Origin of the sequence: Mesorhizobium sp. WSM3864, assembly GCF_002294955.1 — a bacterium.
Classification (GTDB): domain Bacteria; phylum Pseudomonadota; class Alphaproteobacteria; order Rhizobiales; family Rhizobiaceae; genus Mesorhizobium.
In genome coordinates this window covers 1-54,981 of sequence record NZ_NSGD01000010.1, presented here as the reverse complement: position 1 = coordinate 54,981, position 54,981 = coordinate 1, and the positions used below count along the sequence as shown (strand labels likewise).

General features: G+C 64.7%; 60 protein-coding genes. 37 read left to right on the top strand and 23 right to left on the bottom strand.

The annotated features are described in order from the left end of the window. Positions 1-121: 121 nt before the first annotated feature. From CK215_RS20390 to CK215_RS20375, 4 genes are read left to right on the top strand one after another with little or no spacing between them, the layout of a single operon-like run. Positions 122-1,099: an ABC transporter permease gene (locus tag CK215_RS20390; RefSeq protein WP_066993166.1), complete on the top strand. Its 978-nt coding sequence runs from the start codon at positions 122-124 to the stop codon at positions 1,097-1,099. A gap of 3 nt (positions 1,100-1,102) precedes the next feature. After that, positions 1,103-1,834: an ATP-binding cassette domain-containing protein gene (locus tag CK215_RS20385; RefSeq protein ID WP_066993169.1), complete on the top strand. Its 732-nt coding sequence runs from the start codon at positions 1,103-1,105 to the stop codon at positions 1,832-1,834. Positions 1,835-1,845: 11 nt separating this feature from the next. Beyond that, a complete protein-coding gene (locus CK215_RS20380) occupies positions 1,846-2,601 on the top strand; it encodes an SDR family oxidoreductase (RefSeq protein WP_095831965.1) in 756 nt (251 codons plus the stop codon). After that, on the top strand, positions 2,588-3,472 hold the full coding sequence (locus CK215_RS20375) for an aldose 1-epimerase (RefSeq protein WP_245418745.1): 885 nt from the start codon (positions 2,588-2,590) through the stop codon (positions 3,470-3,472). The genes CK215_RS20380 and CK215_RS20375 overlap by 14 nt, the downstream gene beginning before the upstream one ends. 235 nt (positions 3,473-3,707) lie before the next feature. Here the strand turns inward: CK215_RS20375 and dinB are convergent, their stop codons facing one another. The 3 genes from dinB to CK215_RS20355 all read right to left on the bottom strand — a co-directional run bounded on the left by dinB (position 3,708) and on the right by CK215_RS20355 (position 6,755). After that, entirely contained in the window at positions 3,708-4,970 is a 1,263-nt protein-coding gene (gene dinB, locus CK215_RS20370; RefSeq protein WP_095832036.1) for a DNA polymerase IV, read from the bottom strand. A gap of 361 nt (positions 4,971-5,331) precedes the next feature. Next, positions 5,332-5,712, bottom strand: coding sequence for a cupin domain-containing protein (locus CK215_RS20365; protein WP_095831964.1), 381 nt, complete (start codon positions 5,710-5,712; stop codon positions 5,332-5,334). A gap of 758 nt (positions 5,713-6,470) precedes the next feature. Continuing rightward, positions 6,471-6,755 carry a hypothetical protein gene (locus tag CK215_RS20355; RefSeq protein ID WP_210201678.1) on the bottom strand — a complete coding sequence of 95 codons (285 nt, stop codon included), beginning with the start codon at positions 6,753-6,755 and terminating at the stop codon, positions 6,471-6,473. A gap of 483 nt (positions 6,756-7,238) precedes the next feature. Between CK215_RS20355 and CK215_RS20350 the strand changes: the two genes are divergently transcribed. Next, positions 7,239-7,475: a hypothetical protein gene (locus CK215_RS20350; protein ID WP_067001071.1), complete on the top strand. Its 237-nt coding sequence runs from the start codon at positions 7,239-7,241 to the stop codon at positions 7,473-7,475. Between the two features lie 24 nt (positions 7,476-7,499). Here the strand turns inward: CK215_RS20350 and CK215_RS20345 are convergent, their stop codons facing one another. Next, the gene (locus CK215_RS20345; RefSeq protein WP_095831963.1) at positions 7,500-8,717 is read right to left on the bottom strand and encodes a TadE/TadG family type IV pilus assembly protein; all 1,218 of its coding nucleotides are present in this window, start codon (positions 8,715-8,717) and stop codon (positions 7,500-7,502) included. A 280-nt stretch (positions 8,718-8,997) separates the two neighbouring features. On the opposite strand from CK215_RS20345, the gene CK215_RS20340 reads away from it, so the two are divergent. The 5 genes from CK215_RS20340 (at position 8,998) to CK215_RS20315 (ending at position 13,612) form a co-directional block, all read left to right on the top strand. Further along, positions 8,998-10,248, top strand: a complete 1,251-nt coding sequence (locus tag CK215_RS20340) for a pilus assembly protein TadG-related protein (RefSeq protein WP_095831962.1) — start codon at positions 8,998-9,000, stop codon at positions 10,246-10,248. A gap of 4 nt (positions 10,249-10,252) precedes the next feature. Then, the gene (locus tag CK215_RS20335; protein WP_095778877.1) at positions 10,253-10,693 is read left to right on the top strand and encodes a TadE/TadG family type IV pilus assembly protein; all 441 of its coding nucleotides are present in this window, start codon (positions 10,253-10,255) and stop codon (positions 10,691-10,693) included. Beyond that, positions 10,683-11,093 (top strand): TadE/TadG family type IV pilus assembly protein, encoded by a 411-nt coding sequence (locus tag CK215_RS20330; RefSeq protein ID WP_245418744.1) that lies wholly within the window; start codon positions 10,683-10,685, stop codon positions 11,091-11,093. The genes CK215_RS20335 and CK215_RS20330 overlap by 11 nt, the downstream gene beginning before the upstream one ends. 536 nt (positions 11,094-11,629) lie before the next feature. Next, a complete protein-coding gene (locus CK215_RS31365) occupies positions 11,630-12,451 on the top strand; it encodes a hypothetical protein (RefSeq protein ID WP_170950341.1) in 822 nt (273 codons plus the stop codon). 753 nt (positions 12,452-13,204) lie between these two features. Further along, the gene (locus tag CK215_RS20315) at positions 13,205-13,612 is read left to right on the top strand and encodes a hypothetical protein (RefSeq protein ID WP_067001036.1); all 408 of its coding nucleotides are present in this window, start codon (positions 13,205-13,207) and stop codon (positions 13,610-13,612) included. Positions 13,613-13,896: 284 nt separating this feature from the next. On the opposite strand, the gene CK215_RS20310 is transcribed toward CK215_RS20315, so the two are convergent. The 3 genes from CK215_RS20310 to CK215_RS20300 form a co-directional block, all read right to left on the bottom strand. Then, entirely contained in the window at positions 13,897-14,244 is a 348-nt protein-coding gene (locus tag CK215_RS20310; RefSeq protein ID WP_245299725.1) for a hypothetical protein, read from the bottom strand. A 412-nt stretch (positions 14,245-14,656) separates the two neighbouring features. Further along, positions 14,657-14,890: a polymerase gene (locus CK215_RS20305; protein WP_095783409.1), complete on the bottom strand. Its 234-nt coding sequence runs from the start codon at positions 14,888-14,890 to the stop codon at positions 14,657-14,659. A 315-nt stretch (positions 14,891-15,205) separates the two neighbouring features. Then, on the bottom strand, positions 15,206-16,093 hold the full coding sequence (locus CK215_RS20300; protein ID WP_095831959.1) for a DUF1236 domain-containing protein: 888 nt from the start codon (positions 16,091-16,093) through the stop codon (positions 15,206-15,208). 221 nt (positions 16,094-16,314) lie between these two features. Here CK215_RS20300 and CK215_RS20295 point away from each other — a divergent pair, with 221 nt between their 5' ends. Together CK215_RS20295 and CK215_RS20290 are read left to right on the top strand one after the other, a co-directional pair. After that, positions 16,315-16,617, top strand: coding sequence for a DUF1236 domain-containing protein (locus CK215_RS20295; protein ID WP_095778873.1), 303 nt, complete (start codon positions 16,315-16,317; stop codon positions 16,615-16,617). Positions 16,618-16,877: 260 nt separating this feature from the next. Continuing rightward, on the top strand, positions 16,878-17,096 hold the full coding sequence (locus tag CK215_RS20290; protein ID WP_095778872.1) for a hypothetical protein: 219 nt from the start codon (positions 16,878-16,880) through the stop codon (positions 17,094-17,096). Between the two features lie 157 nt (positions 17,097-17,253). Here the strand turns inward: CK215_RS20290 and CK215_RS20285 are convergent, their stop codons facing one another. Further along, positions 17,254-17,607, bottom strand: coding sequence for a DUF982 domain-containing protein (locus CK215_RS20285; RefSeq protein ID WP_245322363.1), 354 nt, complete (start codon positions 17,605-17,607; stop codon positions 17,254-17,256). Between the two features lie 203 nt (positions 17,608-17,810). On the opposite strand from CK215_RS20285, the gene CK215_RS20280 reads away from it, so the two are divergent. From CK215_RS20280 to CK215_RS20270, 3 genes are all read left to right on the top strand, one after another. Next, positions 17,811-18,110, top strand: a complete 300-nt coding sequence (locus CK215_RS20280) for a DUF1236 domain-containing protein (protein WP_067001089.1) — start codon at positions 17,811-17,813, stop codon at positions 18,108-18,110. Positions 18,111-18,184: 74 nt separating this feature from the next. Beyond that, entirely contained in the window at positions 18,185-18,394 is a 210-nt protein-coding gene (locus CK215_RS20275) for a hypothetical protein (protein ID WP_067001047.1), read from the top strand. Between the two features lie 108 nt (positions 18,395-18,502). Then, positions 18,503-18,754, top strand: a complete 252-nt coding sequence (locus tag CK215_RS20270; RefSeq protein WP_095778871.1) for a DUF2934 domain-containing protein — start codon at positions 18,503-18,505, stop codon at positions 18,752-18,754. A gap of 93 nt (positions 18,755-18,847) precedes the next feature. Here the strand turns inward: CK215_RS20270 and CK215_RS20265 are convergent, their stop codons facing one another. The 3 genes from CK215_RS20265 to CK215_RS20255 all read right to left on the bottom strand — a co-directional run bounded on the left by CK215_RS20265 (position 18,848) and on the right by CK215_RS20255 (position 20,823). Next, complete coding sequence (locus CK215_RS20265) at positions 18,848-19,060, bottom strand: hypothetical protein (protein ID WP_067001092.1); 213 nt, start codon at positions 19,058-19,060, stop codon at positions 18,848-18,850. 245 nt (positions 19,061-19,305) lie between these two features. Beyond that, positions 19,306-19,653, bottom strand: coding sequence for a hypothetical protein (locus tag CK215_RS20260; protein WP_127215790.1), 348 nt, complete (start codon positions 19,651-19,653; stop codon positions 19,306-19,308). An 81-nt stretch (positions 19,654-19,734) separates the two neighbouring features. Continuing rightward, positions 19,735-20,823 (bottom strand): GSU2403 family nucleotidyltransferase fold protein, encoded by a 1,089-nt coding sequence (locus tag CK215_RS20255; RefSeq protein WP_095831958.1) that lies wholly within the window; start codon positions 20,821-20,823, stop codon positions 19,735-19,737. Positions 20,824-20,988: 165 nt separating this feature from the next. Here CK215_RS20255 and CK215_RS20250 point away from each other — a divergent pair, with 165 nt between their 5' ends. Together CK215_RS20250 and CK215_RS30835 are read left to right on the top strand one after the other, a co-directional pair. Further along, on the top strand, positions 20,989-21,432 hold the full coding sequence (locus CK215_RS20250) for a hypothetical protein (protein ID WP_095831957.1): 444 nt from the start codon (positions 20,989-20,991) through the stop codon (positions 21,430-21,432). A 124-nt stretch (positions 21,433-21,556) separates the two neighbouring features. Beyond that, positions 21,557-21,802 (top strand): hypothetical protein, encoded by a 246-nt coding sequence (locus CK215_RS30835; RefSeq protein ID WP_141245500.1) that lies wholly within the window; start codon positions 21,557-21,559, stop codon positions 21,800-21,802. Positions 21,803-21,890: 88 nt separating this feature from the next. Here CK215_RS30835 and CK215_RS20245 read toward each other — a convergent pair whose 3' ends face one another. Next, positions 21,891-25,793: a tetratricopeptide repeat protein gene (locus tag CK215_RS20245; RefSeq protein ID WP_141245499.1), complete on the bottom strand. Its 3,903-nt coding sequence runs from the start codon at positions 25,791-25,793 to the stop codon at positions 21,891-21,893. Positions 25,794-25,990: 197 nt separating this feature from the next. Next, positions 25,991-26,623, bottom strand: coding sequence for a S24 family peptidase (locus CK215_RS20240; protein ID WP_095831955.1), 633 nt, complete (start codon positions 26,621-26,623; stop codon positions 25,991-25,993). A gap of 79 nt (positions 26,624-26,702) precedes the next feature. On the opposite strand from CK215_RS20240, the gene CK215_RS20235 reads away from it, so the two are divergent. From CK215_RS20235 to CK215_RS20200, 7 genes are all read left to right on the top strand, one after another. Beyond that, the gene (locus CK215_RS20235; RefSeq protein ID WP_245418743.1) at positions 26,703-27,044 is read left to right on the top strand and encodes a hypothetical protein; all 342 of its coding nucleotides are present in this window, start codon (positions 26,703-26,705) and stop codon (positions 27,042-27,044) included. Next, positions 27,041-27,352 (top strand): hypothetical protein, encoded by a 312-nt coding sequence (locus CK215_RS30830; protein ID WP_141245498.1) that lies wholly within the window; start codon positions 27,041-27,043, stop codon positions 27,350-27,352. The genes CK215_RS20235 and CK215_RS30830 overlap by 4 nt, the downstream gene beginning before the upstream one ends. 103 nt (positions 27,353-27,455) lie before the next feature. Further along, a complete protein-coding gene (locus CK215_RS20225; RefSeq protein WP_095832035.1) occupies positions 27,456-28,253 on the top strand; it encodes a GcrA cell cycle regulator in 798 nt (265 codons plus the stop codon). Positions 28,254-28,431: 178 nt separating this feature from the next. Further along, entirely contained in the window at positions 28,432-29,139 is a 708-nt protein-coding gene (locus CK215_RS20215) for a hypothetical protein (RefSeq protein WP_095831953.1), read from the top strand. After that, positions 29,060-29,425, top strand: a complete 366-nt coding sequence (locus CK215_RS20210; protein ID WP_141245497.1) for a hypothetical protein — start codon at positions 29,060-29,062, stop codon at positions 29,423-29,425. The genes CK215_RS20215 and CK215_RS20210 overlap by 80 nt, the downstream gene beginning before the upstream one ends. Positions 29,426-29,665: 240 nt before the next feature. Continuing rightward, entirely contained in the window at positions 29,666-30,265 is a 600-nt protein-coding gene (locus CK215_RS20205; RefSeq protein ID WP_095831952.1) for a DUF6456 domain-containing protein, read from the top strand. 393 nt (positions 30,266-30,658) lie between these two features. Then, a complete protein-coding gene (locus CK215_RS20200) occupies positions 30,659-31,273 on the top strand; it encodes a sel1 repeat family protein (protein ID WP_095831951.1) in 615 nt (204 codons plus the stop codon). Positions 31,274-31,605: 332 nt separating this feature from the next. Here CK215_RS20200 and CK215_RS20190 read toward each other — a convergent pair whose 3' ends face one another. Beyond that, positions 31,606-32,874 (bottom strand): DUF763 domain-containing protein, encoded by a 1,269-nt coding sequence (locus CK215_RS20190; RefSeq protein WP_095831950.1) that lies wholly within the window; start codon positions 32,872-32,874, stop codon positions 31,606-31,608. 118 nt (positions 32,875-32,992) lie between these two features. Beyond that, entirely contained in the window at positions 32,993-33,310 is a 318-nt protein-coding gene (locus CK215_RS20185; protein ID WP_066999538.1) for a hypothetical protein, read from the bottom strand. Positions 33,311-33,594: 284 nt separating this feature from the next. Here CK215_RS20185 and CK215_RS20180 point away from each other — a divergent pair, with 284 nt between their 5' ends. Next, the gene (locus CK215_RS20180) at positions 33,595-33,948 is read left to right on the top strand and encodes a cupin domain-containing protein (protein ID WP_095778861.1); all 354 of its coding nucleotides are present in this window, start codon (positions 33,595-33,597) and stop codon (positions 33,946-33,948) included. Positions 33,949-34,205: 257 nt separating this feature from the next. Here the strand turns inward: CK215_RS20180 and CK215_RS20175 are convergent, their stop codons facing one another. Then, a complete protein-coding gene (locus tag CK215_RS20175) occupies positions 34,206-36,218 on the bottom strand; it encodes an acyltransferase family protein (RefSeq protein WP_095831949.1) in 2,013 nt (670 codons plus the stop codon). 362 nt (positions 36,219-36,580) lie between these two features. Here CK215_RS20175 and CK215_RS20170 point away from each other — a divergent pair, with 362 nt between their 5' ends. The 6 genes from CK215_RS20170 to CK215_RS31360 all read left to right on the top strand — a co-directional run bounded on the left by CK215_RS20170 (position 36,581) and on the right by CK215_RS31360 (position 41,550). Beyond that, positions 36,581-37,123: a hypothetical protein gene (locus CK215_RS20170; RefSeq protein WP_095832034.1), complete on the top strand. Its 543-nt coding sequence runs from the start codon at positions 36,581-36,583 to the stop codon at positions 37,121-37,123. A 178-nt stretch (positions 37,124-37,301) separates the two neighbouring features. Next, positions 37,302-39,377 carry an AI-2E family transporter gene (locus CK215_RS20165; protein ID WP_095831948.1) on the top strand — a complete coding sequence of 692 codons (2,076 nt, stop codon included), beginning with the start codon at positions 37,302-37,304 and terminating at the stop codon, positions 39,375-39,377. Positions 39,378-39,777: 400 nt separating this feature from the next. Further along, complete coding sequence (locus CK215_RS20155; protein WP_066999480.1) at positions 39,778-40,710, top strand: hypothetical protein; 933 nt, start codon at positions 39,778-39,780, stop codon at positions 40,708-40,710. Between the two features lie 157 nt (positions 40,711-40,867). Further along, positions 40,868-40,960, top strand: coding sequence for a hypothetical protein (locus CK215_RS20150; protein WP_082980611.1), 93 nt, complete (start codon positions 40,868-40,870; stop codon positions 40,958-40,960). 102 nt (positions 40,961-41,062) lie between these two features. Beyond that, on the top strand, positions 41,063-41,155 hold the full coding sequence (locus CK215_RS20145) for a hypothetical protein (RefSeq protein ID WP_095778857.1): 93 nt from the start codon (positions 41,063-41,065) through the stop codon (positions 41,153-41,155). A gap of 257 nt (positions 41,156-41,412) precedes the next feature. Beyond that, positions 41,413-41,550 (top strand): hypothetical protein, encoded by a 138-nt coding sequence (locus tag CK215_RS31360; RefSeq protein ID WP_170950339.1) that lies wholly within the window; start codon positions 41,413-41,415, stop codon positions 41,548-41,550. A gap of 831 nt (positions 41,551-42,381) precedes the next feature. On the opposite strand, the gene CK215_RS20140 is transcribed toward CK215_RS31360, so the two are convergent. Then, complete coding sequence (locus CK215_RS20140) at positions 42,382-43,275, bottom strand: LysR family transcriptional regulator (protein WP_095831946.1); 894 nt, start codon at positions 43,273-43,275, stop codon at positions 42,382-42,384. Between the two features lie 134 nt (positions 43,276-43,409). On the opposite strand from CK215_RS20140, the gene CK215_RS20135 reads away from it, so the two are divergent. Continuing rightward, on the top strand, positions 43,410-44,843 hold the full coding sequence (locus CK215_RS20135; protein ID WP_095831945.1) for an MFS transporter: 1,434 nt from the start codon (positions 43,410-43,412) through the stop codon (positions 44,841-44,843). Positions 44,844-45,163: 320 nt separating this feature from the next. Continuing rightward, positions 45,164-46,741, top strand: a complete 1,578-nt coding sequence (locus CK215_RS31840; protein WP_245418742.1) for an alpha/beta hydrolase — start codon at positions 45,164-45,166, stop codon at positions 46,739-46,741. 94 nt (positions 46,742-46,835) lie between these two features. Here the strand turns inward: CK215_RS31840 and CK215_RS20125 are convergent, their stop codons facing one another. Then, positions 46,836-47,237, bottom strand: a complete 402-nt coding sequence (locus tag CK215_RS20125; protein WP_095831944.1) for a low affinity iron permease family protein — start codon at positions 47,235-47,237, stop codon at positions 46,836-46,838. Positions 47,238-47,529: 292 nt separating this feature from the next. On the opposite strand from CK215_RS20125, the gene CK215_RS20120 reads away from it, so the two are divergent. After that, positions 47,530-47,721, top strand: a complete 192-nt coding sequence (locus CK215_RS20120) for a hypothetical protein (RefSeq protein WP_066999471.1) — start codon at positions 47,530-47,532, stop codon at positions 47,719-47,721. Positions 47,722-47,824: 103 nt separating this feature from the next. Beyond that, positions 47,825-48,136: a hypothetical protein gene (locus tag CK215_RS20115; RefSeq protein ID WP_095831943.1), complete on the top strand. Its 312-nt coding sequence runs from the start codon at positions 47,825-47,827 to the stop codon at positions 48,134-48,136. A gap of 53 nt (positions 48,137-48,189) precedes the next feature. On the opposite strand, the gene CK215_RS20110 is transcribed toward CK215_RS20115, so the two are convergent. The 5 genes from CK215_RS20110 to CK215_RS20090 form a co-directional block, all read right to left on the bottom strand. Next, entirely contained in the window at positions 48,190-48,657 is a 468-nt protein-coding gene (locus tag CK215_RS20110; protein WP_082953788.1) for a MaoC family dehydratase, read from the bottom strand. Next, positions 48,654-49,943 (bottom strand): NAD(P)/FAD-dependent oxidoreductase, encoded by a 1,290-nt coding sequence (locus CK215_RS20105; RefSeq protein ID WP_141245496.1) that lies wholly within the window; start codon positions 49,941-49,943, stop codon positions 48,654-48,656. The genes CK215_RS20110 and CK215_RS20105 overlap by 4 nt, the downstream gene beginning before the upstream one ends. A 24-nt stretch (positions 49,944-49,967) precedes the next feature. Continuing rightward, positions 49,968-51,194, bottom strand: a complete 1,227-nt coding sequence (locus CK215_RS20100; protein WP_095783431.1) for an NAD(P)/FAD-dependent oxidoreductase — start codon at positions 51,192-51,194, stop codon at positions 49,968-49,970. 168 nt (positions 51,195-51,362) lie between these two features. Next, the gene (locus CK215_RS20095) at positions 51,363-51,941 is read right to left on the bottom strand and encodes an OsmC family protein (RefSeq protein ID WP_095778850.1); all 579 of its coding nucleotides are present in this window, start codon (positions 51,939-51,941) and stop codon (positions 51,363-51,365) included. 261 nt (positions 51,942-52,202) lie between these two features. Continuing rightward, positions 52,203-52,439, bottom strand: coding sequence for a DUF1127 domain-containing protein (locus tag CK215_RS20090; RefSeq protein ID WP_141245859.1), 237 nt, complete (start codon positions 52,437-52,439; stop codon positions 52,203-52,205). 192 nt (positions 52,440-52,631) lie between these two features. On the opposite strand from CK215_RS20090, the gene CK215_RS20085 reads away from it, so the two are divergent. Together CK215_RS20085 and CK215_RS20080 are read left to right on the top strand one after the other, a co-directional pair. Beyond that, complete coding sequence (locus tag CK215_RS20085; protein WP_095783434.1) at positions 52,632-54,014, top strand: nodulation protein NfeD; 1,383 nt, start codon at positions 52,632-52,634, stop codon at positions 54,012-54,014. Further along, positions 54,011-54,775 carry a slipin family protein gene (locus CK215_RS20080; protein WP_095831941.1) on the top strand — a complete coding sequence of 255 codons (765 nt, stop codon included), beginning with the start codon at positions 54,011-54,013 and terminating at the stop codon, positions 54,773-54,775. The genes CK215_RS20085 and CK215_RS20080 overlap by 4 nt, the downstream gene beginning before the upstream one ends. Positions 54,776-54,981: the final 206 nt, after the last annotated feature.

Here is a 54,981-nt window from a genome sequence, read left to right as displayed (position 1 = left end):
CGAAATGCTGGCGGGACATCACCCCCCCTCTGTCCTGCCGGACCGTCCGGCAGGACAAAGGGGGGTGTGAAGGAACGCGGCGCCACAGTACCTTTCACAATCATCGCACCGGAGCCTTTCATTGAAGCGCCTGTTCAAGACCTATCTCGAGAAGCCGGAACTGGCCGGGCTGATCCTCCTGGTGCTGCTCATTGTCCTGTTCCAGGTCCGCTCCCACGGCGTGTTCCTGAACCAAGACAATCTGCGCGGCATCCTCGGCATCCTGCCGGAGGCCGGCCTCGTCGCCATCGGCGTTACCATCCTGATGATCAGCGGCGAGTTCGACCTGTCGGTCGGTTCGGTCTTCGCGCTGATGCCGATGACGATGGCGGTGCTGATGGTGCAGGGCTGGCCGTTCCCGCTGGCGCTGCTCGCCGGGCTGCTCGTCTCGGCGGCCATCGGCTTCATCAACGGTTACGTCACCATCCGCTTCGCCATCCCGAGCTTCATCACCACGCTCGGCATGCTGTTCATGGCGCGCTCGCTTACCGTCGTCGTGTCCGGCGGCTTCCCGCCGCTGCTGCCCGCCGACCTGCCGACTTGGCTGTTCACTTCCTTCGTCGGGCCGGGCAACATGTTCCGCATGTCGTTTCTGTGGTTCGTGGCGGTCGCGGTGCTGACCTCGCTGATGCTGTCGCGCACCAATTTCGGCAACTGGATCAAGGCTACCGGCGGCTTCCTGCCGGCCGCCGCGGCGATGGGCATCCCGACGGCCAGGGTCAAGATCGTCTGCTTCATGCTGTGCTCGGTGCTCTCGGGCTTCGCCGGCATGCTGCAGGTGCTGCGGCTGGGGTCGCCGCTGCCTTCGATCGGCGAGGGCATGGAGCTGCAGGCGGTGGCATCCGCCGTCATCGGCGGCGCCTCGCTCGCCGGCGGCATCGGCACCGTCATGGGCGGCATCATCGGCACGACGCTCATCCGCGTCATCGACAACGGCCTTGTGCTCAGCCATGTCGACGCCAATTGGTTCAAATTCGCCATCGGCTTCCTGACCATCTTCGCCGTCGTCGCCAATGCCTGGATGCGCAAGCGCGCCAAGGCCATCAAGATGGAGGGCTGAGCCGTGAGCGATGCCATCATCTCTGTGCGCGATCTGCACAAGTGGTATTCCGGCGTGCATGCCCTCAAAGGCGTCACGCTCGACTTCAAGCGCGGCGAGGCGCTCGGCCTGGTCGGCGACAACGGCGCCGGCAAGTCGACCTTGATCAACATCCTGTCCGGCGTCCATCGCGCCGACCAGGGCGAGATCAAGGTCGAGGGCAGGGAGGTCAGCATCGCGACGCCGCGCGACGCGATGGATCTCGGCATTGAGACCATCTACCAGTACAATTCCATGGTCCCCACCATGTCGATCGCCCGCAACCTGTTCATCGGCCGTGAGCCGACCCGGTTCTCGATCCTCGGCGTAGGCATCCTCGACCAGAAGAAGATGGCCGAGGAAAGCGTGCGCGCCATCGCCAATGTCGACCTGCATCTGCGCTCCCCCGATGCGCTCGTCGGCGAGCTCTCCGGAGGCCAGCGCCAGGGCGTCGCGATCGCGCGCGCCATGCACTTCAAGTCGAAGGTGATGATCCTCGACGAGCCGACCAATCACCTCTCGGTCAAGGAGACCAACAAGGTGATCGGCTTCGTGCGCGGCTTGAAGGAACAGGGGGTGACGGGCGTCTTCATCAGTCACAACATGCACCACGTCTTCGAGTGCTGCGACCGTATCGTCGCGATGGCGCGCGGCGAGATCGTGCTGGACAAGCGTATCGGCGACACTTCGATCGACGAAGTCCATTCTGTCCTGTGAGGGGTTAGGCAATGAAGGCGCTCGCTGGTCGTAAAGTGTTGCTGACGGGCGGCCTCGGCTCGCTTGGCCGGGCCCAGGCGGTGACGCTGGCGCGGGCCGGCGCGCGCGTGCTGGTGCTCGACCGCCCCAACATCGGCGATGCCGAGCAGACGGTGGCGGGACTTGCCGGACAGGCCAGGGGCGATATTGCCTTCGTCGGCTGCGATCTCAACCGGCTGGCCGAGGCGGAAGCGGCTGTTGCCGCGCTGGCGGCGAAGGAAGGTGGGATCGATATCCTGATCAACAACGCGGCGCTGATCATCAACCGGCCGTTCGAGCAGTTCTCGCTGGCCGAATATGAGGATCAGATCCGCGTCAATTCCTCGGCCGCCTTTGCGGTGGCGCGGGCCTGCGCGCCGGGCATGAAAGCGCAGGGCTACGGCAAGATCGTCAACTTCTGCTCGATCACGCTCAACGGCCGCTGGGACGGCTACGTGCCCTATGTCGCCTCGAAGGGCGCCATGCTCGGGCTCACCAAGTCGCTGGCGCGTGAGCTCGGGCCGCATGGCATCCGCGTCAACGCCGTGTCGCCGGGCGCGGTGGTCTCGGAGGCGGAGGCGCGCGTCTTCGGCGACCGGTTGAAGCAGTACAATGACTGGGTCCTCGAGAACCAAAGCCTCAAGACGCGCATCGAGCCTGAGAACGTCGCCGAGCTCGTGCTGTTCCTCGTCTCACCCGCCTCCGACATGATCAGCGGCCAGAACATCGCCATCGATGGCGGCTGGTGAGGATATGGCCGGCGCGGTCGAGCTGAACGACGGGCAGGCGAGGCTGGTGCTGGCGCCGGAGAAGGGCGCGGCGATCGCGCGCTATGACGCGCTGGTGATCGGCAGCGCGCCGGTTCCGCTGCTGAAGCCGGGCGATGGCACCGGCACGTCCGGCTGCCAACTCCTGGTGCCGTGGTCGAACCGCATCTCCGGCGGCGGCTTCACTTTCGACGGCCGCTTCCACGCCGTCGCGCCGAACATTCCGGGCGAAGCCTTTCCGATCCATGGCGACGGTTTCCAAAGACCGTGGCGGCTCGCCCGCCGCACCGTCACCGAGGCGGAGCTGGTGCTCGACGAGGGCGCGATCGGTCCTTACCGCTATGCGGCTACCGTGACCTATGCGCTGCAGGACGGCGCGTTGGAGGCGCAGCTGACGGTGGAGAACCGCGCCGGCATGCGCCTGCCTTACGGGCTCGGTTTCCATCCCTGGTTCCCGCGCGGCGACACAACCCTGCTCGGGGCCAAGGCCAGGCGCGTCTGGCTGGAGGACGAGCGCCATTTGCCGGTCGGCGTCGTGCCGCTGAGCGAGCGCCCGGCCTGGGATTTCTCGCGCTCCATCCCGCTGCCGTGGGACTGGGTCAACAACGCCTTCGACGGCTGGAATCGTCGCGCCTCGATCACGCAGCTCGAGGAGGGGATCAGGATCACGCTCACTGCCTCGCCGGAGCTTGGCGTCTATATCCTCTATTCGCCGTCATCCGACGCCGGCTTCTTCTGCTTCGAGCCGGTCTCGCACCCGGTCGATGCGCATCACGGCGAAGGGCTGACGGTGCTTGAAGATGGGCAAACGATGAGCGCGGCGATGCGGCTGGACTGGGCTGTGGCGGGTTGAGGGCAGCCGCCAGAGCGCGTGATCTCCCCCCTTGAGGGGGAGATGGCCGGCAGGCCAGAGAGGGGCGTCTCACATAGATCGCCAGCATTGTCTTCGTCGCCGAAGACGCCGGCGCTTCACGCGCGGCGACGCCCTCTGTCGCCTTCGGCGACATCTCCCCACAAGGGGGAGATCGGACGGCGCGTCGGCTTTCGCCAATCTCCAGCGCCGCAGAGCAGATGCCGAAGCACTTCCCTCACAGCTCCTTCTCCGCCAGCTCCCTGAATTCATCCGGCACCGAGCGCGCCGCTTCAAGCGCGACGGTGCCGTAGCCGACGGCCTGCTTGCCGAAGCGCTGGCGGATCTTGTCTATGGCGCGGTCGGCGCCGAAGCGGGCGAGGCCTTTGCGGCTGCCGGGCTTCAGCTTCTCGTCCGCCAGGCCGAGCGGCAGTTCGAGCTGCAGCTCGGCATGCTCTTCCAGATGCGAGACCGAGATCGCCAGCAGCGAGATTTCCCGTTCGCCAGGGTGAGCGGCGAGCACGCCTCTGACCAGCTCTTCCGCGACGTCAGCGAGCATGGTCGTCGCCTGGATCGGTTGCTCCAGCGTCACCGAGCTGGTGACCGCGCGCATGTCGGCAAAGCGCACGCGCACCGTCACCGTGCGGCCAGGCCGGTCCTTGGCGCGCAGGCGGCTGGCGACGCGGTCGGCGAGATGCAGGAGCGTCGGCACGAAGACGCGCGGCAGCGCCGGTTTGCGGCCCAGCGCCGACTGCGCGCCGGCGGAATGGCCGCGGCGATGCGTCTCCAGCCGGCGCGGGTCGCGGTTCCAGGCAAGGGCCGCGAGCTTCTGGCCGGCGGCATGGCCGATCAGCCGCTCCAGCGCGCCGCTATGCGTGCGCGCCAATTGCCCGATGGTCTCGACGCCGATCTCGGCGAGCCTGGCTTTGGTTGCCGGACCGACGCCCCACATCAGCGACACCGGCAAATCGTGCAGGAAGGAAAGCTCGGTGCCGGGCTCGACCACCACGAGGCCGTCGGGCTTGGCCACCTGCGAGGCGATCTTGGCGAGATGCTTCGTCCGTGCCACCCCGATCGAGATCGGCAGGCCGAGCTCGCTCTTCACGCGGCGGCGGATGGTTCGCGCAATTTCGTCCGGCGATCCGAACAGATGCGTGCAGCCGGCGACATCGGCGAAAGCCTCGTCGATCGAGATGCGCTCGACCAGCGGCGTGAAATCGTCGAGCACCTTGATCGCGGCGTCGCCGAGACGCTGGTATTCGCCGAAGCGGCCGCCGACGAAGATGAGCTGCGGACAGAGCTCGCGCGCCTTGCGGCCGGGCATGCCGCCGCGAACGCCAAAAATCTTCGCCTCATAGGAGGCGGCAAGCACCACGCCGCCGCCGACCGCGATCGGCTTGCCGCGCAGCGACGGGTCGAGCAGTTGCTCGACCGAGGCGTAGAAGGCGTCGAGATCGGCATGCAGGATGGTAGCGGCTGAAGCGGCGTTCGTGGCGGGCATCGCTCCCGGCTCCATCCGTCCCGCTTTGCGGCATCGCAGCATTAGCAGCGACTGTTGTAAGCGGTAATGCGTGTGAACATAAAGAGAACAAAAGGAGTTTCCTGTCAAGCCGGCCAGCTGGGGATGAGAACATCTGCAACCCGTCACAACCAAGGGCTTTGACCGGTTGCGCCGGTGTGCTCCCCTTTGACGGGTTGACCGCGAGACCAGGGAGGGGCGCGAAGGATCGCGGCCCGAAACTGCGTCATGCTAGGACGAAGTCAGGAGCCGAGCGACGCGCGAACACCAGGATGACGAAGTGCGGCCGAGCCGGAGCACCGCCCCTCCGATCTTCTGGCCGTCCCTTCGCCGACAGCCGCCGCTAGGCCGGTTTGGCGTATTGCTCGGCGCTCAGCACCTCGATGCATTGGAACGGCTCATTGCCTTCCACCCAGGCGTCATGCCCGGGCGGGATGGTATAGGACGTGCCGGCCTCGAAGGTCTTCTGCGTCCCGTCGTCCATGCGTATGGTAATTGTTCCGGACACGACATAGCCGACATGCGAGACCTGGCAGCTGTCGGTCTTGACCACCGGCTTCACGCATTCGGACCATTTCCAGCCCGGCTCCATGTTGAGCCGCCCGAGCGTGTAGCCCGGCAGCCGCACCACTTCGACGCGGGTCTTGGCGGGCGAGCGAACCTCGTCGGGATTGTTGTGCGACTTGGATTCGAGCTGGGTGACCTTCATTGCAGCTTCGGCCATGGCATCCTCCCATTTCCAAGGATTGCAAGCGGGACCTGACGCGCGATCGTCGGCGACCGCTGCCGGATTGATACGCCTTTCAATGAATGATTGCTAATGTAATTGCCGGGCGCGGCGCGAAATCGATTTTGCCGCGCAGGCCCTATTGCAAGCACGCTCTGCCGGTGTTTTGCTGTTCCTTGCGCCTGGCACGACGGTGGTTGAGGGGCCACCCCGTTTCTCGCCCCTTGGGGAGAATCCTGTGAACCCTCGGCAAGTGAATTTCGCCAATAGTGCCGCGGCAAAGCCAGGCCCCGTCCGCGATAGTCCATTTTCATTTCCGCTCGCGGGCGCGCGCTCACCGCGCCCATCGAAACCGCCATAGGCGAGGCCAAGCCGGGTGGAAGGCGATACTCGAAAAATCAGAAAAACTGGGAGGAATCGATGCTTCATCAGGTAGGAAAAACGGAAACCCGTCCGCCGGTCGGGGCAGTGCGCCGCACTCCGCCGGCGCTTCGCCAGTGCTGCGACAACTATATCTGTCCGACCTGCGACCAAGTCGTCGAACTGACGGACTTCCGCCAGGTCGTCTGGCATCAAAGGCCGGGCCATCGGCCGATGGAATTGGATGACTGAGCGGACCTGCCGGAGACAAAAAGGGCCCGAGAAAAGAGGGCCCGAGAAAAAAAGGGCCCGCGCCTTCCAGAGGAATGCGCGGGCCGAAGCTGGAGTAGCCATTCGATAAACGCGCAGCCGGCCTACCGGTTGCGCCAGGCGGATCAACCGCCGTTGGCCGGAGCCGGGGCCGGAGCCGGAGTGGCAGGCGCGGGTGCCGGCGTCGTCGACGGAGCCGCAGGCGTCTCCACCTTGGGCGCCTCGACCTTCGGCGCATCGAGCTTCACGTTGACATCCGTCGATCCGCCACCGCCGGTGCGGCCACCGACATTGATGATGCCGGTAAAGAACAGCAGGGCCACGATCGCGATGATGGCAAGAACGATCGCCACTGCTGTGCCGGCGCCGCCCCCGCCACTGGTGTTTACAACTGTAGGTCTGTCGGCCATGGTTTCCTCTCCTCTGCCGATTGGGATGTCGTGGCAACGGCGCCAAAGCTGGAATGTTCCTGCTTTCGGGCCACGGTCCCTTGTCAGGCGGGACCTGAGGCCGCACCTTTGAGCGCAGAGGTCCGAATGGGCGATTTCTGGAAACAAGTAGGCCCACAACTCATTGTGGCACAACCGTCGAGTAACGTCCCTTCATCGGCGGTTTGAAAGTGGAGTTGCCCGCCATTTCCTGCGATGTGGCGGGCAACTCCCACAATCCCGCAGTCTGCCGAGATTCGCGAACCTGTTCGCCGCGCTTTTGCCGGTCGATCCAAACGACCACAGGCGTGCGCGACGTACTTTTATGCCCTGCCTGCCGCTTCGCTCGATCTCAGCGCGGGCCGCCCAGGCTGTCGCCAAATCATGGTGCACCACTCCGAGCGGAACCCGGCCGCCCGTCACGCCGTTGACTTCCGCGAAGGGATCCTGTGGGCGGAGGCCGCCATGGACAGCTTCGAACTGATCGATCTTCTCTGCGTCGTCGACGCCTGCGCCAGCGATGGCGCGGCTGGGCGCCTTGTTTCGATGTCGAGAGCCGTCGAGGAACTGCGCGTCTTGACCGGTGACTTCGTCTCATCCGACGAAGCGGCGGCGAACGCGTTGAGCCAGGTGGCGCTGCAGCGCGGCTGCGCGGTGTTGTTCGACGAACAGCCCGGCGCCGATATCGTCGGCGAGTACTGATTTCCCCTCGACGGAAGAGCGGCGCTATTTCGCCAGGGTGATCATCCTGCCGGCATACATCTCGCGATTGCCGAGCTCGGCCGCGCAGTCCGATTTCACCGCCGAGTTTCCGGTCATGCCTACGGTATTGCCGACCAGCCGCAGGCAATTGCCCTGCGCGTTCATGTCCGAATTCCCGGCATAGGAGATCGCCGCGTCGGGGGCATAGATGAAACCGCTGACCACCGAGCCGGATCCGCCGTTGATCGTCAGCGCCGCGCTGTTGGCCTTGGCCTGGAAGATTGTGATGCCTGCATAGGGGCCGCTGGTCGGCGGCGAGAGGTTCACCTGCTCATTGGCATTGATGTAGAGCTGCGAGCCTTCCATCAGGAAGATCGTCACGCCCTGGCCGGTGAGGATGCCATTGCCGCCGGGCTTTATGGTGACGTTGCGCAGGATGTAGACGCCCGGATTAAGCGTGATCTTCCCAGACCAGGTCTTGTCGCAATAGGTGCCGGGCGAGAGCGTGACCGTCTTGCCGTTCGGCATCGATTGGCACATGCCGTAAGCGGGCGGGGTGACATTGGCCAACGGGTCGAACGATGCGTACTGGTTTTCGAGCGGTGCGTCACACGAGAGTGTTGCGTTGGGCGGCATTATCCCCGAGGTCGAGCCGACCGTCGAGACGCATGCGGCGCTAAGCAGGGCCGAGCCGCCGCGGTCGATGGCGTCGGCCGCGTCCGAGTTTGCGGCGATCACGCAGCCGTTCATCGCCACATTGGTCGAGCCCTGCAGGTTAACGGCGGAGCCGACATGCGGATCGAGCGCCAGAACGCACGCTTGCGCCCCGGGTTTGACCTCGACGGAGGCGGAGCGGGTCGCCTGCCAGGCCGGCGCGCCGCTGATGAAAGCCGCTCGGCTGATGCTCGACGACAGCGAGATGGTGTAGCCGCTCGGATCGCCGCTGGCCGCTGCCTGGAACGCCCCGACGCTGCCCGAATATTCGCCGGCGTCGGCGACGCTCAGATTTGCTGAGAAGAAAGTCAGGCCGAGCTGGCGCACATCGCCGGCCGACATGGTCGGTTGGTATTTCGTGCCCACCGCCAGTCCGGCTGCGTCCAGCGAGTTCTGCAGTTGCGCCGCGTCGTCGCTCGTGCCGGCCACATCGACGGCGCCGGCCACGACAAGCATCAGCGGCACCATGGCGATTGCGGTCGCCAGCGCGAAATTGCCGCGCGTCGAAGCCCAGAACCGTCTGATCATGGCAGCACCCCTCGCCGGAAACGGCAGAGAAACTACTCCAGCCGTCTCTACGACGGATTTCCGAAAAAGATAAAATGCAGCAAAAGCTAAAATCGCTGATTTATCCGCAGCTTCACCTTAGGTCTTATATGAAGTGGGACCTAAGTCTGAGTCGCGGCCGCGCAGGGCGGTAAATATGCATACAAGGGTCTGAAAATCGCAAGTCGAGGAAAAAAATTAGCCATTCGTTTATCGCCCGGTGTTGAACGTGGTGGCTGGGATAGCTTGGGCGCGCTCGGCCATGAACACATTCGGTCGGATTTTCAGACAGTTCGTCTCCCGCGGCCTGCGACGCGGCGAGAGCGGCAATGTTGCGACGATCTTCGCGCTCACCCTGCCGATCGTCGTCGGCGGGGCCGGGCTCGGAGTCGAGACCTCCTACTGGTACTATTCGAGCCTGAAGCTGCAGGCGACGGCGGACGCCGCCGCCTATGCCGGCGCGCTGGAAAAGATCCAGGGATCGGACACTGCGACGATCACGGCGGCCGCGACCCAGTCGGCGACCGACAACGGCCTCGGCAATGGCACCATCACCGTCCACACTCCGCCCACCTCGGGGCCGAACACGGCCAAGAAGGCAGTCGAGGTCATCCTCAACCAGAACCTCGACCGGATGTTCACCTCGATCTTCACGCAGACCAAGGTGCCGGAGCAGGCGAGGGCGGTGGCGCTCATCACCGATGCTTCCAAGGCCTGCGTGCTGGCGCTCAATCAGTCGGCCTCGCAGGCGGCGCTTTTCTCCGGCAGCACCAGCGTCAAGCTGACCGGCTGCTCGGTCATGTCGAATTCGAGCGCCGCCGATGCCATCAAGGTGCAGGGGTCGGCAGGGCTTCAGGCCGACTGCCTGATCTCGGTCGGCGGCGTTTCGCTGAACAACCCGGTGACCACGACCTGCAAGTCGCCGTTAACCCAGGCCTTGCCCGCGTCCGATCCATTCTCCAGCCTGCCGGCGCCCGCGGTTACCACCCCGTGCAGAAATGTAAACGGCGGCAAGTCAGCGCAGACACTCGTGTCCGGCACCTACTGCAGCGGCATGAACCTCAACGGCAATGTCGCGCTTTCTTCCGGCACTTACGTCGTTCAGGGCAATCTGAAGATCAACGCAGGCGCGGTCATCACCTGCGCTGCGCCCTGCACCGGCGTAACCATCTATATGACGGGCAGCAACACTATCAGCATGAACGGCAACGCGACCGTAACGCTGAGCGCGCCGACCTCGGGCACCTATTCCGGCGTGCTGTTCTACGGCGACAGGACCGGCACCGCGGCGCAGAGCACCTTCAACGGCACGGCGACTTCTTCGCTGACCGGCGCGATCTATTTTCCCAAGCAGCAGGTCAACTATCTCGGCAATTTCTCGGGCGCGAACGGCTGCACCCAGGTTGTGGCCGACACCATCCAGTGGTCGGGCAATTCCACGATCAACCAGAACTGCTCGAGCCTTGGGCTGCAAGACATCCCCGCTGCCCCGTCCGTTGCGATTGTCGAGTAGCCGCGTGGCGACGGCAGCGATCCGCTTCCGCAAGAATCGCTCCGGCTCGGCCGCGGTGGAATTCGCGCTGGTGTTGCCGGTGCTGTGCGTCGCGCTGTTCGGAATCGCCGATGGCTGGTCCTATGTCACCAACTCGATGGCGATGCGGGCGGGTGTAAAGACGGCGGCGAATCTGCTGCTGGCCGGCGGGGGCGACGACACCGCCGTTCAGGCCGCCGCGCTTGCGAGTTGGGAGAAGAAACCCTCCGATGCGGCGATCACGGTGACACGCACCTACAAATGCGGAACGACCGTGGTCACGCAGTCGACCACCTGTGCGGGATCGAAAGTACCCTCCATCTATGTCCAGATCCAGGCGTCGGGCACCTGGGTCCCGCCGTTCACCTTCGGCGTCTTCCCGGGCAATAGCGCGCTCGGCCATCAGCAGGTGGTCCGTGTCCGCTAAGCAAAAAACCAGGCTGTTTGCCAGCGACGCATCTGGCGGCGCCGCGATCGAGTTCGCGCTGATCGCGCCTTTCCTGATCATGCTTCTGTTCGGCATCTTCGCCTTCGGCTGGTCGATGAACAACGAGTCCAGCGTGCGCTATGCGCTCGAGGCCTCGGCGCGCTCGCTGCAGCTCGACAGGACGATGACCCAGGCTCAGATCCAGACGATCGCGACGCAGAAACTACAGGCGCTCGGCTTGCAGAACGTGACAGTGACGATCACCACCGACCCGCCGAGCGGCGGCTTCAAGATGGCGCATGTCAGCGCCAGCTATGCCTTCGTCATCAACTTTCCCTATTTCAGCGATTTTCCGATCAATTACTCGACCACTGTCACCGTGCCGCTGATCAACAGCTGAAGCACGTCTCCCCAAAGTGAGACTTCGTTTCGGGTCAAAGCCAGGGCTCAGATTGACAAGCCGAGCGGCCGAAAGGTTGCGACACCCTTCAGGGCATCCCGGGAAGAATATATAAGTATATATGGGATCAGCCGCGAAGCGGGATAAGAACACCTCGTCAGCGCGCCCCAAGCGCTGGTGGCATCACGGCTTCCCGCGCGATTGCCCGAAACGATGCCGCGCACGTCCGAAAATCGCCTTCATAAACAGGCGTCTTGTGCTCCTCAACGGACGCTGGCCGCATAGCGTTAGGCCCATGGTCCGACGGGGGGTGGGCCTTCATTGTTCCAGAGGGCGGACCTGGCCTTAGCCCATTTATTTGTGCAATGATTTCAGTAAGTTAAAAGGTGTTCCGCAGGATTTGCGGAGCTGCTTCTCGGGATACTCTCTTGCCGCCACCGAATTTGTTTAAAAGTTACTCCAAGCCGTTAGGGAATTCTCATATGACGCGATCTAGCGGTTGGGCATTGGTGGCGATTCACCTGCGGAGAAACATGATGACAATCCGGAAAACACTTTTGGCTTCGCTCGCCATTCTGGCGCTCGCGGCGGCTCCCGCACTTGCCGGAGCCGGCGGCAATGGCGGTGGTCACGGCAATGGCGGCAGCCATGGCGGCGGCAACGGCAATGGCAATGGCGGCGGCAACGGCAACGGCAAGGGCGGCGGCAAGGGCCAAAGCGGCAACAGCGGCGCCTCGCATGGCAAGTCGGCGTCGGCAAAGGCCGCCAAGTCGCAGGTCGACGATGCAACCGATGACGACACTGACGACACGACGGACGATACCACTAAGGCTGCGACGCCGAAGGAAAAGAACATCCATGCCAAGCTCGGCCGGCTGAACTCGCTCCAGCGCAACATAAATGCCTACATGAATTCCAAGAGCAAGAAGTTCGCGGGCATTCAGGCTTATGTGACCCAGGCCGCCGTAGCCCAGAATGCGCAGGCCAAGCTTGATGCGGCAAACGCGAAGCTGGCCGCCGACCAGGCCCAGCTCGGCACGCTCACCCAACAGCTCGCCGACCTCAATGCAACCGACACGACCAACATGACGACCGAGGAAAAGGCGGCTTTCGATGCGCAGGTTGCCGACGTTCAGGCGCAGATCGACGCCCAGAACGCCGCGATCGCCACTGACACCCAGGCGGTGGCGGATGCCCAGGCCGCGGTGACCGCTAACCCCGCGCCCGATGACGCCACGCTCGACGCCGCCCTGCAGGACATGGCCAACAAGCCGGTCGATCAGGAGGTGACGGACTGGGCCAAGGACGTGCTGGCCGACAAGATCGACCAGGCGGCTACGGCGACGTCCACGCCATAAGGCACAAGCGGCGAACCTGCCGGAGTGGAATTGCATGCCGCCGGGGCGACCCGGCGGCATTTTTGTTTGGCTTGACGGCAATGCATTCGCACGCGGCAACAGACCAGGTGAGGCCAGGGGGAGTTCTGGTTGCGGCGAGCAGAAACCCCACGCCGAGGCACAGGCGGAGTTCAAAAAAAGGCTCGCCTTTGAGGCGAGCCCAAATAGCAAAAGCCGAGGTGGTCAGACGGCTTCTACCCGCGCCCGAAGGTTAACATGCCAGGTCTACCGAGCGAATAACATTGGTTAAGGAATAGCTAAAAATTCACGGCGTCTGCACCGCTGGAAACCTTTCGTCGGCTTCGGTCGGCGCCGTGTCACGTATTTGGAACGGTGGCAGAACCGACGCGGTGGCGCAGACCGGGAGATCGAAAGTCTAGCGCGCCGAAACGAGTTTGACCGGGAGCTGTGTGGTCAGCTCCCGGCCCCCCGGTTGCCACCCCCGAGATCTCGCTATGAATGTCGTATTACGATATAATGGCCGGCGTTGGAATGGGGAACGGGCAATTTCTTTTGCGAGCCGCCCTGCATTGGGGAAAACAACTGCAGGCCCGGGGAGCGCTGCCCCGCCGGCGCCGACCCTTGCGGGCCTTTTTGCCTCGCCTGACGCTGTGCGCAATGCACACCAAAACTTCGCTGCCTTGTGGCTAATATGCGTTGCGGTGTGTAGCTTAGCGGGTGAGGGATTTCACAGGGCATTGGGAGGACAACAAAATGCCACGGGTTTCGGAGCTTTTCTTCAAGACGGCCGTCATCTTTCTCATCCTGGGCATAGCCGCCGGGCTGCAGATGGCGATTTCGGGCGACCACGGCGCCTTCCCGGCGCACGCCCACATCAACCTTCTCGGCTGGGTGACCAGCGCGATCTTCGGCGGTTACTACGCGCTCAATCCGGCCAAGGCAGAGCGCCGCATCGCCATGATCCATTACGGTCTTTATACGGTTGGCCTCGTGATCATGCTGCCGGCGCTCTACTGGATGCTGGCCGCAGGCCATCCGGAGATCGAGCCGGTCGTGGCGATCGGCTCGCTGATCGTCGCCGCCGCGGTGCTGACCTTTGCCTTCATCGTCTTCTCGTCCGCGGAGACGGTGCGCTCGGCCACGGTCGCTCCGGCGCAGTAACGGTGCACCCAACAGCGCGTCGCCTGAACCGGCCCAGTGCGACGCGCTCAATTGCTCGATCGCACGCGGCCAAAGATTGGCACGTCATCCTGTGGCGGAGCAGGGAGCGAAGCGACGCGGCGCAGACTGCAGGCCGTAAGCTCAGAGCGTTACGACGGTGCAGGATTCTGCCGCGCTGCGTTCCTCGACGAGGTCACGGCTTGGATTCTCGGGTCTTCGCTCCCCTTCACGTCGCTACCCAAAAGATGACGGCGCTGGGGGCTTTGGCCGGACGCTGAGCCGCCTTACGGCAGCAGCCTCGGGAACAGCCGCGAGATCAGCGCATGGACGATGCCGTCGCGCTCGAACGGGCCGGGCAGCTTGGCGGGGGCGCCGGCGTCGCTCGCCTTGCTCTCGTCCGTGGCCCGGCCTTCGGCTTGCACGAGCCACAGCACAGCCACGAAGTAGCCTGCCTGCAGCACCACGCCCGCCAAGAACGTCCAGCCAAGCGACTGCCAGACGGACCCGGTGGACATGAAGGTCCAGCCGAGAACCACCAGAAGCGTTGCCGTCATTCCCACAAGAAACTGCGGAAAATACATTTGCCCAACCGAGCGCCGCGACCAGTTAGGGTCTTCGACGATCTCGCCCATTGCTCTACCCATGTTGACCCTTGCACCTTTTCCGCCAGGATCGCAAGACTTCACGCAGACCCCTTGCCATAGGTCTTAACTCCGGCCCGCCGAAGGACCTATGCCTCAGGAACCAAGCCGAGGCCGATTCCGTTCCCTCGCGGCACGATGATCAGGAGCAGCTAATGAACCGCAGCGGGCTACCGGGCGCGCTGGCGTGTTGCGCCTGCTTTCGGCCCGTGCATCACCCTTCGCCGCCGCTGAAATGCTGCTGAGCTGAACCCGGCCGCCGGTTGCCGCAGTGTCCGCCCGCCGAGCACGGCCCTTCATCGGCGGGAGACGGCTCCGCCCTTCCGCGAAAGAAGCGGAGAGTTAGCTCTGACCTCCATTCGGCCGGATCACGTCGCGGCCGGCTCTGGGCTGGCCGAACAGGTTATCGGGATTGGGGCCTTGGCTGGACCAGTCTTGTATCGAAGGCGTCGGGCAGGCGAACGTGCGCCAGTGCCCTGACCGATCCCGTTGTCATGGCATCCGGCGGCAAGAGGATGACCATCTTGGCCTGGCGATCCGGCCAGAGTGGTCTGCCGCCTGTGAAGAACACGAGCGCCACAACGCAGATCAGAAGAACGGCGGCGAACAGGTTCGCAATGATCTCTCCGAGTTGCATGCAGCACCCCCAAAAGGAGCACCCGCCGCATCGCAGGTAGCGGCGGGTGCGAACAACCGACGATGAAGGGACCTATGCTCGCCAGTCGTGACTCCAACAAGATAACTGCCTGTATGTTTCGAGAGGGGGACCAATGCCCTACCAAACCAGACCTCAGTCCGACGGCTGTGTTGCGGCGAGGGCGGGCGATAAAGCTTGATGGGGCTGCCCCCCGGCCGCGGGGAGGGGGCGTTTGCGCCCGCGGCTCAAGCGACATAAGAAAAGCCCGCCATGCCTTGCGGCACGGCAGGCCTCCTGTCGGAAATGCTGTCTGGATCAGGCCTCCAGGATCACGACGATCCTGTAGGTGTCCGGATCCACGATCACGATGCGCCCGTCGGCCAGCACGAAATACTCATAGGTTTCGTAAGCCGGGACGATCTTGACGATGCGGGGCGGCAGGCGATGCAGCCGGATCTTTTGCCGCGGAACCTCGACGCCGACCGAGATGTCGAAGCTGACATCGCGAACCGGCTGGACGTTGGTCTCGCGGATGATCTGCGTGATCTGCGTCCGCTGCTCAACCGTCACATTGGTGATCGAGGCCGTCTTGTCCTGGTCGGCCTGGACGTTGCCCTGAGCGTTCTGCTCAGTGGTCGTGCCGGTCTTGCCCTGAGCGTTCTGCTCGGTCTGCATCTTGGTGGTGCCCTGGGCGTTCTGGTCGGTGGTGGTGCCGGTCTTGCCCTGAGCATTCTGCTCGGTCTGCACCTTGGTGTTGCTGTCAGCCTTCTGCTCGGTGCTCGTGCCGGTCTTGCCCTGGGCCTGCTGTTTCTTCTTCAGCGTAGTGTTGTCCTGAGCATTCTGCTCAGTCTGCACCTTGGTGCTGCCCTGAGCATTCTGCTCAGTCTTGGTGTCGGTCTTGCCCTGCGCCTGCTGCTTCTTCTTCAGCTGCGTATTGTCCTCGGCGTTCTGCTCGGTGCTGGCGCCAGCCTCGCCCTGGGCATTCTGCTCAGTCTTCATCTTGGTGGTGCCCTGGGCATTCTGCTCTGTCTGAGACTTCATCTTGCCCTGGGCCTGCTCGCCAGCCTTGCCGCCCTTCGGGCAGTCGGCCTGGCCGGCGGCACAATTATCGCCGCCGCTCGGCTGCACGGACTCGGTCTGCGCCACCGCGGCGCCGCAACCGACGCCGAGCGCGATCATGCTCGTGATCAGAAGATGCTTCATCTGATTTCTCCTCGGAAAGTCGGTCCCTTCGTTGGTTAAACACGACTTGGAAGGCATTGTTCCGAGATTGTTTTGCCAAGCGGCGGCGGCGTTCTTACGCCGGCGGATGTGCGGAATTTTGCAGGAACAAGCCGTGGCCCTCGGCGTTAGGACGGTGCCGATCGGCTGTGGAAATCGCAGGCGCAGCAGAGGAGGCGATTGACCACACAAAGGAGACGACCATGAAAATGCACATCACCACCGCCGCCGCGGCCCTCCTGCTTCTCGCCGGCGCTGGCGCCGTCGCTGCGCAGGACACCGTCGTGATCGCGCCCGAGCAGGAAACCGTCATCAAGGAATATGTGCAAAAGCAGCCGCTGGCTTCGGTGAAGGTTCCGGGCGTCGAGCTGAACATCGGCAGCACGCTTCCCGAGACGGTCGAACTGCACGAGGTGCCGAACGTCAAATATCGCTATGTCGTGGTCGATAACCGGACTGTGATCGTCGACCCCGGCACGCGCAAGATCATCAAGGTGCTCAATTAACCGATAGCGTAATCGGCCGAACGGACGGCCCGCCGCCGGTCACGGCGGCGGGCGGTTAACGGAAAATTATTAATTTACGATATCCTAACGGAACCTTTGACCCACACCCAAGTTGGGCGCTTTGGGTCAAATCTGTCTCATAGGCAACACAAACCAGTGGCAGAAACAAACCTGTCTCATAGGCAACACAAACCGGTGGCAGAAAGCAGAATCGGGCGGCGGCGAACAGGCATGGGCAGGGGCGAGGAGGACTAGTTAACATGTCGAAACGAGAAATCGGAACATCCCGCTCGCTCGGGATGCGCGTCGCCGAGTTGCGGGCCAGGATGGAAGACGCCCACATCACCGCACATGAAATACAGACCTTCCAGAAGGTCGCGGCCATCATGGGGGGCGGCGATGGCTCCCTACGCATCGATGCGGACGATCTGATCGCCGCATCTTTCCTCACCGAGTCGTGCGAAGCTTCGCTGAACTGACAGCCGTCATCGATGTCGACTGGCTGCCGTCCAGCACTGGGCGGCAGTGAGCGACGCTACGCCGCTTGGCGCGACAAAAGCCTTCGGCCGCGAGGGCTTTTTCGATGATGCTTGGTTCCATAAGCCCGATCCTATAGAACCGGACTTCAGCAGCCTGTCACGCCAGCGGCCATTGCCGGCGCTGCTGGCTTATGCTCCTGGCCTTGAGACGTCTGATCTTGGCTTCACGTAGCGCGGTGACCGGGTCGACGCCGGTCCACAGAATGCCGGCCTTCTGAGCGAATGCCACGAAGGCCTGCCGCGCTTCCCCAAGTTTCCTCTCGCCTGTCCGCGCTGCCTCGCAGGTCTGCACGGCCGCGGCATAACAGTCGCCGCGCATCGCCGGCGGCCATTCTTTGAGGAAATTCTGCATCGCCGCCAGGGAAGCGATCTCGCGCTTGAAACCGGCCCCGACTGCGATCGCCACCGGCGCGCGGAGCGGCATGTCGCTTGTGATGTGAACTGCAGTCATGGCGGGCCTTTGCTGGTCGAATTTATTCAATTCAAACAATGCGAAGCTGCCCCGGCGGTTCCGCCGGCAACAATCAATTAGGCGCCGCAGACGGAACAAGACCCCAATGCACGCGTTTGCCCCGGGAGCTCCTATGTTCGACCTGCCAGGTTTCCGCGACGGCGGAGGCGGGCGGAGCTCGCCAACACAACAGGAGACTTATGATGAAACGCACCCTTATTCCTGCTGTTGCCGGCCTTGCTCTGATCGCCGGCGTAGGCTTTGCCGCTGCGGACCAGATCATCGTCACGCCGGAGCAGCAGACTGTCGTCAAGGAATATGTCCACAAGCACCCGATCGCCTCGGTCAACATACTGGGGCTGGAACTGGGCGTCGGCTCGACGGTGCCTGACACGGTCGAGCTGCGGGAGGTGCCGGACGTTCAGTACAGATATGCCGTGGTCAACGATCGCACTGTTCTGATCGATCCTGGTACACGCAGGGTCATCCACGTCATCGAGTGATCTTACGCTTACGAGCCCCGATCCTCCCGCCATGCCGGCGGGGGGATGCCGGCTCCTAGGAAGGAGTCGCAGCCATGCATCATCCCCATGTCGAATCAGTCGACTGTGCAAAGGCGGTCGACCAGCTTCTGGCCGAACGCCGCACTGGCCTCTTATCGATGAAGGAAGCGATTGGCCTGTTGCGCAGGCGCACCGGAACCGAACGCTCTGACGCCGATTTAGCCGCATTGATTACAAAGAAGGCAGCGTATCTGGGCGTCGCTATCGTCTCCGACGTGCACTGAAGAAATCGCTGCCGAAGTTCAGGCACCTACGCGTCGATGCGCAAGACGCCACCGGAAAATTCAGCTAATGTTTCCGTCGGGGAGCGGCCCCACTCAAAGGAGGCGACAGTGACGGACGACAGGCAGGAACGCATTCGCCGGCGGGCGCACGAGATCTGGGAGCAGGCCGGCCGGCCGGAAGGCGCGCATATGGAGCACTGGGACCAGGCGGCCGCCGAGATCGACGCCGAAGTAAAGCCGAAGTCCAAGGCCGCGCCCAAAAAGACGGCCGCCGCCAAGCCGAAGTCGGCCAAGGCCGAAACGCCCGCCAAAGCCCCCGCCAAGGCCAAGGCTCCTGCCAAGCCGAAAGCCAAGGCCTGACCCCAGCGGCCGTTCCGCCGCTGCCATCCGCACAATCGAAATGTAGCAAGCCCGCGCCCGAAGATTTAGGGCGCGGAGGTGGAGGCTGAACGGCTATCGCCTCCCTTGCTTTCTGGCGTATTGCGCAACGGCGCAGAGGAAAGCCAGCGCGGCGGTATCGCAGGCCGCCCGCGACGGCGACGGACCCTTGGCAAAAAGCACCGCGTCCGCGATCGGGATCGTCAGCCCATGCTTCCTGGCGAATGAGGTGACTTCGTAAGGCTGATCGTCGGCTGGTGCGCCGATGTCAATTTGCTGGTCTATCAAACGAGTTCCTCCCTGGTACGCGACTATGCCTTCCTTCGCCCGAAAGGAATTAACTACCGGCCGCTCGCCCGCGTCCACCAATTGGCAATTGTGTGAAACGATACATTTGCCGAGGTGCACCCGAAGGTTGCAAATTGGAATTCTCTGCACCCGGCGCGGGCGGAAACCATTGCGTCGCCGCGCTCCCTCGCGCCCCTTTGTTTCGTCGCGTTTGGTGGTCTTCCTCCGCGAAGAAGGAAGACATCTCACTCCCAGGCATCGCTCGATTTTGCAAAGCGCACGCCCGCCGCAGTCATCGCGCACTCGCATTCGCTGATAAGCCTGAGGTTCCTCAAATATCGCGCGATCGTTTCGGGCAGCCAGGCCGCGCAGGCCTCGACATAGGCGCGGCCGTGCACCAGCGTGCCGGTCGAAAGCCGGTCGTCCTTCTCCGCGATCACCTTCAGATATTGCCGGATGAAGCGGATGTCGTCGGCGATGTCCTGGCTGGCCATGCGCCACGCGCCGGCCAGGCGTTCGCGCTCGGCGAGCGGCAAAGGCGAGAGCAATGGGCGGGAAAGGTCGGCGAAAGCGGCATGGTTCGCGGTGTTCAAGAACATCCCCTCAACGAAGGGCAATATCGTACATTAGGTACGAAAGTCGTCAAGAACGTTTCGTACAATTTGAACGATAACTCACTTGGACCGTCTCATGAAACCGTCGAGCTCGATGCGCGCTTCGTCGAGCGCCCTGCCGAGGACCAGGTCCACCATCTCGCGCCTGTCAGGCTGAAGCAGTTGCAAGCCTTTGCGCAGCGCCTCACGCCATGCTTCGCCCCGGTTCCACGCTTCCGCGAAGGCATGGGCGAGGTCGTCTTGCCGACGCGTGGTCTCGAGCGCCTCGACCAGCAGGCTTGCTTGATGCAGGTCCTTCTCCCGCTTGGCGGCAGCGCTTCCCGCGCGTCGCGCCGCGACGATCAGCTTGTGGGCCGCAAAGCGTTCGGGCGAGGGGACCAGCACCGGCACGCCGGAGCGGTGGAGCAGCACTGCCCGCACCGGGTCTCGGATCAGGAAATCGAGGAAGCGCAAGGGCTGGGCCGAGGCGCCGCCCAGCGACGGCATCGGGCTGGCATGGTCAGCATGCTCGTCGCTGCCTCGGTTCGGAGTGAGGAATTCTATGCGGTAGCGCGAAGCATTCTCGAACTGCGTCGTGCGCCCCGCATCGGTTCGGTGCGGGATTTCCCGGAATGTCGGGTCGACCGCCTTCAGCACCTCGATGAGCGGCGGCATGCTGTCGTCGACTTCGGCCGAGACGGAATGGAACTGGGCAAAGTCGGCATCGCCGGTCTGCAGCGCGGCTCCTGGCAGTTTGACGCCGAGATGCCCTGCATAGGTCTGGAAGGCGACGGTGCCGACGAGCACCGCGCGCAGGCGGAAGAGCCCGGCCTTTTCCAGCGCCTCGACGACGTCGCCACTGAAAGCATCGGGCGCCGCCAGGCCGGCGTCGCGAACCAGCGTGGAGACCAGCTTGCGGCGAGCTCTGAGATCGTCCTTGATCTCCTTGAAGGCCGCGACCCGTTTGGCGATCTCGGGATCTTCCGCCGGGCCGACATAGCGCCTGGACTTTTGCGGCCGCGTCTCTTCGAAATACCAGTAGTCGCGGCCTTTCACCGGCACGCGCACGAAATTGCCTGCCGTCGAGAAATCGGTCTCGAAGGAGGCATCCAGGCTGCGCTGCACCAGCTCGGCATAGAGGGTACGATAGCCAAGATCGATGGTTTTCATGGCCGCTCCCGGGCGTGCGCAGCGTTATAAGAAACCTGCAGTTTTCTTATAACTGGGCCTTATTCGGCGAGATTCAAGAGCATTATAAGAAACTGGTAAAAATCTTATAACGACCGGCATCTCCTAAGAGAGATGGGCCGCTCTTCTGCGGATTGGGGAAACGGTTTGCCCGGTGCGGTCGACGTCACGCCCGAAGACTCGACCTGGAAGGCGTTGAGGCCGGGCTTGGAAGCTTGGAGCAGCGCAGCTTCCGTTACGCCGATTACGGCTGCCGGACGAGCACACTACCTTGATCATTTCCGGAAACGCGTTCCTTGGCGCCAACCGACAAGCCGCCGCTGCTTTTTTCGAGGAACGCGGGCCGGCTACGCCTTCGCCGTCGACCGCGCGAAGCACGCAGGCGACCCGCTGATCGCGGCGAACAAGGACACGCTCACCAAGCCGGCGCTGAACGACCGGCATTTTTTGAAGGGTGCTAACGGCGCCATCGGAACCATGGACATGGCGAAGATGGAAGCGATGGGCGGGTGTTTGTTTGCCTCGGGAATACTGCTCGACCGCAACGGCAAGGCGTTGAAGGAAAGGCCATACTTCGAGACCTACCCGTAGCGCAGGTAATTGTTGCAGGTGGCCGGCGTTTCGCGCGCAATGACATGATTGAGCATGTCGAGTTGCGCCGAAAGCGCTTGCGAGACCGCGCGTCCGGAGCTGAAAGCAGGAGCGGTGCATATCTGTGCCGCAGATCGGCGACCGCCTGTCTGCTGGTATTGCGCACTTCTGTTTGGCTTCCGGTCTGGGCGGCGGCAGTGATCTTGCGCAGCATCGCATCGTAGTCGTCCGGAAATTCGCGTGCGATAGCCTCAACGATCTGGAGATCCTGCTTCCGGATCTAGGCATCGATGTAGGCGGTGGTCACAGGCTGGGGCGGCTTCGCCACCGACTCATGGTGATATCTGCCGTCGCCGAACATCGCTGGTAGCACTTTTGCCTCAACGAAGCTCAAAGGGGACGACCGCCTCCACCTGCAACCATTTCCCACGCGACATCCGCCCCTCTAAAATGCCTGTCTAGTTCAGTCCGAGGCTCAGCGCCTTCTTGCGGTCGGCCTCGGCGCGCTTCAAATCGCCCTTAGCTCTCCAGGAATGTGCCCTCAAATCGTAGGCGTCGGCATATGTCGGGTCGATCTCGATAGAGCGGCTGTACTCGGCGATGGCGCCATCGTGGTCGCCTTGGCTTTCCTTGATTGCACCTAGACCGAAATGGGCGCCAGCGCTCTTCTTCCGGTCCAGGCTGATCGCCTTGTTGAAGTCTCGCGTTGCGCTGTCGATGTCCTTTTTTGCCGCATAGGCAAAGCCGCGATCGACGTAGAAGCGCGCGACTTTGGGATCCAGTTCGATCGCCTTGTCGAAGTCTGTCATCGCACCCTCGTAATCGGCCTTCTCCAGCCTTTTGGTTGCCCGTCCGTAGTAGGCCATGCTCCAACTCTGATCGATCTCCAGGCCTCGGTCATAGTCGGCTAACGCCCGGTCAAGCTCGTTTTTCTTCCCCCACAAAGCGGCACGCCCAAAATAGGCATCGCTGCTCTTCGGCGCGAGTTCGATGACCTTGCTGAAATCGGCAATGGCGCCATCATAGTCATGGGTGTCGGTGCGGACCATCGCCCGTCCGCGATAGCCGGCGGGGTTTTTCGGATCGAGCGCGATGGCCTGTTCGAACGCGGCGGTGGCGCGTGCATACTTGCGTTTCTTGTACCAGACGTAGCCGTGGTCGACGATGGTCTTCAACTTGCTCTGGTCAGAGCCGACAGGATCGCTTCCGGCTGACTTGCGTTTGGCCGCCACGGCGAGCTTGCGGCCCTTCTCGGCTAGGGCCAGCCTTGGATCCAGCTTGAGCGCCTGGTCGTAGTCCGCAATCGCCTGGTCGTAATCGCCGTTGGCGAGCCAGGCGCTGCCACGCCCGAAATAGATCGGCGCAGAACTGGGGTCGATCTTGGCCGCGCGGCTGAAATCGGCGATCGCTCGATCCAGTTCGTTCTTCTTGCTCCAGGCGACGGCGCGGCCGAGGTAAGCTTCGACGTAGGCAGGATAGAGTTCGATCACCTTGCCGTAATCGTCGATGGCCGCGTCATACTTGCCCTTCGCTACCAGCGACATGCCGCGCCCCAGATATGCGGACGCCATTTTCGGATCGAGCCTGATGGCTTTGCTGTATTCGGCAATGGCGCGATCATATTTGTGCCTCTTGTAGAGGGCATCGCCGAGATCGATGAAAGCCTTGAGCTTCTTCGGATCAGGCCCGCCGGCTTCGGCCGCGACATCGCCTTTTCCTCTTGCCGCGTCGGCCGCCTTGCGGCTGACCAGGTAATCCGGATTGTGCGGGTCGAGGTCGATTGCCCGGTCGAAATCGGCGATGGCGCCGTCATAGTCCTTCCTGTCGGCCCGTGCCATGCCGCGCCCATAATAGCTGGCGGCGTCTTTCGGATCGATCGCGATCGCTAATGAATAGGCGGCGATCGCCCGCCCGCCGTCGCCCTTGGCGTGCCAGGCCATGCCCTTGCAAAAGAACGCGTCGCGCGCCTTCGGGTCGAGCGTGGCGGCATGGCCGCAATCGGCAAGCGCGCCCTCGACATCGCCCGACATGGTTTTGGCCATCCCCCGGCGAATATGGGCCGAGACCAGATCCGGAACGAGCTGGATCACCCGATCGTAGTCGGCGATCGCCAGGTCGTAGGCGCGCTTGGCGGCCAAGGCCTTGCCGCGGCCGAAATAGGCGAATGGGCTACTGGGGTCGAGCGCGATCGCCTGCTCATATTCTGCGATGGCATGGTCATATTTGCCCGCGTCCGAAAAGGTGTCGCCGCTCTGCACCGCGCTCAGGACACGTGGGTCGGTCGCCTCGGCCGCCTCCAGCATCTTTGAAGCGGACAGTATTCGCGTTGGGCTCGCTTTGCCTTGGCCGAGTTGCTTGGCCAAGGTTTCAACGGCGGCCGCAACAGAGGGCTGCAACTGTTGCATGCCCACTGGCGGCGCCGGCCTGTTTTCGCCAACGGCAGCCTGCTCGTCACAGCTTCCAGTCCGCTTCAGGTCGAGTTCGATGGCACGCCGGCAATCGACTGCCGCGCCGGCCTGATCGCCCTTGAGCATCCGGGCGCGGCTGCGACCGAAATAGGCGTCGGCGTTTTCGGGATCGAGGCTGATGGCCTTGTCGAAATCGAGCAATGCGCCGTCCACGCCATATTTCGACAGCCGCATCTGGGCGCGCTCGAGCAGGATCCTGGCGGTCGCCGGATCCCTGCCTGGCTTCGCGGCGGTCGGCTTGCCTTGCTCGCCGGGCAGGTGTTCCCTGCACGTGCCTGCCCGCTTCGGGTCGAGCTCGACGGCTCGCCGGCAGTCGCCGACGGCGAGGTCGAAATTGCCAAGCAAGGCCTCCGCGATGGATCGGTGGTAGTAGGCATCGGCGTTGTAGGGATCGAGGCCGATGACAAAGCTGAATGTATCTATCGCGCCCTTGGGGTCGACCTGCATCTGCTGCAACCCCGATTTCATATTCCAGTCGATGGCGGCGGAATTGTCGCGCTTGGCATAGAGTTGCGGCGGCTCATACGTGGGAGGCGCGATAGGCTTGGCCGCCTGCGGCTCAGCTGGGATTGGGACATGAGCCTGACCGGTCGTAGCGCCCGGTGACTGCAGCACGGGTTGCCCCTCGGCCCTGCGCTTGCCAATCTGGACGCTCAGCCGTTCCTTTCGGTAGTCCGCGTTGGCCGGGTCGAGCGCGATTGCCTTGTCCAGGTCCGCTATTGCCTTATCAGGATCGCTCGCCTCCCAGACAAGCGCCCTCTCGAAATACGATTTTGGATCGTCGGAACTGATGGAAATCGCTTTGTCGAGATCGGCAAGCGCCTCTTTCGAATTGCCGACTCGAGCCATAGTCATGCCGCGCACGCGGTAAGCCGGGGCGTTGGCCGGGTCGCGGCGTACGGCTTCATCCAGATCGGCGATAGCGCGGGCATAATTCTTCTTTAAGCCCCAGCTCTTGGCGCGGTTGAAGTAAAATGCGGAACTTGCTGGATTGAGCCGGATCGCCTCGTCGAATGCGGCGATGGCGCGGGTATGGTCGCCCTTTTCCTGCCATTCTATGCCGACCGCATTTTGGGCGGTGGCGGTTTTCTCGCCACCTCCGTCGCGCGGCTCGCCAAAAGCCTCGGCGATCCGGCGTGAGCAATCACGCCCTTTGTCTGCATCGACGCCGGCGATGTGCTTGCAATCGGCTTCCGCGCGCCTGCGCTCGCCCTTGGCGATCCATGAAAGTGCGCGGTCATGGTAAGGCGTGATGGGGTCCGCGCGGACGCTCTCTGCTTTGTCATAGTCGGCTTGGGCCCGCGTGGCGTCGCCCTTGTCCTCCCAGGCGACGCCCCGCACGCCATAGGCCATCTCGTTGGCGGGATCGATGTCGATCGCCTTGTCGCATTCGACAATCGCACGGTCGTGCTCGCCTTTCTTGTTGAGTGCCCTGGCGCGGTCGGCATAGAGGTTGGCATCGTCCGGCGTGAGCGCGATTGCGCGAGTGTAGTCCGCGACGGCTCGCTCGAAATCTGCCTTGCTCTCCCAGGCAATGGCGCGATTGGTAAAGGCGGGCACGTATGTCGGATCAAGCGCGAGCACCTCGGTCATGTCGGCGATGACGCGGTCGATATCGTTCTTCTGCGTGTAAGCCAGGCCACGCCAGAAATAGGCGTTAACGCGAAGATCGGGAATCTCGGCGCTGTCCTCGGCGATGGCCGTGCAGGCGCTAATCTGCTGGTCGGCGGAGACGGCGCCGTCGCTGAAGCAAGTAGCGTAATCCTTGCTCTCTGCGAGCGCCGGACTGCGAAGCCCGCCAAGCAGCACCACTATTCCCGCCGGCGCCAAAAGCGGGCCAAATGAAAGCCATGCAACGAATGCGCGGGCGAACGCGCCGGTGCGGCGTGACATGTTTTGATCCTCCCCCCGGAGTTGCCGCGGCAGCGGCTGCAATTACCTATAGTTCCGTTTTTGTTCCGAAATGCAAGCAGAAATTGCGAACGCTATCCTGTGCTCGCTCTCGGCCAAAGAACGCAACCCTCAAAGCTTGGCAACGCGAAGTTCTTCTTGTTCTTCGTTGAGCGGTGGTTTCTCAGCGAGATTGTCTCTCACATATCGATCATTGAGCGCTTGACCCGCCCGATGATGGTGATCGCCCCTTCGAGCTCCGGCGGCGGAATGTCGAGATAGGACGCCGGCTGGAAGGGCGGGGTGTCGTTCGGGCGGTAGCGCTTGTAGGTGGCACGGCCGGTTTCGTCGGCGATCACATAGCAGCCATTGGTCACCAGCCGCTTGTCGCGCAGGTTGACGAAGATGATTGAATCCGGCGGCGAGATCTTGTTCATCGACGGTCCGTCGACGCGCAGCGCAATCCACTCGCCTTCCTCGAGATCGGCGGTGGGGATGGTCGGGTAGTCCGAAAGGTTGACCACGCTGTCCTGGCTGCCGAGCTCGCCGGCGCTGATCCACGATACGATCGGCACGTCGATGGTGATGGGCGAGGCGGCGAGGTTCACAGGCGCGGCCTCGACGCCGTCGGCGTCAAACAAGAGCCAGCCGGGGTCGACGCCGAACAGCCGGCCGTATTTCTCCGCCGCCTTGCGCGACAGCGGCCGGTTGCCGTTCTCATGGCTGATAAGCGTGTTCTTGTTGATGTCGCGCAAGGCCCGCGCGGCATCGCTGGGCGAGGCGTAGCCGGCCTGGGCGCGCGCCTGCTGCAATCTGTGCCGAGAATCCATCATCGTACAAAATGCCTGAAATTATCGTCCAAATTGTACGATTTCGCTTGCGCGCTATTCGTACATAACGTACGCTTAGCGCATGAATGAGCCTACCGCAAGCATTTCCGCATTCCGTGCGAGTATCTCGGCCGCGAATGGGCCGGGGCTGCCCACGAGCATCTCGGGGCTGCCCACGAGCATCTCGGGGCTGCCCACGAGCATCTCGGGGCTAATTGATTCCTGGCAGAGTATCGGCGCCTTCGCCGCAGATGTCGGCTGCGGCTATGAAGCCGCCCGCCAGATGCGCCGTCGCGGACGCATCGCGCCGCAGCACTGGCCGCATGTGGTGGCCGCGAGCCGCAGGCGCGGCATTGCCGGCATCAGCTACGAATGGCTGGCGGGCCATCGCGCCGCTGCCGCCATGCAAGGGGAGGCGGCATGAACGCGCTTGCCTCGCCTGTCGAATTCCAATCGTCCGGGCCGTCCTCCTCCCCGGTCCGGACGCTTTCCGGGGCCTCTGCCCCGGATCCGGTCGAACCGCCCGCACCCCGGTTCACCGGAACGGCCGGAGCCGCTCCTCCCCCGGCTCCGGCCCCCATTTCGGGCCGGCTCGTCTCCTGCATCCGCACCGAGGACGGCACCGTCATCCTGTTCGACCGCAGGGCGGGCCTGGCGGTGTCGGGCCTGACCCGGGCCACCGCCGAGGCGGCCCTTCTTCGCCTGCTTGGTGCGGCGCCCGGCGCCGCCTGATCCGAACCGTTCCCCTGACCTGACCAACGGCCCCGCGGCCGAACCCTGGCGCTTGGCCACATGCCGAGCGCTTCGCAACCCTTCGCAAGCAATGGAAGGAGACATGGCTGCCGCTTACACCGAAAAGGAAATCGACGAGATCGCCGCCTGGCTGAAGGAGGGGCTATCGGCCTCGCGCATTGCCGGCCGCTTCAGCGCGCTGCGCGGCAGCCCGGTCTCGCGCAACGCCATTATCGGCATCGTGCACCGCAACGCCGGCCTTCGTGCCATCGGCTTCGCCAACCCGAAGGGTGGCCGCGCCGGCGGCAGGCCGCGGAAACATGTGCGGCCGGACCGGCCGGGCCGGCGGGGCAGGGTGGCGGCTGGAGGTGTCACGCTCTCCGAGCCGGCAGCGCTTTCCAGGCATGCCGAACTGATTGAGGACGCCGGCGCCGCAACTGCCAATCTCCCCCCTTGCGGGGGAGATGCCCGGCAGGGCAGAGGGGGGTGCTGTCCCGCCAACCTATCGGCTGTTGAGCTATCCACGCAGCCGGATGCCCGCACTCCATCCAAACCCAAAAAATCCAAAGCCCGCAAACCCGCGCGCAGCATGCTGCCCGCCTGGCTTTCCCCCGGCACCCGCGAAAAGTCCGACGTCCAGCTCTACAAGCTCCCCGCGCCGCCGCCTCCGGTCCCGCCCGGGCGCCAGCCGCATGTCGCGGCGATGCGCTTCCTCGATTGCCTGTTCAAGCGCTGCCGCGCGCCGATCGATCTCGCGCTGCGCGAGGAGGCGGACGAGGATCCTGTCGGCGCGCGGCCTGGTCCCGACATGCTCTGCTGCGGCCTGCCGACGTCGGCCACGCGCTCCTACTGCGCGCATCATCATGCGCGGTTTCACGGCCATCGCGGGAGGGGGATGTGATGGGCGAGGCGCAAATCTCCCCCCTTGAGGGGGAGATGTCGCCGAAGGCGACAGAGGGGGTCCTCTCAGGCGGCAGGATCCCCTTTGAACGGCAGTGGGCGTTGGCGCTTCACGCGCGGCGGCCATCTCCCCCGCAAGGGGGGAGATTCGAGCTCCGGCGCTTTCGCGAGCCCACCCCATGAGCGGTACGACCTGGTCGAAGTTTTTCTGGTCGGATTGGGAGTCCGATCCAAACTTGCGCCTCTGCTCGCTGGCGGCCCAAGGCCTGTGGATGCGGATGCTCTGCATTGCCGCCGCGCATCAGCCGGTCGGCTATGTCGCGATCGCCGGCAAGGGGCTGGATGAGTCAGCGCTGGCCCGCCTCGCCGGTTGTCGCGAGGCTGAGCTTGCGGCGCTGCTTGCCGAGCTCGAGCAGAACGGTGTCTTCTCGCGCGACCGCCAAGGCCGGATTTATTCCCGTCGCATGATTGCCGATGCTCGCAAGGCCCGCGCGGCGCGCCGCAACGGCCTCAAGGGCGGCAACCCAAGCCTCTCGAAAGAAAGCGCTTTTTCGCCTTCGGATAAGCCACGGGTAAAGGGGGAAGATAAGGGGGAGGATAAACCCCAGAGTCCAGAATCCAAGTATCCAGAATCCAAGTATCCAATAGCCATAGATCCATCGGGAGAAAACGCCCCGGCGTTTTCTTCCCGGGCTGCCGCTCCGCGGCAAAAGAACGAGAAATCATTTTCGGGCCGTTCAGCCGGACAGAACTGGTATCGCCGCAAGACCCATGTCGATGCCGCCAACGCCATCATCGAGGAGATCAATGACCGCAGCCGAATTGCAGCAGGCGGCGAAAGCTCTGGCCGCGATGTTCAGTTGCTTCCCGCAATCCGCGCTCGCTGATGCCGAGATGCAGCTGCGCGGCTATCTCGCAGCCGTGCAGGATGCCGAGCTTGCCGATGTGCAAGCCGCGATCCAGCGCTTCATCCGCGGCGAGGCGAAGGTCGACAACGCCCAGTTCTGCCCGTCCAGCGCCCAGCTTTCGATCGAGGTGCGGGAACGGCGGCTGATGCGGGAGCTGTTGGCGAAGCGGAGTGCTTTGCTTGGCGCGAGTTCCTCGCCCCCGCAATACGGGGGAGAGGTGGCGCGGCGCAGCCGCGACGGAGCGGAGGAACGCCGCCGACTATGATCGACACGCCCGGCAGGACAGCGCCCCCCTCTGTCCTGCCGGACATCTCCCCCACAAGGGGGGAGATCAGACTTCGCCACCGCTTTCGCCAACCTCCACCCTCGCAGGTCTGAGCCGGGGCGCCCAAGCTGCCAATCTCCCCCCAAAGTGGGGAGATGCGCGGCAGGGCAGAGGGGGGCGCGAAGGAACGCAGCCTCTCCCGTTGGTCACTCACACCACCCACCACAAAGGACACCGCCCATGCCCCGCAAAGCCGCCAAGAAACCGCAACCCCCGAAACTCCCCAAAGGCGAGGCCGAACAGGTGCGCATCCGCCGCGAGATCGGCCATGACTTCGCGCTGAAGCCCGACGCCTTCGGCCGCCAGCGCCTCACCCCCGGCACGGCCGAGGCGCGCCGTGTCTACGAGGTGTCGAACGGCGGCTACACCTCGACCGGCGGCATCGTGCGCCTGCGCAATGTCGATCCGCTGGTCGGCATCACCTCTCTCAGCCGCCAGCAGCGCGAGGCCGGCCAGCGTTTTCGCGATGAGTTCGAGCGCTCCGCCCGCGAGGGCCTGCAGCCGCAATCCTGGAGCGAGCGCGTCGACGGCGGCCGCGTCGGCGGCGGCGTGCCCGACCGCGTGCTCTCAGCCGGCCGGGCGCACGCCCACGCCGCGGCAGCACTCGCCCACTGGGAGGTGGCGGAGGTGGTGCGCAAAACCTGCCTCGAAGGCCAGTCGGTGAAGGCCATCGCCGAACGCAGCGGCGACGGGCGCGATGTGGTGGTCAAGCTGCTGAAGGTCGGGCTGGATTTGTTGGCGGTGCATTACGGGATGATGATGGGGAGGAAGGTAGGGTGAGGGGAAAGCGATGTGCCAAACTTGCGCCGGATCGAAAGCTGCTTATCTGACTATGCAACTGGAGTGACTGAATGCGTTTCATTAGACTTGTTTCCGGTTCATGATCGGCCGTCGCTGCAGTAATTGCGACAGTGTTTAACGCCCATCCTGTTCTCAACACCGCAATGTTGATGACACTGCTGTTTGTGCTTAAGGCGGCCTGGGGGCACCTGAAATCGAGCTGGCGATGACCGTTATCCGCGCCGGATTGAAGATGGAGCAGCCGGTCGGCCGCGACCAAGTCGCTCCACTCGTGAGCGCCCAATGAAGAAACCCTGAGAACTGGAAAAGACCGTCGAGGTCGAATTCACCGTCGAAACCGCGATCTATCGCTTTAGCCTCGAAGCGCAGAAGTTGACCCATGAGCAAGGCAAATACCGGATCAGGCTGTTCGAATACGATCTGTTCCGCATCAAGCCGTTTGGCGAGCGGCAGGACACGCCGACTTTTGCCAAGGGTGGGGGCTTTGGGCTATTCGCGGCGAGAGGAGGAGATGAGGCAAGCTCCATGACCAGGTTGATTGCTCGGTTCCTGATGGGCTTGGTCGTAGTGGCGGCAATTGGCGCGGGGTTGCTGCTGCTGCGAAACAGCCAAATGAATAGCGGCGTACAAGCGCTGAAACGGGAGGATGGCACCGCTGCTTTGGCGAGCCTGAAACCGCTGGCGCAGCTCGGGGACGGAACTGCCCAGATGCTCGTCGGGTCAATCTACGCCTACGGATGGGGCGGAGTTCACAAGAGTGATGCGGACGCGACTTACTGGTTCCGTCGGCTTGGCTCGTGGGGCCCGCTGGTTGTCGAGGAAGGCGCCGATCCAGCGGCGCCATACCAGCTTATGGTTGCAAAGGCCTACGGCGCCGGGACGGACGGGGTGAGAGCCGACGCCAGCGAGAGTTTAAAGTGGCTAAAACTGGCCGCTGAAGGTGGAAGCAAGGAGGCGGCTGCGGCGCTCTCCCAATCCCAGCATTGATTAAACGACGTGCCGAAGGACAAGTTCACATTGTTATTTATTCCGACGATCCACTGCCGAAGAGCGTATTGAAAGACGACCGCGCAAAAACTTCTGGCCTCGGCGCTGCCCCTCATCCGCCTGCCGGCACCTTCTCCCCGTATAGTGGCGGGGAGAAGGGATGGCCGCGACGCTGGCAGCTATTCCGCGACGTTGGCGGTTGGCGAAAGCGGCGGTGACAGCATCTTTCTCCCCGTCACTAGACGGGGAGAAATGCCCGGCAGGGCAATGAGGGGCAGCGCCGATCGATGCGGTTATCTGCGCGCTTTGCGTGACGCCGTTTCAGCCGTGTCTCAAGCGCCTTTCTTCAGCGGCTTCGGGTCGCTATCAGGTGGTGGTTCCCACCCAAACACGCTCCGTCCCCCCAACAAATGCGACTGGTCCATCTCGCCCGCGACAATCTCCTTCAGGCTCGGCCCCGTCACATAGCGCTCCATCCGGCGTGACTCCCCGTCCAGCCGCCTCAGCGCCTGCAGCTCTTCCTCGCGGCCGAGCCTGGCCTTGCTCACCGCCGATTTCAGCACCGAGATCGTCTCGTCATAGACCTTCAGCGGCACGGGGAAGGGGTGGCGGTCCTTGCCGCCGTGGGCGAGCGAGAAGCGCGCCGGGTCGGAGAAGCGGCAGGGCGCGCCGTGCACCACCTCGGAGACCATGGCGAGCGCGCGCACCGTGCGCGGGCCGACGCCGGGCACCAGCAGCAGTTCGGGAAAATCCTTCGGGCCGCTCTCGATCGCGGCGGCAATGTTGCCGTGCAGGCGGCGCATGACGATGTCGCTCTCGCGCACGTCGTGATGCGCGGGCATGACGAGGTTGGGCAACAGCGGCTGCGCGGCCGGCTCCGGCGCTTCGGCTCGCGGCTCCAGAACGGCAAGCTCGCTAAGGATCTTTTCCGGGCTCATCGTCTTCAGAAGCGCGATCTGCCCCCCGCGGGCTTTCTCGGCGCGGTGGTCGGTGAGGTTGACGATCTCGCCTTGGCGTTCGCCCTCGATCGCCGCATGCGGCTGGTCGACGAAGCTTTCCAGCCCCTCCGACAGCCAGTGGTAGCGGCGCGCCTGGCGGGCGTCGCCGTTCATGCCCTGCTGCACCACCACCCAGCGTCCGTCATCGCTGACGATGAAGCCGTGCAGGTAGAGGTCGTAGCCGTCCTGCACTGCGGCGCTGTCCACCTTGGCGACCAGCCGGCTGGCGGTGGCGAGAGCCTCGCCGTCGAGGCCGACATGGTCGCCGATCGCCAGCAGCTCGCCCGGCGTCTTGCGCGAATGTGCGCCGCGCCCGCCGCAGACATGGATGCCAAGCTCGCCGGCCATCGGATTGAGGCCCCGCTTCAGCGCGCCGATGACGGAAGTGGTGATGCCGGAGGAGTGCCAGTCCATGCCCATCACGGCGCCGAAGGACTGGAACCAGAAGGGATGGGCGAGGCGCCGCAAAAGCTCGTCGCGGCCGTAATGGTGGACGATGGCTTCGCACAGCACCGCGCCGAGCTTCGTCATGCGATCGCCCAGCCATTTCGGAACCCGCCCGCCATGCAGCGGCAGGTCGGCGCTGCCGCTTCGCTGCGTCACTTTTGCTTTCCTTATGAATGCCGGCTTCTAGATGGCATTTTGGCGGGAATTTGCAAGGCGGCGCAACCGCAGCCGGACATCTCCCCTCGCCGCGGGGAGATGTCCGCTCGCTGGTCGGTCAGCGCCGGCAGATGCGGATCTTTTCGATGACGCGGTGGCCGTGGCGCCAGTGCTTCACGATCTTGATCCGGCAATGATCGCGATAATACCGGTTATGATAGCGCACCACATAACGCTCGCGATAGGGAGTGTAGTAGTCGTCATCGTAGACGTGTCGGTAATAGCGGTGAGGGTAATACCCGCCATAGTAGTCACCATAGTAATCGCCGTAGCTGGGGCCGACGCCGATGCCGAACTGAACGCTACCGGCACTCGCCGGCGCGATCGCAAACGCCGAGGCGATGGCGATCATCGAAGCAAGCAGAAGCTTTTTCATCGCTGCCTCCTTGAGGTCGATGGTTGCCCCTTCGAGGCACAAACGGTTTCGGGACGGGTGGTGTTCCGAGAAAGTTGGGCGGCGATCCTGGGCCCAGCAAGGAGCGAAGCGGCGCCGAAGCTGACGATCTTCGCCCTTGCGGGGAAGGTCACGCTTTTGTTCGCCCCGCTGTTTTCGATCTTCGGAGTCGCCATATCGCCACCTGCTGTCGCCGTGCAGCGCGTGCGCGCTCGGCGTCGTCGTCTATTGCCACGTCCAGCCAATCCCAACCGCAGGAGCCTGCCATGACCAAGCCCACTATCCTGAAATTCGGCCCCGTCGAGCATGGCGATGGCGGCGATCTGCCGGGCTGGATCGCGGTCGAGGGATCGCCGACCATGCAGACCGCCGTCCAGCACACCAGCGAGGACGGCAAGGTGATGTCCGGCACCTGGCGCGCTTCGCCCGGCACCTACCACGCCACCTACACCGACTATGAATTCGTCCACATGATCGCCGGCCGCATCCTCATCACGCCCGATGGCGGCGAGCCGGTCGAGGTCGGCCCCGGCGACGCCTTCGTGGTCGAAGCCGATTTCAAGGGCACCTGGAAGATCCTCGAGCCGGTGACCAAGCATTTTGTGGTTGTGGCGGAGTAAGCAGAAGCTGCTGATCTCCCCCCTTGCGGGGGATGTCTGGCAGGACAGAGGGGGGTGTGAAGGAACGCCGACGCTCGCACGGTCGTCATCCTCGGGCTTGACCCGAGGATCCATGCCGTGACCTTCGGCGTGAAGCGCTACGGTGCAGAATTCTGTTACTGCTGCAACGCCTTAGCGTCACGGCATGGATCCTAGGGTCTGCGCGCGTCGCTTCGCTCCTTGCTCCGCCCTAGGATGACGAACGACAGGGCGGCGCCCTACCTTCCCACCTTCGAGATCACGCGCCTTTCCACCTCCGGTTCCAGCGATTCCGCGAAAGGCGTCGCCAGATGGTGCTGGTCGCGGAAGGCGAGCTGGCCGTCGATGAAGACGTGGCAGGTGGTGGCGTTGCAGAAGCGGTCGGTGAGGTCGACGTAGGTGGCATTGGGCACGCTGGTGACGATCTCGCGCTCGACCGCCGCCATCTGGTCGTTGGCGGCATAGGCGCGGCTCTGGTCGCAGAGCGATGGCGCCTTGTCGCGCCACAGCGCGCGCGACACGCAGGTGTCGATGTTCTCGTCGTTGAAGGGCACGTCGCGGATGAAGGCGATCTTCAGGCCGGCCTTGCTCAAGCTGGTCAGCGTCGAGCGCAGGCCGGCCCGCCATACGGCGTCCGGCGTGTCCGGCTCGCCCTTGCCCGCCGCCATCTTGCGCGAGGAGGTCAGCGCCAGTTCGGAGATCACCACCAGCGAAGGCCTGGCCGCGACGATCTCCTTGATCGCCTGTTCGCGCCATTGGTCGCATTCGCGGTAGTCGCGGTTGAGCTTCGTGACAAAATAGGAAAACCGTGAGGGCCGGCACGAGCTCTTCAGCCAGGTCTCGACGCGGTAGCCGTTCTTCTTTCCCGCCTCGATCAGCGGCGTCGACCAGTGATCGGCGTGGGAATCGCCGAACAGCGCGATCACGCGCTGGCCATTGCCGAACACGCAGGGTTTCGGCGTCACCGTGTCGTAGCCCTCGACGCAGGCCTTGGCGCGCGCGGTGGCCGGCTCGGCCGCACTTGCCGCGATCGCGCGCTGCTCGGGGTCCTCGGCGCGCACGGCAAGCGCTGCGTTGCCGTAGGCGGCTGCGACGCCGGTGCCGGTCAGGAGGAGGGCCGGCACCAGCGCCCGCGCCGCATTGGCCATAAGCCAGCCATTGCGGCGGATTGGATTCTCGATGAAATGATAGCTCAGCGCAGAGAGCGCCAACGTCAGCCCGAGGCAGGCGAGGCGTTGCGCAAAAGTCAGCTCCTCGACCAGCATGCCGGCATAGACGATCACCGGCCAGTGCCAGAGATAGAGAGAGTAGGAAACCTTTCCGATCCACTGCAAGGGCGGCAGCGCCAGGGCGGCATTTACGCAATTCGAGGAAAAGAGCCCCGCGGTTTTCCGTTCGAAATTGCGTGCAAGAATGCCGTCCCTGACGCCGGCCGCGCCCGCCAGCAAGAGAAGGACAGTACCGGCCACGGGCACGAGCGCCAGAAAACCGGGGAAGGGAGCCTCCTCGCTGAAGGTGAGGTAAGCGAAGGCAATGAGGACCAGCCCGCAGAGGCTGAACGCCGTCCCGAGCCGCGGGCGGTTCTGGAGCAGCCATGCCGGCGCCATCGAAGCCAGCCCGCCGGCGGCGAATTCCCAGGCGCGCAGCGGCGAGAAGTAGAAGGCCCAGGGCTGCGAAATGGGGGTCAGCCAGGCGCAGACCGCGAAGGAGACCAGGCCGGCAATGCCGATCGCAAGCATGATCGTCCGCTTGCCGGGCTTCAGCCAGGCCGCCAGCATCAGCAGCGCCGGCCAGGCGAGGTAAAACTGCTCCTCCACCGACAGCGACCAATAGTGGATGAAGGGATTGTTGGCGGCGTCGTTGGCGAAATAGTCGAACGACCAGCGGATCAGCCACAGATTGATCATGTAGGCGGAGGCGAACATCGCGCCCTTGGAATAGAGCGCCTGCTCCTCCGGCGACAGGATCAGCGTGCCGACGGCAAGCGTAGCGGCGATGACGAACAGCGCCACCGGCAGCAGCCGCCGCGCGCGTCGGGCATAAAAACGAAGGAGGTCGAGCCGGCCGGTGAGCGAAATCTCGCTGACCAGATGGCGGGTGATGAGGTAGCCGGAGATGACGAAAAAGATGTCCACGCCGGCAAAGCCGCCGGGCAGGGCGGTGAGGCTGAAGTGGAAGGCGACAACGCCCGCCACGGCGAGCGCCCGCAACCCCTCAATGTCGGGCCGGAAGTCCGGCGATGGTGCTGACACGAAGGCGAACCTCGCAACGGTCGTTCGTATCCCGCCTTGGGTAAAGCCTCGCGCCTATAGGCTCATACCGCAATGCAACAAATCTAACGCAGTGCAACATAAAGGGAGGCGGCAGCAACGGCGGCGGCAGCCGACGCTTCGGCACCCTAGGGTCTGCGCGCGTCGTTTCGCCCAGGATGACGAAGGAGCTCAGCCGCCGGTTTCGCCAGCGTTCGAGAGCATGGAAGGACATTGGCGAACGCTAAAGGCAAATTGTCCGCCTGCAGGTAATCTGGTAGGATCAGTGCACCGACGAACGGCTCTGGGACGCCGTGACGTCCGACATCATGCACAAAGACATCAACTCGAACCGGAGAACGGCCATGAAACGGCTTCTGACGGTCGCTGCGCTGTTGGCAGCGGGCAGTTTGATTGCGATGCAGGGCGCAGCTGCCGACGATGCTGCGCTGATCAAAAGCGCCGAGTCCGCCGCACCCGCCGCAGTGGCGAGTGGCGCTGCGGTCTACGCCATGGATGAAAAGGGGAACATGCGCACCCTGCGCGAGGGCAATACCGGCTTCTGGTGCATGCCGGACAATCCGGCCTCGCCCGGTCCGGATCCGATGTGCGGCGATGCCAACTCGATGGAATGGGCGATGGCCTGGCTGGAAAAGAAGGAACCGCCCAAAGGCAAGGTCGGCTTCATGTACATGCTGTCCGGCGGCACCGACGGCAGCAATACCGATCCTTATGCGACGAAGCCCGAGGCAGGCAACAATTGGATCGAGACGGGGCCGCATGTGATGATCGTCAACGCGATGGACATGATGAAAGGCTATCCGACCGATGCCAAGCCCGACACGTCCAAGCCTTACGTGATGTGGCCGGGCACGCCCTACGCGCATCTCATGATCCCGGTAAAATAGCCGGGCACGGACCTTCAGGTGCGGCGGCGAGCGCTTCAAATCTCCCCTTGTCCGCAAGGGGAGATTTGCATCAGCCGCTTCGTCCTCGCTCCAACTGATCGCGCCTCGCAACCATCCTCCGATCCGCGCGTTGCACGCCGGCGAAAGCCAATCATGGCGGGCAGGGTGGAGACTCACGGTGGCGGATAATCGTCAGAACGGCACGCGCGAGTCGGAACCGGGGCTGGCGGGGCTGCTTGCTGCCTCGCGCAGCCATCCGCGTACGGCGCTGCCGACGGTCGCAACCGTCGTCGCGTCGGTTGCGGCGCTCTATTTCGGGCGCGAGGTGTTCTTGCCGATCGCGGTCGCGCTGCTGTTGACTTTCGCCATCGCGCCGCTCGTGTCGGCGTTGAAACGCGTCGGCATTCCGCGCCTGCCTGCCGTGATCGCCAGCGTTTTGGGCGCCTTTGCCGCGCTTGCGCTGTTCTCCTTCGTGGTGGCCACGCAGGTCAGCGACCTCGCCCAGAACATCCCCGTCTATCAGATCAACATCCTGACAAAGATCCGCGCGCTGAAGGAAAACGGGCTGGGCAACGGCATCATCTCGCGCTTGAGCGGCGTGATCGAGCGCGTCGGCCAGGAATTCGAGCGCCAGGAGCCGCAACTGCCGTCCGCCGCCCAGACGCCGAAGCGCGATCCGATCCCGGTCGAGATCGTCGCGCAGGAAAGGCCGCTCGAAGTGTTGCAAAAGGTCATCGAGCCGCTGCTCAGCCCGCTCGGCTCGGCCGGCCTTGTGGTCGTCGTCGTCATCTTCATGCTGATGGAGCGGGAGGATCTGCGCGACCGCTTCATCCGTCTCGTCGGCTATGGCGATCTCCACCGCACCACCCAGGCGCTGCAGGATGCCGGCAAGCGGGTCGGCCAGTATCTGTTGATGCAGCTGGTGGTGAACGTCATCTACGCCATCCCGATCACCATCGGCCTTTGGGTGCTGGGCATCCCCAACGCGCTGCTTTGGGGCCTGCTGGCGCTCGCCTTGCGCTTCGTTCCCTATATCGGCCCGATCATCGGCGCGCTGCTGCCGCTATTCCTGGCGCTGGCCGTGGCGCCCGGCTGGTCGCTGCTTCTGTGGACCGCGGCACTGTTCATCGCCATGGAGCTGATCACCGGCAACGTCATCGAGCCATGGCTCTATGGCTCGCGCACCGGCCTCTCGCCGCTCGCCATCATCGTCGCGGCGATCTTCTGGACCTGGCTCTGGGGGCCGATCGGCCTGGTGCTGTCCACGCCGCTCACCGTCTGCCTCGTGGTCCTCGGCCGCCACGTGCCCCAGTTCGAGTTCCTCGACGTGCTGTTCGGCAACGAGCCGGTGCTGGAGCCGCATGCGCGTCTCTATCAGCGGCTGCTCGCCGCCGATCCAGACGAGGCGACCGACCACGCCGAGGAGATGCTCGAAGAAAAATACCTGTTCGAGTTCTACGACCAGGTGGCGATTCCGGCGCTGCTGCTTGGCGAGCAGGACCGCATGCGCGGCGTCATGGATGACGAGCAGCGCAAACAGGTCGCGGCGAGCGCGCTGACGCTGGTCGCCAATCTGGACGGCAGCGCCCAGGAGGAAGCGGAGGAGGCGGAAGCCGACGAGGAAGACGACCAGCAGGCAGCCACTGCCTCGGCCGAGGCCTCGCCGGGCAAGGCAGCCTCAGCCAAGATCACCGCGGGCAAGGCTGCTGAAGGCAAGGCGAACGATCGGAAGGCCGGCGACGGCAAGGAGCTTCTATCCGAGGAGGTCGATCTTCCGGATGGCGTGGGCTTCTCCGTGCTTTGCGCCGGCGGGCGGGGCGAGCTCGACGACGCCGCCGCCGCGATGCTGGCGCAGGTGCTGGAGGTGCAGGGCGCCGAAGTGTCGAGAGCGAGTTTCATTGACCTCGAACCTGCCGGGATCCGCCGCCTCGACCTGAGCGGCGTCGATACGGTGGTGATCGGTTTCCTCAACCGCGACTCCACCAAGCACGCGCGCTTCATGGTGCGGCGGCTGAAGCGGCTGAAACCGCGTCTCAGGGTCGGCATCGTGTCCTGGTCGGAAATCGGCAACAGCGACGCCAAGGCCGCGGCCGAACTTGCCGCCGGGCTTAACGCCGATTTCGTCGCCCATGGCATGGTCAGCGCCGTGACGGGCGCCCTGTCGAGCGAGCCGCCGGTGATGCTGAAGCTTGCGCCGCAACGCCGGCCACGCCGCCGGCCGGCCCGCAAGAAGGAGCTGCAGGCGGCTGGATGAGGGAGGCGACTTTCCCCCTCAATTGACCGGCCCGAAGGCCCGCGCGAACCGCGCCGCTTTGCGATCCGCGCGGGCAGGCGCCGGCCCCGCCGGCGGCGCCACGCCCCAGCCCTCAGGCTGGCCGGGTGGCTGTCTGGTTCGGCCCTTGTCCGGCCGCTTCTGTTCTGCCTCGCCGATCCGGGCAGAAGCCCGGATCCTTCGGAGCGCGCTAGAAATGCAGGTCCAGTGCAGGCGGATGGCTTGGCCTGGATCGTCCTGCGGCGCTGCTGCGGAGCCGGCGGGACGGCTTGCTTGCTCCTGGTTGCACTGCCCAGTGAGCTTGCGGCGGCCGTGAAAGCATGATCTTCGCTCGAACAAGAGGCCAATCCCGATTCTGTCGGGACGGAACAGGTGCAGCCGGATGGCACTGAACATCGCGCAGAAGTTACGACTGACTTCGGTCGTGCTGGGAACCGCCAGCCGCAAGGATCTGGCGGCGGCGTTCCGAGCGGTCAATCCGAAGACGGCTTTCGATATCGGCCGCGCCGACAAATGGCTGCAAGGCCGCGCCCAGCCTCGCGAGCACAGCGTCTACGAAGACTGGGCGAAAGTGCTGCGCCTCGAACGGCCCGGTGCCTGGATCGCCGAGAGCGATCTGCCGAGCTTCACGGCCGCGATCGCGGCCCGGCACGGCATCGACGCGACGGAGCTCGAACGCCGCGCCCACGCCCAGGCCGAGGCCTCGCCCGGGCATGACGACAAGGGCACCGGACTGGCGCTTGCCGGGACCTATGCCTGCTATTCGCGCGCCTGGTCGCCTTACTATCGCGGCCAGCTCATCAGGGGCCGCCTGTCGATCGAGGCGGGGCCCGGCGCGCATGCGTTCACCGCCACATATCGCGAGACATTGCCGACCGGGCAGTTGCAGCTCGGCGGGCCGGTCACGCCGGCAAAGCGCAGCCTCTACCTGCATCTGAAGGAGGTGGGCGGCGAAGCGCAGTTCTTCCTTTGCCTGTTCCCGCAGACGCAGCCGGTGAGCGTGCTCGGCGGCTATATGGTCGGCACCGCCATCATCGGCCCGGAGGCGCAGCCCTCGCTGACAAGAATCCTTCTGGTGCGCCTGCGCGATGCGCCAGCCGCCGAGCAATGGGGCGGGTACCTGCCGCCCGGCACCTCGATAGCCGCCGATCTCGCGAGCCTCGGCATCGTCATGGAGCACCCGGAAGCGGTCGACCGGCAACTCGGCCAGTTCCTCAGTGCCGACAGCGACGGCGGCGTCAACCAAATCCCGCCGTCCGAGTACCGCGCCATCCTCGACGTGTTCGACCGCCATTGGCTGCAGCACGCGGGCTAGGTACGAACCTCAGCAGGCTGGATGTTGCCGGCTGACCACAGCCTGCCCGTATTCGGCTGCAGCCGGCTCGCTTTGCACGCATCTCACGAAAACGTTTTTTGACAAAACGGCACTTCCCTTGCGTCTTGAGGCGGCAAATTGGGCAAGGGGCATATCCATGAAGAAGATCTATGAGAAGCCGGTGCTGGTGAAGCGCCAGAAGCTGTCGAGCGTCGTTGCCGGGTCGTCGGCCCCGATCCCGCCGCGCTGACCTAAGCAACAGCCAGCAGGGCAAGCATTCCTGGGCTAAGCTTGACAGGGCGGCCGCATCGCGTTCACCTGCGCCGGTCGTTGACCCGCCCAGGAACGAACGATGAAGAAGACTTACGAAAAGCCGCGGCTGCAAAAGCGCGGCAGGCTGTCGGCCGCGACCGCCGCCGCGCCGTTGTCCGGCTTTACCTTCTGACGCGAGCCAGGCGGCCCTGCGGCACTCCTTTGCGGCGGTCCGAGATCGGTCGAAACTATTGGCTTTGCCACGGCGCACCAATCGGCGTACCCTGCCGTATCGCTGGTAACCACCCACCGGACGCCAATGACGACTGAGAGAATCCCCACTAGCCCGCGCGCGGGCACGCGGCCGCAGATTTCCAGGACCAACTGATTGAGGAGAGCAGAAGGGCGCTGATCCGCTCTTACGACCTGTTGCGTCGTACGGAGCGCCTGGTGAACGCTTCCGGCCGCAAGCTTGATGGTCGCTCCCCGACGGCGCTCGCCCGCGCGAAGCGTCTTCAGGTGGGAATTGCGATGAAGAAGACGTACAGCAAGCTGACGCTTGAAAAGCTGGCAACGGTTCGTCAATAGCGGTCTGGCGAACCCTTTCTGAGCCTCGTACGCGAAACCTCGCGCCGCTGCCGGCCAGGAGCGGGCGGTACACTACGCAAGTGCCCGCCCGTCCGGCGCCGCCGCCAAGCTGCTGAACCCCGTCCGTCCCCAACAGCAACGGTCATGGCGTGACCAGTCACTGCGGATTGCCATTGGCCCGGCTGGCTGTCAACGTCGGCGGCGCGCCCTCCGGAACAGCGTTTTTTCCCGTTGTGCAGCGCCGAAACCGCGCCGCGGCGTTTCCGTTGTTGCCGCCACGGCAGGCTCCGAAATGGCGGATTTCCGGGCTTTTCGGCCGTTGCGGCAGGCGACACGAATGTTGCCGCCTACAGATCTGAATAGGCTTGTTTTTCACTGGTTGAGGTGTCTTGAGGTCCGGTTCTCAACCTGACTTTTTTTGGGCGCATTTCGGCAACGCAGCATTGGCGGGCAAACGGCAGCGACTTCCCCGTCGCGCTAGCGGTTTCGTCGCCCCTCAAAGACTGGGGAGAGGAACGCTGCGGCTCTGTGAACCGCTTCATGATGCGCACATGCAGGGATGCTAAAATTCGGCATCGGAGCGGGGGAAGGTGGGCATCGGTTGCTCGAAGTGCTTGCCCGGCGCAGGTCCTGGCCGGCAGATCGAGGCAGAGGTGCCCGCGCAGCGACGGAGCGGGGGTTCTTGTTGGGCGTCCCCCCGCTCCGTCCCGGCGTCGCCAGGGAACCTGTCTCCACACTTTGTTGGGGCCAAAATCTCGGTCTGTCGGCGCGGCGTTCCTTCGCGCCTCGCCTGGCCTGCGTGCCAGTTGCCGCGCAAGGAGATCGGCTGTCTCACCGCCCTCCGCACACCTCCCTCACCAGGCCCCGCAGCCACCGATGCGCGGGGTCGGCGTCGAGGCGCGGGTGCCATAGCAGCGAGATTGTGAGCCCGGCGAGCTTCACCGGCAGCGCGAAGGTGAGTAGGCCTTCGCGCAGCTTGCCGGTATAGCGCTCGGGCACCGTGGCGATGAGGTCGGAGCCGCGCGCCAGCGCCAGCGCTTCCGCAAAGCCGCCGACCACGGTGCCGATCGTCCGCGTCAGCCCGGCGAGTTCCAGCGCGTCGTCGATAGGCCCGCGATCCAGCCCGCGGCGCGAGATCAATATATGCCGGCCGGCGGCGAAGCGGGCGGCGGTGATCTTGCCGTCGCACAGCGGATGGCCGCTGCGCACCACGCCGACGAAACGGTCGCGGAACAGCGCCTGCGCCCGCACCTCCGGGCCGGTCGAGCCGCCGATAACGCCGGTCTCGAGATCGACACTGCCTTCGCGCATCGGCGCGCTGTCCTTGTCGGGCTTCGGCACGAAGCGCAGCTGCACGCCCGGCGCTTCCTCGGCGACGCGCGCGAGAAGGGCAGGGCCGAAATTTTCCACAAAACCATCGCTGTTGCGCAGCGTGAAACTGCGCGTAAACCGCTTCAGATCAAGGCGTTCGGCGGGGCGCAGCACAGCCTCCGCCTCCTTCACCAGCCGGCCGACATCCGTGCCGAGCTCGATGGCGCGGGGCGTCGGCACCAGGCCGCGCCCGGCGCGGACCAAAAGTGGATCGCCGGTGACCTCGCGCAGTCTTGCGAGCGCGCGGCTCATTGCCGACGGGCTGAGCTTCAGCCGCCGCGCGGCTTTCGCGACACTGCCTTCGGCGATGAGCACGTCCAGCGTGACGAGCAGGTTGAGATCGGGTCGCGACATGGTGCGATCTTAGCACGTCCTCGATGCAGTGACATGGCGCTTCATGCACTATTCGAGTGCAAATGCTGCGCGTTCCGCCATATGGGCCAGGCGCCTATTCTCCCGGCAAGTTCCACCCGAGCCGGAGAAGAACCATGGCCGATATCGCAGATCCACGCACCATTCCCGCAAGCCGCTCGGCAAGCGGCGCGCTGGCCAGCCTGTCGCTGGCGATGCTTTTGTCTTCGCTCAGCACCAGCATCGCCAATGTCGCGCTGCCGACGCTGAGCACCGCCTTCGCCGCATCTTTCCAGGCGGTGCAATGGGTGGTGCTTGCCTATCTGCTTGTCATCACCGCGCTCATCGTCAGCGTCGGGCGTCTTGGCGATCTCGTCGGCCGCCGGCTGCTGCTGGTCGCCGGTCTTGGCCTGTTCAGCGCCGCGTCGCTGGCGGCCGCGCTTGCGCCGTCGCTGCCGCTGCTGGTCGCCGCCCGCGCCGCTCAAGGCCTCGGCGCCGCGGTGATGATGGCGCTGACCATGGCCTTGGTCGGCTCGACGATGCCGAAAGAGCGCACCGGCAGCGCCATGGGCCTGCTCGGCACCATGTCGGCGATCGGCACGGCGCTTGGGCCGTCGCTTGGCGGCGTGCTGATCGCTTCCCTCGGCTGGCGCGCGATCTTCCTCGTCACTGCCGGGCTGGGCGTCGTGGCGATGATCCTCGCCCGGCGCTTCCTGCCGGGCGATCAAACCGCGACGATCCTCCGCAATGAGGCGCAGGGCGTTGGCCCGCGCTTCGACGCGCTGGGCACCCTGCTGCTTGCCTTGACGCTCGCCGCCTATGCGCTGGCGATGACGGCAGGACTCGGCCATTTCGGCGGCACGAACGTCGCGCTGCTCGGCATGGCCGTTCTCGGCGCCGGCCTGTTCCTCTATGCGCAGCGGAGAGTGGCGTCGCCTCTGGTCAAACCAGCGCTGTTCAGCGATCCGGTGCTGGCGCCGAGCCTTGCCATGAACGGGCTGGTCTCCACCGTGATGATGGCGACGCTTGTCGTCGGACCCTTCTTCCTGTCGCGCGCGCTGGGCCTGGGCGACGCGCAGGTCGGCGCCGTGCTGTCGATCGGCCCGGTCGTCTCGGCGCTGTGCGGCGTGATCGCCGGCCGCATCGTCGATCGCCTCGGCGCGTCCGCCATGGTCGTTGCCGGGCTGGTGCTGATGACCATCGGCTGCGTCGCGCTTGCTCTGCTGCCGGCGCTGTTCGGCGTCGCCGGCTACGCGGCGGCGATCATGCTGTTGACGCCCGGCTATCAGCTCTTTCAGGCGGCGAACAACACCGCCGTCATGGCCGATGTCGATAAGAACGAGCGCGGCGTGGTCTCGGGCATGCTCAGCCTGTCGCGCAATCTCGGCCTGATCACCGGCACGGCGGTGATGGGCGCGGTGTTTGCCTTTGCGGTGGGCACTGGCGAGATCGGCGCCGCGACACCGGAAGCAGTCGCCGGAGGGATGGGGTTTACGTTCGCAGTGGCGGCTGGGCTGGTGATCGTGGCGGTTGCGATTGCGGCGGTTGGAGATTTGCGAAAGCGTCGGTGACATCCAATCTCCCCCCTTGCGGGCCCTTGCGGGGGAGATGTCCGGCAGGACAGAGGGGGTCGTCTCACTTGGATTGCCAACGCCGTCTGATGTCGGGGAGAGCGCTGGCGCTTCACGCGAAGCGCCCCCTCTGTCACCTTCGGCGACAGCTCCCCCTCGAAGGGAGAGTACGCATCGCCGCCAATGTAACCGATCGCACATTCCCAACGCCCGTCTTGCCGTATCGGCTTCCGTAAATTAGCCGATTTTGATATTCCGTTGCGGTCTTCTCCCGCCGCATCGACGAGGAGCCAGATGGCAGTGGAAGGGTGCCCGGCCGGATGACCGACGCTCCGCATAAGGGGCTGCTGGACCTGTGCGTGCTCGGCGACTTCCAGGTGGTCCGCGACGGCGCGCTGCTCGACCTGCCTCCGTCGCGCAAGACGAGAGCCTTGCTTGCCTATCTCGCCGTCACCGGCAAGGCGCACCAGCGTGAGCGGCTCTGCGAAATCTTCTGGGACATTCCCGACGATCCGCGCGGCGCCTTGCGCTGGAGCCTGTCCAAGATCCGCCAGGTGCTCGGCGAGGACGAACCCGCTCTGGTCGCCGACCGCAACACTGTCTCGCTGAAACTTGGCACGGACTATGCCCGGCTCCTGCCGCTGGTGAAGGGCGATCTTTCCATGGCTTCGACGGAAGAGCTGGAGGCCGTGGCCGGTTCGATCCGCGGCGATTTCCTCGCCGATCTTTCGCTCGAGCGCTGCTTCGAATACGAGGCCTGGCGCGCGGGCGTCGCCAGCGAGGTCGAGATCGCCGAGCTCGGCATGTTGCGCGAGCTGATCGAGCGCCTGGCCGGCGAGCCGAGGCGTGCGCTGCCGCTTGCCAGGCGCCTGCGCCGGCTGCTGCCGGAGGATGTCGGCCTGGCGGAAGAGATCGCGGCGCTGGAAGAGAAGGTGAGGGCGGCAGCCGCCCAGCCGACGGGACGCTCCGCGCAACGCGGCGCCACGGACGTGGCCCAGATGCAATCACCTTCCACTCAGCTTGCCAACAGCCCGACGCCCGCGCAGGATCCCGGCCGCGCCGTCCATTTCTGCCGGGCTCGCGACGGCACAAGGCTTGCTTTTGCCAAGACCGGCAGCGGCCCGCCCATCCTGCGCGCCGCGCATTGGATGTCGCATCTGACCTTCGACTGGGACAGCCCGATCTGGCGGCACTGGATGAGGGAACTGTCGCGCCGGAACCAGTTGGTGCGCTACGACGAGCGCTGCAATGGCCTGTCGCAACGCCACGTGGCCGACGTCTCATTCGACACGATGGTGTCGGATCTCGAATGCGTCGTCGAGGCCGCGGGGCTCGATCGCTTCACGCTTCTAGGCCTCTCGCAGAGCTGCGCGGTTTCGATCGCCTATGCCATACGCCACCCCGAGAAAGTCTCGGGCATGATCCTCTACGGCGGCTACGTCAAAGGCTGGCGGGCACGCGGCGACCCCGGCGAGATCGCCACGCGCGAGGCCGTATCGACGCTGATGCGCGAGAGCTGGGGCAAGTCGAACCCGATGTTCCGCCAGGCCTTCTGCTCCATGTTCATCCCCGGCGCCACGCACGAACATTTCGCCTGGATGGACGATCTGATGCGGCGCACCGTTTTGCCGGACGACGCTTGGCGCCTGCAGGCCGCCTTTTCCGTGATCGATGTCAGCGACCTGCTCGAAAAAGTGCGGGTGCCGACCCTGGTGCTGCACGCGCGGGAAGACAATGTTGCCCCGGTCGAGTCCGGCCGCACCATGGCGGCGGGTATTCCCGGCGCCAGCTTCTTCGAGCTGGAAAGCCAAAACCACATCCTGCTCGAGGGCGAGCCGGCCTTCGACGAGTTCGTCGCCCATGTCCGGGCCTTCGTCGCCGGTACGGCAGGGTCGTAGGAAATCTCCTACCGCGATCGCGTAATTTAATCTTGGCGTGGGAAGCTTATCTTTGGGTGGCGGCGGTGCCCATTCCGCCCCTTCGGCCGGTGCTTCAGCTACCCCAACGCCCCCCGCCCGCTGCGGCACCGGCCTCATTCGTCTCGTTCTGCGATGCCGCCTCGACCGAGCCGGCTTCCGCTTCGCGCTCCAGCTCGACCAGCTTCGACTTGATCTCTTGCGTGTCCGCATGCTCGAGCCCAACCACGTCATTGCGTGTCTGCCGCAGCGCGATCACGATCTCGTCGAGTTTGGCGTGGATGGCCGCCGTGTCCCGGTACCCCTGGATAAGCACGATCCCCGTGATGATGATGGCCGCTGCCGACAGCGCATAGGTCACCGTGTTGGTAAGTCCGAAGGGTACGAGCAAGGTGCACGCAACCATCGCGATAACCATCGCATAGAAGCCGGGCGGCCGGGACAGAAAATCGGCGACGATGAAGAGGAGCCGATTCATGGGCGACTATGAAAGCAGGAACCCGGCTATCAGCACGGTGAGGACCATCGAGGCCGGCACGGCAAGCAGCCAGCGAGCCTCCAGGACACTGTTGGTAGGGTCTTCCATATTTATCCTCCCATCGGCGAATTGCTTGCCGGCAAACGGCGACCAAGAGCGTTCGTTCCACTCATCGGCCAACCGTCCGAAGCGCCGTCGGACTGAAGTCCGGAGAGCAAAGAAGAGGATCGACCGCCGCAACCGAAGTCACGCTTCCGCATTTCTGACGCGCCATTGCATCGGGAGGCGATATATGACCGACGGACTCGCGGACGATCTGGAAGACCAGCCCTATGAAACAGCGTCCTTCGCCAGCAAATACGGGCTCTCCGACAAGCTTGCCAAGGCCATGTTGATCGCGAACGGACCGTCGCGACGCGCCTGCGACGCCGCGGCGAGCACGTACCTCAGATATGTTGCGCTGCGGCGCGAACGCCCGAAATGACCTTCGCTGCGTTGCTGCCGGGAAGCCCGATCCAGTCCGGAACCAAACAGCCCGGCAGGGGTTTATCCAGCGAAGGGACGCTCCACCAACCAGGAATATTGCAATGAAAACACTGCTTCTCGCAGCGTTGGCGCTTTGCGTCGCGGCACCCGCCGTCGCATCCGCCGCCGAGGCCGATGTGGTCATCACGACGCATCACAGGCACTATTACCATCACCGTCCCGCCATCGTCATCAACGAGGAAGGCCACCGCCTTCATCATCGCCATCACGGCACCGTCGCATTCTATGACAACGGCCGCCGCGCCTGGCATCGCCATCACCGCTCGGATACCGTCGTCGTCACGAGCTCAGTCGAGCGCCATCACCGCTACCACCGTCGTCCGGTCACCGTCGAAAGCGACACCGACTATTGACGGCTATCGGCCCGGCCCAGGGAACGAAAGCCGGGCCGAACCGTTGCCGGCGATCATTTATCCGCCTCGCCCCCGGCGAGCGGCACGGTGAACACCGTCGCGGTGCCGGTGAGGCAAAGCTCGCCGGCCTCGTTGCGCACCGAGGTCTCCAATTTCGTGATCGGCTTGTCGGCGCGCACGTCCTTGACCTCGACGCGGCCGGTGATCAGTTCGCCGACGCCGACCGCCTTGACGAATTTCCAGGAGACTTCGAGGAACACCGAGCCGGGCCCGGGAAGGTCCTCCGCGACCACCGCGTTCAGGATGCCGGAGGTGACGCCGCCCTGCACGATGAGCTTGCCGAACACCGAGGCCTCGGCCAAGGCCTTGTCGTAATGCAGCGGATTGCGGTCGCCGGTCATCTCCGCGAAGGCGTCGATATCCTGCGGTTGCGTGCGCCGCGAACGCTCGGCGACGGCGCCGACCTGCGGCCGCCCCTTGATAACGCCGATCCACCCGTCCTTCATCAAATGTACGGTCATGGTCTTACTCCCGTTCGGTTGCGATAGAGGCTCGAGCCCGCCATTGCCTGCGGTTCGTTTGCCGGCGCTCGATAAGTCGCCAGCCCGCTCATGGCGGGCACGGCGCGGCGGACCGGGATCGCGTGTGCGGCGAGCGCCCGGACCTCGGCCTTCATCACCGCGCTGAAGCGGCGATGCCGCTCGCCGATATCGGCCAGCGACCAGTCGAAACCGGCAATGGCGTCAGTGGTGTCGAGGATCTGGCGGGCGATGAGGTCGCGCTCCTGCTGCCAGGTCGCGAAGGCTGCCTCCGATCCGTCCAGGATCGCCCGCGCCAAGCCCTCGGCATCGCGCAGCGCGTCGGCAATGCCGTGCGAGGTGAGCGGGTCGCGGAAGAAGCCGGCATCGCCGACCAGCGCCCAGCCTGGTCCGTGAGCGTGGCGGATGTAGCCCGGCACGCCGCGGAAAGCCTGCAGGCGGGCATCGTCGGGCGCCCGGCTCGCCTGTTCGGCCAGTGCCGGCGAAAGCGCCTCGAGCACCTCCATGCGGGCGCGGAAATGATCAAGGCGGAAGCGCTCGTCGAACAGCTTGGTCGGCACCGAAGCGACGATGCAGGCCAGCCCGGCATTGGTCGGAATGAGGGAGCCGGCGATGCCGTCGCGGAAATACCAGTGATAGCCGGCGCCGGGTTCGACCGGCGCATAACCATAGACATGGGCTGCCGAGACCGTGCCCCTTCTGAGCACCTGCGCGTCGCAGCATTTCGCCACCGTGGAGCCGATGCCGTCGGCGCCGATCACGATGTCGGCGCTTAAACGTAAGGCCGCGCGGCCGGCGCCGCGGATCTCGACGCCGCGCACGCGTCCGCGCGTGTCGGCAAAGAGGTCGCCGACCGCCACGTCGTGCAGGAACTCGGCGCCGGCCTTGCGCGCGGCATCGACGAGCATGCGGTCGAGCACGGTGCGCCTGGGCGCGATCAGCCCGGGAAGATCGGGCCCGGCATTGAGCGGAATGGTGATCTCCTCCTCGCCATAGTGGAACGTCGTTGTCTCGATCAGCGGCGTGCCGGCCTTGAGCAGTGGCTTGAGCAGGCCCCAGCGCGACAGCTGCAGCACGGCGGGCCGCATCAGCGCATGCGTCGACAGCGTGTCGGAGCCATAGGGCCGGCGCTCGATTGCCAGCACCGTCAGGCCGGCGCGGGCAAGCAGCAGCGCCGTCGAGGCGCCGGCGCAGCGCACGCCGACGATGATGGCGTCGTAATGGGCGCGCTTGGGCGTGAGCGGAAGGGAAATCGCGGTCGTTGGCATCTTCGGTGTCCTCACGGCGGCCTCTCAGGCGGCTTGGCGACCTTTGCGGTCGAGATAGCTGGAGACCTCGGCGGCGATCGCTTGCGCGTCGACGCCGGCGCCGCCGATGAAGTTGGAATCGCGCTTGCGCAGGAAGCGGAAGCCGAGCGCGTAGAGGCCGGGAACGCCGGTGATCCCGTCGCGGTGCGCCAGCTCGCCATCCGGCCCAACCGCCGACGGCTCCAGCCAGTCAAACGAGCGGGCATAGCCCGTCGCCCAGATCACCGTGCCGGTCGACCCCTCCGTCAGCGAAAGCCGCTGGCGGCGCGTCGAAGGCACCCGCACCGGCTCGCGCCGGCCGGGCCGCGCGGCGCCGGCGAAGCGGTCGATCTCGGTAAGCAGCCGCGCCTGCTTCGCGTCCGCCGCCGCGATCTGCGCGGCAAGATCGTCGGCAAAGGCGATCTCGCGGTTGGCTATGCCGCGCACGCGGCCGGTGAGCTCGACACCGAGCGCCTGCAGCGTGGCAAGGTCGACATCGGCCTTGTCCGGTCGCCCGGCGAGCTGCAGCGAGGGCTGCCGCCTGGCGCTCTCGGGATTGGCGAGCCCGTCGAGCGGCTGGGCCATCACGCCCATCTGACAGAGCCAGAAAAAGATGTCCTTGCCGCGCCACAGTCTCGGCAGGCGCGTATGCTTGCCGACGGACAGCATCACACGCCGGCCGGCGCGCGCGAGCTCGTCGGCGATCTGCACGCCGGAAGATGAGGCGCCGACGATCAGCACCTCGCCGGGCGGTAGCTCGCCAGGGGAACGATATTGTGAAGTGTGGAGGGAGAGCGGCCCGCCTCGGAACTCCGACGCGAAAGGAACCATCGGCCGGTCGCAATGCCCCGTCGCCACCACTACGACCCTGGCCGACCAGTCGCCGGTGCCGGTGGCGAGCGCGAAGCCGCCGCCGGTCCGCCTGCAGGAGGTGACCTCGACGCTGCATTCCACCGGCACCTGCCAGCGGCTTGCATAGGTTTCGAGATCATGGACGAACACGTCCTTTGTCCTGAAGCCGTCGGGGTCCGGGCCGTCATAGGGCGAGCCGGGCAGGCCGTTCAGCCAGTTCGGCGTCAACAGCCTCAGCGATCGCCAGCTCTGCGTGCGCCAGCGCTCGCCGATGCGGCCGCGCTCCAGCACGACATGGTCGATTCCGGCGCGGCCAAGGCAATGGCTGAGCGCAAGCCCGGCCTGCCCGCCGCCGATGATGACGACGTCAGCATGTTTCATGGCTCTGTTCCGAGGCCCTGGGGAGAGACGGTCCGGATTTCTCCGAACCGTCGCTTCAGCTAACGCATGTCGCCCAGAAGTGTGCAGCGGTTCTGGAACAACGACATGCGTCAAACAAAGATCTAAAGCGCGTCGCCTGAATCCGTTTTCAGGACGACGCGCTTTAGTTCACTGGATGGTCTTGATGCCGACCGTGACCGGCACGCCGTTGGTCAGCACGTCGAACACGGCCGAGCGTGCGCGGGCCTGCTCGACCAGCTGCTCGAGCTTCTCGGCCGGCGCGTCGCCCTCGACCTCGAACGACACCTGGATGTTCTGGAAGCCGTTGCGGACCTCGTCCGAGATGCCGAGGATGCCGCGCAGGTCGATGTCGCCGTCGACCGAGCACTTCACCGTGGTGAGCTTGATGCCGCGCGCGGCGGCGATGTTGGCGAGCCCCGCCATCAGGCAGCTCGCCAGCCCATGCAGCAGCCACTCGACAGGGGTCGGGGCGTTGTCGGCGCCGCACAGGATCGCCGGATGGTCGCTGTCGGCATAGAAGGGCTTCTCGTGCTTCTGCTCCTGGCCGGCGCCGTGGAAGCCATGCATGACGCTCTTGCTGTGGGTGCCTTCGATCCATTCGTTGTGGGCACGGAACTGGAACTTCGCCAGCTCCGGCTGACCGGCGACGAAATTGATTGTCGCCAGGAGGTTCGGTGTGTCGACGCCGTTGAGCGGAACGCGGGCAGGTTTGGTGCTGGGTTGCATGTGACTACTCCGAAGGTTGCTTTGCGGCTTGGTTGCCGTGACGGCTTCCTTTCTGACGCCGATGCGTTTGAACGAGAGTGGATGGCAGCGTGGAATTTCTGATACGCCCACCGTGGAAATTGCATCGCCCGTTTCATTTGGGCGGGCAGCCCGCGACCGGTTCCAATGCCGGCAGTGCTTCGCGCCGGAACGCGAAAACCCCGGCGAGCCGGGGTTTTCACCAGCCTTCCGGCCGGCCGCCGATGCAGTCGTTCATCCGCTTCAGGCGTCCGTCCTGCCGGCTGCGGCGAGCGCGGCGCGCGTGGACGTGTAGTGCTCGATCTGCGAGCGGCTGATGCCCATGTCTTTGAGCAAATAGTCCGGCATGGCGCGCAGCGCGGCGCGATCGCTGCGCATCCGCATGGCGTGATAGGCCAGCCGCAATCCGCGGCGGGCAGAGCCGAACAGGTTGAAGCCTGTGCGGCCGGTTTCGTACTGCAAACGATCCATCGTCGTCATTGTCGTCTCCATTGTTGCGAGCGCGTTCATTCGCGCCGTCGATGGGGACAATGACGTACGGGCGAGGGAGCCAGCGTTGGAGGCGATGTCGAAATTGCCGTGGAATCGTGAGGAGGGAGATTACCCGCTCCGCTGCCCTCATTGGACTTGCCCCGGCACAACCCCATATTGAATCCCAAGGAGCTTTGAGGCGTGAAACTCGCGCGGGTGGCCCTTCTGGCAGCGGCTTTCATGGCCGCCGCGGCGGTTTTCCCCTTCTCCTCGGCCGAAACGGCGGGGGAGAGGATGGCCTTGAGCATCGCGATTGACGGCGCCATCGGTCCGGCGAGTTCGCGCCAGCTCAAGGAAGCGCTCAAGACCGCGGCCGAGCGCAACGCCGGGGCTCTCATCCTTCAGCTCGACACGCCCGGCGGCCTCGTCACCTCGATGCGCGAGATGATCGCCGATATCCTGGCGTCCCCCGTTCCCGTCATCGGCTATGTCGCGCCCGCCGGCGGTCATGCGGCGAGCGCCGGAACCTATATCCTTTACTCGACCCATGTCGCGGCGATGGCGCCCGGCACCAATCTGGGCGCCGCGACGCCGGTCGAGATCGGCGGGCTGCCCTCGCTTCCCGGCGGTGAGAAGGACGACAAAGACACCGGGAAGCCAGCCGGCGACCCGATGACGGCCAAGGCGACCAACGACGCGGTGGCGCTGATCCGCTCCCTCGCCGAACTGCGCGGGCGCAATGGCGACTGGGGCGAGAAGGCGGTTCGCGAGGCGGCGAGCCTCTCGGCAAGCGCGGCGCTGCAGCAGCACGTCATCGACTTCGTCGCCCGTGACACGGCGGAGCTGCTGCAGCTCGCCGACGGCCGCACCGTCGACGTGGCCGGCAAGAAAGAGGTGCTGGCGACGAAGGGCCTGGCCGTCGAGGTCCTGGATCCCGGCTGGTTCATCCGGCTTCTCGCGGTCATCACCGATCCGAACGTTGCCGTCCTCCTGATGCTGATCGGCTTCTACGGCATCGTCTTCGAGGTCACGAGCCCAGGTGCGGTGGCGCCTGGCGTCATTGGCGCCATCTGCCTCGTCCTCGGCCTCTACGCGCTCGATCTCTTGCCGATCAACTATACCGGTCTCGCCCTGATGCTGCTCGGCGTCGCCTTCCTCATCGTCGAGGCTTTCAGTCCGACAGTGGTGCTGGGTGTCGGCGGCGCGGCCGCCTTCCTGCTCGGCGCGGCCATGCTGCTCAAGGTCGAGGGGCCGGGCTTCGCCATATCGTGGGCGGTCATCGGCCCCGCCGCGGCGCTGACGCTGGGCCTCGCGCTGCTGGCCGGCAGCTATCTGTGGGCAGCGCGCCGCAATCCGCCGCGCGTCGGCGGCGGGGCCATGCACGGTCTTTCCGTGGACGTTCTCGACTGGGAAGGCGGAGAAGGTCATGTGCTGGCGCTCGGCGAGCGCTGGCGCGCCAAGGCCGAGGAGCCGATCGCGCCCGGAGATCGTGCTGAGGTGACCGCCGTCAGCGATCTCGTGCTGACGGTGCGGCGGCGTGGTGCAGGTCACAACGGAGCGGGAAACGACGGAGCAAAACAATGACGCTCGGCTATGTCGCCTATCTGATCCTCGCGCTGCTGGTGATCATGTTCCTGTCGGCGGCGATCCGCATCCTGAGGGAATATGAGCGCGGCGTCGTCTTCACGCTCGGCCGCTTCACCGGGGTCAAGGGGCCCGGCCTCATCCTCCTCGTTCCCTTCATCCAGCAGATGGTGCGCGTGGACCTGCGCGTTGTGGTGCAGGACGTGCCGCCGCAGGACGTCATCTCGCGCGACAATGTCTCGGTCAAGGTCAACGCGGTGCTCTATTTCCGCATCGTCGACGCCGAGCGGGCGATCATCCAGGTCGAGGATTTCATGACCGCCACCAACCAGCTGGCGCAGACCACGCTGCGTTCGGTGCTCGGCAAGCACGAGCTGGACGAGATGCTGGCCGAGCGCGACAAGCTCAACAGCGACATCCAGGACATCCTCGACCAGCGCACCGACGCCTGGGGCATCAAGGTCTCCAATGTCGAGATCAAGCATGTCGACCTCAATGAGAGCATGGTTCGGGCCATCGCCAAGCAGGCAGAGGCCGAGCGGCTGCGGCGCGCCAAGGTCATCAACGCCGACGGCGAGCAGCAGGCGGCGGCCAAGCTGGTCGAGGCCGGCCGCATGCTGGCGGCCGAACCGCAGGCCATGCAGCTGCGCTATTTCGAGGCCCTGCACGACATCGCCGGCGAGCGTTCATCGACCGTGGTCTTCCCGCTGCCGGTGGATCTGCTTAGCCAGTTCCTGAAGGGCCAGGGCCAGGGCAGGTGATCTCCCCCCTCGAGGGGGAGATGCCCGGCAGGGCAGAGGGGGTCGGTCCGACTGGACTCGGCCTATTGCGACGGTTGTAGGTTGGCGCCCCACGCGCGGCGACCCCCTCTGTCGCCTTCGGCGACATCTCCCCCTCGAGGGCAGGGGAATCGCAGATAAGTTGATTGGCTATTGCCAAGCCGCAAAAGAAGGATTCTTGAGAGGCT

What these genes read in the sequence shown, in the direction of transcription:
- CK215_RS20310 (WP_245299725.1), bottom strand. Translation starts at nt 14,244, where the DNA reads ATGGGCGAGATCGTCGAAGACCCTAACTGGTCGCGGCGCTCGGTTGGG.
- CK215_RS20135 (WP_095831945.1), top strand. Translation starts at nt 43,410, where the DNA reads ATGGCCGATATCGCAGATCCACGCACCATTCCCGCAAGCCGCTCGGCA.
- CK215_RS20355 (WP_210201678.1), bottom strand. Translation starts at nt 6,755, where the DNA reads ATGGCCGACAGACCTACAGTTGTAAACACCAGTGGCGGGGGCGGCGCC.
- CK215_RS20110 (WP_082953788.1), bottom strand. Translation starts at nt 48,657, where the DNA reads ATGACCGTACATTTGATGAAGGACGGGTGGATCGGCGTTATCAAGGGG.
- CK215_RS20315 (WP_067001036.1), top strand. Translation starts at nt 13,205, where the DNA reads ATGCCACGGGTTTCGGAGCTTTTCTTCAAGACGGCCGTCATCTTTCTC.
- CK215_RS20215 (WP_095831953.1), top strand. Translation starts at nt 28,432, where the DNA reads ATGAGCGGTACGACCTGGTCGAAGTTTTTCTGGTCGGATTGGGAGTCC.
- CK215_RS20375 (WP_245418745.1), top strand. Translation starts at nt 2,588, where the DNA reads ATGGCGGCTGGTGAGGATATGGCCGGCGCGGTCGAGCTGAACGACGGG.
- CK215_RS20150 (WP_082980611.1), top strand. Translation starts at nt 40,868, where the DNA reads ATGAAGAAGATCTATGAGAAGCCGGTGCTGGTGAAGCGCCAGAAGCTG.
- CK215_RS20095 (WP_095778850.1), bottom strand. Translation starts at nt 51,941, where the DNA reads ATGCAACCCAGCACCAAACCTGCCCGCGTTCCGCTCAACGGCGTCGAC.
- CK215_RS20300 (WP_095831959.1), bottom strand. Translation starts at nt 16,093, where the DNA reads ATGAAGCATCTTCTGATCACGAGCATGATCGCGCTCGGCGTCGGTTGC.
- CK215_RS20120 (WP_066999471.1), top strand. Translation starts at nt 47,530, where the DNA reads ATGACCGACGGACTCGCGGACGATCTGGAAGACCAGCCCTATGAAACA.
- CK215_RS20090 (WP_141245859.1), bottom strand. Translation starts at nt 52,439, where the DNA reads ATGACGACGATGGATCGTTTGCAGTACGAAACCGGCCGCACAGGCTTC.
- CK215_RS30830 (WP_141245498.1), top strand. Translation starts at nt 27,041, where the DNA reads ATGAACGCGCTTGCCTCGCCTGTCGAATTCCAATCGTCCGGGCCGTCC.
- CK215_RS20240 (WP_095831955.1), bottom strand. Translation starts at nt 26,623, where the DNA reads ATGATGGATTCTCGGCACAGATTGCAGCAGGCGCGCGCCCAGGCCGGC.
- CK215_RS20125 (WP_095831944.1), bottom strand. Translation starts at nt 47,237, where the DNA reads ATGAATCGGCTCCTCTTCATCGTCGCCGATTTTCTGTCCCGGCCGCCC.
- CK215_RS20275 (WP_067001047.1), top strand. Translation starts at nt 18,185, where the DNA reads ATGCATCATCCCCATGTCGAATCAGTCGACTGTGCAAAGGCGGTCGAC.
- CK215_RS20140 (WP_095831946.1), bottom strand. Translation starts at nt 43,275, where the DNA reads ATGTCGCGACCCGATCTCAACCTGCTCGTCACGCTGGACGTGCTCATC.
- CK215_RS20285 (WP_245322363.1), bottom strand. Translation starts at nt 17,607, where the DNA reads ATGACTGCAGTTCACATCACAAGCGACATGCCGCTCCGCGCGCCGGTG.
- CK215_RS20145 (WP_095778857.1), top strand. Translation starts at nt 41,063, where the DNA reads ATGAAGAAGACTTACGAAAAGCCGCGGCTGCAAAAGCGCGGCAGGCTG.
- CK215_RS20305 (WP_095783409.1), bottom strand. Translation starts at nt 14,890, where the DNA reads ATGCAACTCGGAGAGATCATTGCGAACCTGTTCGCCGCCGTTCTTCTG.
- CK215_RS20170 (WP_095832034.1), top strand. Translation starts at nt 36,581, where the DNA reads ATGAAACGGCTTCTGACGGTCGCTGCGCTGTTGGCAGCGGGCAGTTTG.
- CK215_RS20205 (WP_095831952.1), top strand. Translation starts at nt 29,666, where the DNA reads ATGCCCCGCAAAGCCGCCAAGAAACCGCAACCCCCGAAACTCCCCAAA.
- CK215_RS20100 (WP_095783431.1), bottom strand. Translation starts at nt 51,194, where the DNA reads ATGAAACATGCTGACGTCGTCATCATCGGCGGCGGGCAGGCCGGGCTT.
- CK215_RS20080 (WP_095831941.1), top strand. Translation starts at nt 54,011, where the DNA reads ATGACGCTCGGCTATGTCGCCTATCTGATCCTCGCGCTGCTGGTGATC.
- CK215_RS20345 (WP_095831963.1), bottom strand. Translation starts at nt 8,717, where the DNA reads ATGATCAGACGGTTCTGGGCTTCGACGCGCGGCAATTTCGCGCTGGCG.
- CK215_RS20225 (WP_095832035.1), top strand. Translation starts at nt 27,456, where the DNA reads ATGGCTGCCGCTTACACCGAAAAGGAAATCGACGAGATCGCCGCCTGG.
- CK215_RS20210 (WP_141245497.1), top strand. Translation starts at nt 29,060, where the DNA reads ATGACCGCAGCCGAATTGCAGCAGGCGGCGAAAGCTCTGGCCGCGATG.
- CK215_RS20235 (WP_245418743.1), top strand. Translation starts at nt 26,703, where the DNA reads ATGAATGAGCCTACCGCAAGCATTTCCGCATTCCGTGCGAGTATCTCG.
- CK215_RS20350 (WP_067001071.1), top strand. Translation starts at nt 7,239, where the DNA reads ATGGACAGCTTCGAACTGATCGATCTTCTCTGCGTCGTCGACGCCTGC.
- CK215_RS20255 (WP_095831958.1), bottom strand. Translation starts at nt 20,823, where the DNA reads ATGAAAACCATCGATCTTGGCTATCGTACCCTCTATGCCGAGCTGGTG.
- CK215_RS20365 (WP_095831964.1), bottom strand. Translation starts at nt 5,712, where the DNA reads ATGGCCGAAGCTGCAATGAAGGTCACCCAGCTCGAATCCAAGTCGCAC.
- CK215_RS20155 (WP_066999480.1), top strand. Translation starts at nt 39,778, where the DNA reads ATGGCACTGAACATCGCGCAGAAGTTACGACTGACTTCGGTCGTGCTG.
- CK215_RS20180 (WP_095778861.1), top strand. Translation starts at nt 33,595, where the DNA reads ATGACCAAGCCCACTATCCTGAAATTCGGCCCCGTCGAGCATGGCGAT.
- CK215_RS20380 (WP_095831965.1), top strand. Translation starts at nt 1,846, where the DNA reads ATGAAGGCGCTCGCTGGTCGTAAAGTGTTGCTGACGGGCGGCCTCGGC.
- dinB (WP_095832036.1), bottom strand. Translation starts at nt 4,970, where the DNA reads ATGCCCGCCACGAACGCCGCTTCAGCCGCTACCATCCTGCATGCCGAT.
- CK215_RS20105 (WP_141245496.1), bottom strand. Translation starts at nt 49,943, where the DNA reads ATGCCAACGACCGCGATTTCCCTTCCGCTCACGCCCAAGCGCGCCCAT.
- CK215_RS20185 (WP_066999538.1), bottom strand. Translation starts at nt 33,310, where the DNA reads ATGAAAAAGCTTCTGCTTGCTTCGATGATCGCCATCGCCTCGGCGTTT.
- CK215_RS20115 (WP_095831943.1), top strand. Translation starts at nt 47,825, where the DNA reads ATGAAAACACTGCTTCTCGCAGCGTTGGCGCTTTGCGTCGCGGCACCC.
- CK215_RS31365 (WP_170950341.1), top strand. Translation starts at nt 11,630, where the DNA reads ATGACAATCCGGAAAACACTTTTGGCTTCGCTCGCCATTCTGGCGCTC.
- CK215_RS20295 (WP_095778873.1), top strand. Translation starts at nt 16,315, where the DNA reads ATGAAAATGCACATCACCACCGCCGCCGCGGCCCTCCTGCTTCTCGCC.
- CK215_RS20340 (WP_095831962.1), top strand. Translation starts at nt 8,998, where the DNA reads ATGAACACATTCGGTCGGATTTTCAGACAGTTCGTCTCCCGCGGCCTG.
- CK215_RS20280 (WP_067001089.1), top strand. Translation starts at nt 17,811, where the DNA reads ATGAAACGCACCCTTATTCCTGCTGTTGCCGGCCTTGCTCTGATCGCC.
- CK215_RS20245 (WP_141245499.1), bottom strand. Translation starts at nt 25,793, where the DNA reads ATGTCACGCCGCACCGGCGCGTTCGCCCGCGCATTCGTTGCATGGCTT.
- CK215_RS31840 (WP_245418742.1), top strand. Translation starts at nt 45,164, where the DNA reads ATGACCGACGCTCCGCATAAGGGGCTGCTGGACCTGTGCGTGCTCGGC.
- CK215_RS20290 (WP_095778872.1), top strand. Translation starts at nt 16,878, where the DNA reads ATGTCGAAACGAGAAATCGGAACATCCCGCTCGCTCGGGATGCGCGTC.